We start from the raw sequence: 56,198 nt of genomic DNA, 5'->3' as shown, positions 1-56,198 counted from the left end.
CGGTCAAGATCGCTACACCACGGAAGTGGCGGTACAGCCGTTTAGCGGTAGCATGCAAATGCTCGGTGGTCGCGGTGGCCAAAACCAAGGCCAGCCAATGCAGCAGCCATCGCAGCAGCAAGGTGGATGGGGTCAACCTCAGCAGCCTCAGCAAAATATGAATCAACAACCACCTCAGCAGCAAGCGGCCCCGCAACCACAATCTCAGCCTCAGTCGCAACCTCAGCAGCAGTATAATGATCTGCCTGACTTTGACGACGATATTCCGTTCTAGGCTACGTTCTTAACCAACGGCTATCTGAGCGCCATATCGTTATCGACAAAGCTTGATCGACAAAGCGCCCCGTGATTGGGGCGCTTTGTTTTTATGATGTCGTATTGATTCACGGCATGAGATTAGGCAACGCCAGGTCCAGCTTTTAAAAAGTGAGGCAGTTGGGTTGGCGTGGGGCATTTTAATTGGCCCATCACCTGAGTCATTTGTTGAGTGAGCATTTCAATGGCATGCTCACCACCGTGTTGACCCACGGCGCCACAGGCATAAACAAACGTTCGGCCCAGCAAGGTAAAGTCAGCACCCATTGCCATGGCCTGCGCTACGTTGCCACCGCTTTGTACGCCGCTGTCCATTAACAGTTTAATTTTATCGCCGTATTGATGCTTAATGGTTTGAATCGTGTCTAACGGGGATTCGCCCACATCTAACTGGCGGCCGCCATGATTGGATAGCACCACACCATCTGCGCCCAGCGCAACTGCTTGTGCGATATCCTCAGGATTGACCAGCCCTTTAAGCACTAATGGCCCATCCCAGTTATCCCGGATCACTTTTAGGCTCTCAAAGTCGACCGCGCCCATCACGGTATTATTCATAAAGTTAGCCAGCTCGCTGGTGGGCATATTCTTGGGCATGTAAGGTTTCAAGGTCTGCATTTCAGGAACACCGGCAAGGAGTGTATGCCAGCTCCAGCTCGGACATTGCATCATTTGCGCGATATTACGAAGGTTCATTTTGGGCGGCATGGCCAGGCCATTTTTGATATCGCGAGGACGATAACCAAAGGTGGGGACATCCACCGTCACCACCAGCACTTTATACCCTGCTCGTTTGATGCGTCCCATCAGATCGTCACGGATCTTGGCATCCGTCGGGTTATACAGCTGGTACCACGCCGTGCCCTCAGAGATCTCGGCAATGGTTTCAAGACTCGCTGAGGATACGGTGCTGAGTACATAAGGAAGGTTCGATTTGTAAGCCGCTTTCGCGAGAATTTCTGGCGCTTTTGGCCACATCAGCCCTTGTAATCCGACGGGCGCGACACCGAATGGGGCGGCGTAGTGTTTGCCAAATAGTTCGACCGATAAGTCAATGTCGGGGGTCGGGACGAGTAAATCAGATTGCAGCTTTACTTGAGTGAAGGAGCTTGCATTGTGCGCCACCCCAATTTCGTCGTGACAACCGCCACAAAGATAATCAAACGCGAAGGCAGGAATACGCTTTTTAGCTGCTTTTTTAAGCGCAGGCGTATCAGGGTATTGAGGATGATAGTAAGACATAAATATCGTATCGCTGTGAGGTGAGTGTTTAGCCCTACCCTAGCGCAGCAATTGTTAGTGATATATAGACAAAAAATAAAATACTTTTTCCAAAATCGCCTAACCCCTGATAGAACCTAGCCTCCCATAAAAGGGTGGCGCGTGCTAAATGTACAACTGTTTAACTTTTTGTTTAATAAAATCGATAAATAGCTTGGTCTTCGTGTGGTTGTATTCCAACTTGGGGTAATACGCATAAGCCGATGAGCGTGGCTGCTTGAGTGCAGGCAATACGGGAACCAATAAGCCCTGATCAATTTCTTTTTGCACGGTCCCAGCCCCTCCTAAAATAATGCCCATGCCAATGACCGCTGCGCTCACTAAGGCTTCAGGGTTAGGCGAGACAAAGTTTCCCGACAACTGCAAACGTGTGCCATCTTCGAAGACCCGCTCTTGAGGCTGATGGGAGTGACCATAGAGCAAAATATTATGTTGGCTTAGTTGGTCAGGGTGGGTAATCGGCGCGTGCCGAGCAAGATAGGTGGGTGAGGCAAAAAAGCCAGGCTGAAAATCAAACAGCTTTGCCGCAATATAGCTGGCAGAGTTGAAGTACTCGAGCTCGCGGCTGATCACCACATCAAGATTAAGATCAGGGAGCTGTCCTGGGGTCAAGGTGGTGAGCTCAACCTTGATTTTCGGATAAATCTCAAGAAACTCAGCAATAAAGTTGACCAGAAAACGGTTCCCTGTCACCAATGGCGCACCAATACGTAATATGCCGCTGACTTCCCCAAAGGTAGACGTGGTTTCACTGACTAATTGTTGCCAATCGTCGACCCAGGTTTTTGCTCGGTGATAAAAAAGATCACCGGCATCGGTCATCGACAAGCTTCGGGTGGTGCGTTTTAACAGTTGCACGCCAAGCTGGCGCTCAAGCCAACTCAGGCGTTTGGATAAGGCTGAGCTTGAGGTATGTAGTTGCGTGGCAGCTTGTGCTAACGAGCCCTGATCGACCACACAAATAAAGCTTTTGGTACAGGTAATCCAGTCCATGAGTCCTCTTGGGGAAGAAAAGGTAGCCACGGATGGTGGCTAGGCATTCACATTATGATCACTAAGCCTGATAATAGCGGCTACGAGCCCCAAAAGGCGACCTCAGTCAGCAGAGAATCATGGATAGAACAGCTAATGCGATTAAAGTCAGCGGAATGAAGCTGACCAACCGACTCGTTGCATTTGTCACCTTAATCGTGGTGTGCGCCATTTTCGTCTTATTTATTGGTGGCGCTATCAGTTTTCGCCAGCTGGGGATCGACTTTATCTCGCATTACGTCGATGGCATGGTCGAGGTGATTGATCAAGAGATGGCGAGCGAGCAACGAGACAATCAGTATTTTTCACGCTGGTTGCCCAAAATGCTCAAAGCCAGTGACGTGACCTCTTTGACCATCTATTCAGAAACCGGGATCTTGTATCAATACGAACAAATCCAATATCAAACGATCGCCACACAACAAGTTATCACGCGAGATATTCCGCTCGACAGTCATCCTGGTTATGCCGTGAAACTCACATTTGTCCCGCCTTATGCCGAGTTTGCGTATTCGATTGGCCCCCTCTTTTCGTTGTCGGCGGCGATTTTGGTGATTGTCCTTGGTTTAGCGTGGGGGATCGGATGGTTACGGCGGCAACTGTATGGCAGTGAAGTCTTGGAGCAGCGTGGCCGATTAGTTTTGGCGGGCCGCCTGGATGAGGCACAGCAAGGCGACCCTCGAGAATGGCCTATTCCCGCGAGTGCTGCGTTGAGTCAGCTCATTGAGGAGCTTAAAGAGGCTCGGCAGGAGCGGAGTCGTTTTGACACCTTTATCCGCACAAATACCTTTCTCGATCAGCTAACGGGAGCCGCGAACCGCGTGATGTTTGATAACCGGCTGCATACACTGGCGACCGATGATGCGAGTCAAGGCAGTGTTATTTTAGTCCGTGTCGCCGACTGGGATGAGTTGGTCGCGCAACATGGTCAAGAGGCCGCGGATCACTTGATTCAAGCTATCGGTAACGTGCTCTCTAATGCGACTCAGCGTTTTCCCGATGCCGTGCTTGCGCGTTACTTTGCGTCTGATTTTGCCATCCTATTGGTCAACCAGGCAGGGGATGAAGTGCACCCTTTCTTGGCGCAAATCACCAACGCTTTAGATAAACTGACGCCGTCAGAGGCGTTGGATAAAGATAACTGGTTTCATTTGGGCATGACTTCTTTTGGCGCGGGGGAGCGGCGTGGCCGATTAATGGATGAAGCTGAGCGAGCGCTAAAAGCGGCGGAGCTAACAGGACAAAATGGCTGGTCACAGTTTGATAAACAACTCAGCCGTTTGGATAAACGCGGCAGTGTACGTTGGCGAACCTTACTCGAGTCGGTAATGGCGGGTGAAGGCCCCATGCTCTACCGCCAACCCGTGTTTGCACGAGATGGCAAAACCCGTCTCCATTATGAACTTTTGGGTCGAATTAAAGACGAAAAAGGTAAAGTGTTAAAAGCATCGCGCTTTTGGCCCGGGGTCGAGTGGGTCGGCATGGATGTTACTTTCGACAAGGCTACCGTAGGACGTGCGTTATGGTGGCTAAAAACGCGTGATTATATTGATAACTATGCAGTGAATGTTAGTGCATACTCACTATGTCAGCGCGAATTTGTGATTTGGCTGCGTGATGCCTTGCTACAAACTCCACGCAGTACATTAAATCGACTGCTGGTGGAAGTCTCGGAGGGCGCTTTAGTCTCGCACTTTGATGCCGCGCGACCTTGCTTACGAATGATTGCCGCGTTAGGGTGCCGACTTGTCGTTGACCAAGCAGGCAGAACGATAGTGAGCACTCACTACGTAAAAGATATTCAACCGGCTTATATCAAGCTGCATCGTAGCCTGGTCCGCAATATTCACCAACGCCCTGAAAACCAGCTGTATTTGCGCAGTGTGTTGGGCGCTTGTGAAGCAACCAGCACGGAGGTGCTTGCCGTCGGTGTGGAAACGAATGAGGAGTGGTCCGTGGTGAAAGATCTTGGTGTGGCAGGTGGGCAAGGGCGTTTGCTGGGTGCCGAAATGTCACCGCATCCTGCCCAGAAAAAGCGACGCCGTTGGGGAAAACGATGACGCTGAGGGAAAAAAAAGCACTTCAACAGGGACGTGGATGGTTAGAAGCCGTATTATTAGTCAGTATTTTGTCAGTTCTTGTCGTCATTGCGGTACCTAAGTTCTATGATTATGAAGCCGATGCGAATGTGTCAGCGCTGAAAGGGTTAAAAAGTGGTATTGATAGTGCCTCGACACGGACGTATTCCTTGGCGAAAGCTGAGAAAATCACCGATCAGCCTGCTCAATCACTGACCGTCGACGGTATCGACATAGGCGTAACATATGGCTATCCCCAAATCAGTGCGCTGCCTAAGTTAGTGAGCGCGCTGCAGGACACCACACGTTGGCAGATACGACGATACCCTGAACAAAACCGCGTTGACTTTATTTGGTTGTTCCATGAGCAGCCAGCGCCCGCGTGTTATTTGATGTATCAGGAGGCAACGGCTTCACAACAAGCGTCCACGACGTTGGTGATCGGTGAATCATGCCAGTCACCCGCGGCAGAAAAACAAAGGGAATGATGCGTTTTTGATGGAAAAATCATCAAAATGACAGCGCATTGAAAAAAAACACAGATCTCATTCAGGTTTAAAGCACCGTATCTTGCTGCTTACCGTGCGCGTTGATACATTTAGCTCAATTTGTCTGATTTCACAGCTTGCAGGATTAACTGACCATCATGTTTAAGAAACTTCGCGGGATGTTTTCCAACGATCTATCGATTGATTTGGGAACCGCCAATACACTGATTTATGTAAAAGAACAGGGCATTGTTCTGGATGAGCCGTCTGTTGTCGCTATTCGTCAAGACCGCGCGGGTTCTGCTAAGAGTGTGGCTGCTGTGGGTCATGATGCGAAGCAAATGCTGGGTAGAACGCCAGGTAATATTGCCGCGATCCGCCCGATGAAAGACGGCGTCATTGCTGACTTTTATGTCACCGAAAAAATGTTACAGCACTTTATTAAGTCTGTGCATGATCATAGCTACATGCGTCCGAGCCCACGAGTGCTAGTGGCGGTGCCTTGTGGTTCTACCCAAGTTGAACGCCGTGCTATTCGCGAATCAGCCGTGGGCGCGGGTGCGCGTGAAGTTTATCTGATTGACGAACCGATGGCCGCGGCGATTGGCGCTGGCCTGCCGGTTTCCGAGGCGACCGGTTCGATGGTGATTGATATCGGTGGTGGTACCACCGAAGTGGCGGTCATCTCGCTTAATGGTGTGGTTTATTCCTCATCAGTGCGTATTGGTGGTGACCGTTTTGACGAGTCCATTATCAATTATGTTCGCCGTAACTATGGCAGCTTGATTGGTGAAGCGACGGCAGAGCGCATTAAGCACGAGATTGGTTCAGCCTATCCGGGCGATGAAGTGCGCGAAATTGAAGTTCGCGGTCGTAACCTTGCTGAAGGTGTGCCACGTAGCTTTACGCTAAACTCCAACGAAATCTTGGAAGCGCTACAAGAGCCGCTGAGCGGTATCGTTTCGGCAGTGATGGTGGCGTTAGAGCAGTGCCCACCAGAGCTTGCGTCCGATATCTCCGAACGCGGCATGGTGATTACCGGCGGCGGCGCTCTTCTGCGCGATCTCGATCGTTTACTGACCGAAGAAACGGGGATTCCGGTGGTTGTGGCGGAAGATCCACTGACCTGTGTTGCACGGGGTGGGGGTAAAGCGCTTGAGATGATCGATATGCATGGCGGCGATCTTTTTAGCGAAGATTAACGTGACTGTGCCAACAAACAGGTTGTTTTCATTATGAAACCTATGTTTGGCAGAGGACCGTCTCTGCAATTACGCCTGTTTTTCGCGCTTCTACTATCAGTCAGCCTTATGCTGGCTGATAGTCGTCTTGATGCTTTTGCCGGGGTCCGCTATTTCCTCAACACCTTGGTTGCACCGCTTCAGTATGCATCGAATGTGCCTCGTGACACCCTTGATGAATTAGTGATGCAGTTTCGCGCTCATCAACGTGTAGTGGCTGAAAATCGCGCCTTACGCAAACAAGTGTTGCAGCTCGAAAGTGATCAGCTTCTATTGGCACAGACAGAGCGCGAGAATCAACGCTTACGTGAGCTACTCGGATCGTCGTTTATTCGTGATGAACGAAAAATGGTCGCCGAAGTGATGGCGGTCGATTCTGATCCCTATAAACACCAAGTGATGCTCGATAAAGGACGCACCAATGGTGTGTATGAAGGGCAGCCAGTGATCAATGAACACGGGGTCGTCGGACAGGTTGCTTATGTCGGTGCGCATAATAGCCGTGTCTTGTTACTCACTGATCCTACTCATGCGGTGCCAGTTCAAGTGATGCGCAATGATATTCGCGTGATAGCGTCTGGCCGTGGGACCACCGCCTATATCGGTTTGGATAATATTCCGAGTAGTACGGATATTAAAGTGGGCGATAAATTAGTGACATCCGGGCTTGGCGGCGTCTTTCCTGAAGGCTATCCAGTGGGCACGGTGACAGAATTCTCGTTTGATAATAAACGTCCCTTTGCGCAAGTCACCGCGACAACCGCAGTAAAATTCGATCGGTTACGTTATCTTCTTTTAGTCTGGCCAACCCCAGAAAAAGCCGATAATGCGCCCTCCGATCGGCCTATGAGTCAATCGTCATCTGAGCAAGAAAACCCGTCATCTGACTCTGCGCCGTCGTCAGGTAGCGAGGGAGAATCACCATAATGGCAAATGTGACATTTCGTGGCCAATTGGTTATTTGGCTCTCCTTCATGGTTGCGTTGATTTTGCAGGCCGCTCCTTGGCCCGGTGAACTGGCGCCTTTTCGTCCTTCTTGGGTCTTGCTCGTCGCATTTTACTGGGTTCTGGCGTTGCCACATCGAGTGAATGTGGGGACAGCGTTAGTAGTCGGGTTGTTATGGGATCTGATGTTGGGCTCCACCTTGGGCGTTCGGGGGATGACCATGGCCATTTTGATATATATTGTCGCGCTTAATTTTCAATTACTGCGCAATATGTCCTATTGGCACCAAGCGCTTTTACTGTCTTTACTGACCTTGGCTGGAAAATTGATCGAGTTCTGGGCGGAGTATTTAGTCTCTAACGTACAGTTTAATCCTGAACAGCTTTGGGCGGGTGTGCTTAACTTCATACTGTGGCCCTGGGTGTTCTTACTATTGCGCCGGTTACGCCGTCGGTTTGCCATTCGTTAGCGAGGGACTATGCATTGTGATTTATACCTGGCCTCGGGATCGCCTCGACGCCATGAACTACTCACCGAAATGGGCGTCAACTTTTCCCGTGTCGTCATCGATGTAGAGGAAAAACAAAACGCGAGCGAATCGCCCTATGCCTATGTCTCACGCTTGTCGCAAGATAAAGCGCGAGCCGGCGTGATACAAACGGGTGGGCACATCCCGGTACTTGGCGCGGATACCATTGTGGTTGATGGTGACCAAGTACTGGAAAAGCCGATAGATCAAGCCGATGCAACCCGGATGCTTAAACAGCTGTCTGGGCGAGAGCATCAAGTGATGACGGCCGTGACAGTGGCAAATGCCATCAAGCAAGTCACCACCGTTGTCACCACCAAAGTCTGGTTTTGTTCACTGACGGATAAGATGATTGATGCTTATTGGCAGTCGGGGGAACCCGCGGATAAAGCCGGTGCATACGCGATTCAAGGATTGGGCGGTAAGTTTGTGACCCGTATCGATGGAAGCTATCACGCCGTCGTTGGTTTGCCACTGTATGAAACCGAGCAACTGCTCAAACAATTTTCGGTCTGAGCGCACCAACGAGTGGCGCTAGGCCCCACTTTTGAGACATCGGGGAAACCATGAGTGCGGAACTGTTAATAAACGTCACACCCAGTGAAACGAGGGTGGCGATGGTAGAGGGGGGCAACCTCCAAGAAATTCACATAGAACGTGAAGCGAAACGCGGAATTGTAGGCAATATCTACAAAGGTAAGGTCAGTCGTGTTTTGCCTGGAATGCAGGCAGCCTTTGTCGATATTGGCTTAGAGAAGGCCGCGTTTTTACACGCCTCTGATATTGTTCCTCATACCGAATGCGTATCAGAAAACGAGAAACAGCAATTTCAAGTTCGCGATATCTCCGAACTTGTCCGTCAAGGGCAAGATATTGTGGTGCAGGTGGTGAAAGATCCGCTAGGCACAAAAGGCGCGCGTTTAACCACTGACATTACCTTGCCCTCGCGCTATCTGGTTTTCATGCCTGGCGCTGCCCATGTGGGCGTATCGCAACGGATCGAGAGCGAATATGAGCGCAAACGCCTAAAAAGCATCGTCAGTGAGTATTGTGACGAGCTGGGTGGCTTTATTATTCGCACGGCCGCTGAGGGCGCAACAGATAATGAAATGGCGCAAGATGCCGCCTTTTTAAAGCGATTATGGAACAAGGTATTAGAGCGACGCGCCCGATATAAAACCAAGTCCATGCTGTATGGCGAGCTTGCGTTGGCGCAGCGCATTGTCCGTGACTTTGTTGGCACTGAGTTAGACTTGATTCGGGTCGATTCCAAACAGGCCTATGAAAAGCTACAAGAATTTACCGCCGAATTTGTGCCTGAATTAGCCGATAAGTTGGCGTATTACGACGGACAAGCGCCCATCTTTGATATGTATGACACGGAAAACGAAATTCAACGATCGTTAGAGCGTAAAGTACAGCTAAAATCGGGCGGCTACCTGATCATCGACCAGACGGAAGCGATGACCACCATCGACATTAATACCGGCGCCTTTGTTGGACGCCGCAACCTCGATGAAACCATTTTTAATACCAACATTGAAGCCACTCGCGCTATTGCACGCCAGCTTCGGATGAGAAATCTGGGCGGGATCATCATTATCGACTTTATCGATATGAGCACGGATGAGCATCGCCGTCGCGTGCTGCACTCGCTTGAGCAGGCATTGAGCCAAGACAGAGTAAAAACCAACATTAATGGCTTTACCCAGTTAGGCTTGGTCGAAATGACCCGTAAGCGGACACGAGAAAGCATCGAACACGTGCTGTGTGGCGGGTGTCCGACGTGTGACGGGCGTGGCTCGGTCAAAACCGTGGAAACCGTCTGTTATGAGGTGCTGCGAGAAATCACTCGGGTCAATCGTACCTATGATGCGGATAAGTTTGTTGTCTATGCCGCGCCGGCAGTCATTGAAGCCCTTGCGGGTGAAGACTCTCACCTTGTGGCTGAATTGGAAATATTTATTAGTAAGCAAGTCAAAGTGAAGTCAGAGCCTTTGTATACACAAGAACAGTTTGACGTAGTAATGATGTAAGCCATGGCTTGGGTAAGAAAAAGTGTCAGCTGGTTAATGACCAGCGTGATCAGCATGATAGTCATCACCGCCTTATTGATAGGCGGTTTGCGCTTTCTATTGCCCAATGTTGAGCTTTTGCAAGCGCCGTTACGGCAATGGGTGTCTGAGCAGACGGGGTTCAGTGCGCAACTTGAGGGCATCGCCGGGCAGTGGCGTAATTTGACCCCTTCACTGACATTAAAAAATGTCTCTCTAGCGACGAGCGATAATGGTTCGGCGCTTTTGACGGCTCAGCATATTGATTTACAGCTTGATGTCTCCGCAACACTGATGCGTTGGCAACCGGTTTTTTCTCATGTAACACTCGATGGCCTGGTGCTGGATACCGGTCAGTTGCCAGAAAAAGACACGGGTACCAATGTGCGTGCCCGGCTTGAAGATCTCTTCCTTGCTCGTTTGGGCCAATTCTCGATACCGAACGCCAAAGTCATCCTGGTGACCCCATCGCTTGAAACAGAAGTATTAACCCTCAAGGATCTCTTTTGGCGTAATCAAGCAGGACAACATCAGGTACAAGCGCGAATTGGGGTGAAAGGCACCCAGCTAGAAGCCGTACGTGTTAAAGCCGCTTTTACTGAAACCCACGGCGTCGACACCCTGACTGGCGATTTTTATCTTGCCAGTGAAGCGATGGATCTCGCGCCGTGGCTCACGCAAACATTAACGCCCTCAGTGACCATTGATGCGGCGCGTTTAGATGCCCAAGCTTGGGTGCGCGTGGAACGCGGCCAACCCCGTGATGCGTTGTTATCGATTGATGATCTCGCGCTTAAATGGCATGACAGCGCGGAAGAGGCAAAAACCTGGGCGGTGAAAGATAGCCAAGTCCAACTGACCGCAGAAGGCAAACGTGCGTGGCGCGTGGATACGGACGGAATATGGGTGAAGCAAAATGCCACCACAGCCCCTGCGATTTCTCGGCTGTCATGGCAAGGAACGAACGAGCGTTGGCGTCTCAATGCGGCCGACCTGGATATTGCCTTATTACAGCCTTTGCTCGGCTTGGTCAGTCAGTCGGAACAACAGCACCGTATAGCGGCCGCGCTGGCACCGGCGGGCCAGGTTGAATCCCTCGCATTGAGCAAAAAACCGACAACGCCGCTACGCTATCAAGCGACACTGACCGAGGTGTCGGCCGAACGCTGGGGGTATTTCCCGGCGTTTCATGGCTTAAATGCTACCCTATCTGGCGAGGGAGGACGTGGTCAGGCACAGCTTGAACTTGGCGCGCAGTCGCTGCCATACGGCGACTTTTTTCAAGCGCCTTTGCCACTTGAACAAGGTCAGCTCACCCTCAATTGGCAACCGACGAGCCAAGGCGTATCGATTTGGAGCGAAAAGGCAGCGGTCACCAGTGCAGATGTTCACGGAACCGGCGCCTTTCGTCTTGATATTCCCAAGCAGGGGGCGCCATTTCTTGCGCTTTACGCCCATGCCGATGTGACCGATGCCGGACAAACGTGGCGTTATTTGCCAACGCGCGCCCTGCCTGAATCATTGACCGGATATTTATCACGTGCCATTCAAGGAGGCCAAGCCGAGGGTAGTGAAATCCTTTGGTTTGGTGCCCTAGATAGTTTTCCATACCGTGAGCATGATGGCATTTTTCAAGCCAAAGTGCCGCTGCGCAATGGGGCATTTAGCTTTGATACCGCCTGGCCGACGCTGACAGAGCTTGATGCGACACTCTTGTTCGACAACGCAGGCCTGACGATTGAGGGTGATCATGTTCGCTTAAACGATGCCGTCAGTCGTCAGGTTCAGGCAAACATTGTCGACATGACCGAGGCAGACAGTCGCCTTGAACTCAAGGCCTCGCTCTCGGCGACAGGAGACGCGGTGCACCGCTATATGCTGGCCACCCCATTAGTGGATACGGTCGGTGCCGCCTTAACCCATATCAACGTCGACGGATTAGTCAATGCGCAGTTAGGTTTATCGATCCCGATTGATGGTGAGCAACCTCATGCAAGCGGCAAGGTGGACTTTGCGGGTAACCAAGTCAGGATTCAAACGCCTGCTATGGCCTTGGACAATGTCTCGGGGGCACTGGCGTTTGACGACGATGGCATCACGGCCCAATCGATGAGTGCTCAGTGGCTGGGGCAAGCTATCAACCTAGATCTTGCGGGCGAAGCTGCCTCTGCCGGCTATCAGTTGGATGTAGGTATCGAGGCGGATTGGGATATAGTGCCATTGCTGAACCAGTTATCGCTGCCGCTCAAGCCTTACCTTTCTGGAGGCGCACGTTGGCAGGCTGGGCTCGATCTTACCCTTCATGATACGGGGTTTGACTACCAGCTCGGCATTGATGTCGATACGACACCACTGCAATCAACGCTGCCTGCGCCGCTTCACAAACCGCGTTGGCAAAAAGGGCAGGCGCATATAGAAGCAAGCGGTAACCGTGAAGGGTTAACGGGGCGCGTACAGTTGCCAAATGTGAATTATCAAGCACGAATTAATACCCAAGGTGCGACCCCAGAATTTGTGTCCAGTCAGTGGCAAGTTGGCGATAAACAACCCACACTCCTCGCCACTCGCGGTCATCGCTTTGATCTGGCACTTGCACGCTTGGATGTAGACGCGTGGCACGCAGTGTGGAAACACGTGCGGCAAGCATGGCCGGATCGGCAACATCAATACCCTGGCTTACCGATACCGCAACGTGTGAATGTCAAAGTCGATCAACTCTCGGCCGGGAAGCTCGCTTTTCATGACTTATCAGTGGCCGCGCGTCAAAAAGCGAAGGGATGGCATGTGCTGGTCGGCAGTCAGGAGCTCAGCGGACAAGCAAACTGGCCAATAGAAGGTCGTTTAGCTGTCGATATTGATCACTGGCATATCAATCGACAGCCGTCCGACCAGACCCAACCTACCGACGCACCACTCTTTCAGCCTGTGGATCCCCAAGCCACGGCTGCAGACAAAGCCTTACTGGCCGCCATTCCACCATCACGCCTTACGATTGATGATCTTTGGTTAGAAGGGTATCGACTGGGACGTGTCGAGGCCGTTGTCAATAAACACGATCAGCAGCTAACACTGTCGTCACTGACGGTAAAAAGCGGCAATAACCATGCAGCGGTCAATGGGCATTGGCGGATAGATAAACAAGGGCGCCATCAAACCGCATTGACGTTAGCACTGGGTGGCGAAAGTACCTCGGATCTCATGGGACGATTTGGCGTCAGTGGTGGGATCCAAGATGCAAGCTTTACCACCCAAGCCGCACTGAATTATGCCGGTTTACCTTGGCAAGCTGATATATCCAGCCTCAATGGCGAGGTAAGTGCGGATATCCAAGACGGTTATATCAGTGGTGTTGGTGGCGCGGGCAAATTGTTAGGGTTATTTAGCTTAGATTCTATTTTGCGTAAAATTCAGCTCGATTTCTCGGGCGTGTTTGACGATGGGCTGGCGTTTGATGACATCACGGGGCGGGCCGTGATCACAAATGGCGTCTTGGTCACCGATAATATCCGCATGGATGGCATTGCCGGTGATATGGTTATCAAAGGTATTGCCAATTTAGTGGAAAACCAAGTCAATGCGGATGTGCGTTTTACGCCGGATATTACCTCAGGGATCCCGGTATTAAGTGCCTTTGCGGTTACGCCGCAAACCGCGCTGTATGTACTCGCGGTGACGACAGCAATTTCTCCGGTGATGGATGTGTTTACCCAAGTACGCTACCAGGTGACAGGTTCGATTGGCACACCAGATATTCGGGAAGTGTCGCGTAACCAAGAAGCGTTAGCCCTTCCCCCCGAAGCGACTGAACGATTGCGCGAGCAGGCAGAAAAAGCCAAGGAGTGAGCATGATGAAAGCCGGTGTTATCCAAATGACATCCAGTGCCGATCCCGCCCATAACATGAAGACACTGCAAGCCAGTTTGCACCGACTTAGTGATCAAGGCGTGAAACTGGTGCTGACCCCAGAAAATGCGTTAGTGTTTGGCGGGAAACGTGATTATCAACGTCATGCTGAACGATTGGGCCATGGCCCGTTACAGCAACAGCTTGCCGAGCTGGCGCACCAGTACGACCTTTGGTTAGTGGTGGGCGCTTTTCCCATCCAAAATGACAACGGGCTGCTGAGCAGTACCAGTTTAGTGTTCGATAATGCCGGGCATCTTCGGGGCAGCTACGATAAATTACATTTGTTTGATGTCGAGGTGGCTGATGCGCATGGCCGGTATCGAGAGTCAGATTACTTTGCCGCGGGCGACCAACTGTCGACGGTGAATACGCCCTTCGGTTGCCTAGGGTTGAGCATTTGTTACGATCTACGGTTCGCGCCTTTGTACCAAGCGCTACGCGCGCAAGGGGCCGATGTCATCACCGTGCCGGCAGCTTTTACCCGCGTGACCGGTCAAGCGCATTGGGAGCCGCTGCTACGCGCTCGGGCAATTGAAACCCAGTGTTGGATTATTGCCGCAGGCCAGTGTGGCGAGCACAGTAAAGGGCGGCAAACCTGGGGGCACTCGATGATTATTGATCCCTGGGGGCAAGTGGTCACATCCCTGGGGCGTGAACCCGGGGTGACGTGGGCAGAGCTTGATTTTAGTGTCAGTGAATCCATTCGGGGCAAGATGCCCGTACTGTCTCATACCCGGTTGCAAAGCCAACTGAAATAGCGCACCCTCGGCGCGTTATCTTTTTCTTTCGGCTGCCAGCTCGGCGGCCACAACCAAGAGTAAGCGAATGAGTCTGGAACAGGTCGAAGAAACCTTACTGCGCCCGGCGGGCGTGAGTGAGTCGCAGCTTCATGCGACGCTGGCGCACTTAAGCGGTCGCCAGATTGACTATGGCGATATTTTCTTCCAATCCACTTGGCATGAATCGTTAGCGCTGGAAGACAGCATTATTAAAGACGGCTCCTTTAATATCGACCGTGGTGTTGGTGTCAGAGCAATTAGCGGAGAAAAAACCGGCTTCGCGTATTCTGATCAACTTACCATTGATGCGCTGATGCAAAGTGCGACTGCGGCGCGGGGCATTGCACCTGTGGGTGGACACGGTAAGGTCAGCGCCTTTCGTGCCGTCCAAGCGACCCCTTACTATGGGCCCATTGATCCGCTGGGAAGCCTGACGCGTGAGCAGAAAATTGATTTATTAAAAGAAATCGATAGCTATATTCGTGCTAAAGAGCCACGCGTCAAAGAAGTGAATGCCAGTTTAAACGGCTTGTATGAGCAAGTGCTGATTGCAGCGACGGACGGTACCTATGGTGCCGACATTCGTCCTTTGGTGCGCTTATCGGTCTCAGTGTTAGTTGAGCAAGATGGTCGTCGTGAGCGCGGCAGTGCTGGTGGCGGTGGCCGCTATGGTTACGAGGTCTTTTTGCACGAGCAGGCGGGTAAGTCGCGCGCGTTGCAATTTGCTGATGAAGCTATCCGTCTCGCGCTGGTCAATCTTCGTGCAGACGCGGCACCAGCAGGGACGATGCCCGTGGTGTTGGGCGCAGGTTGGCCGGGCGTGTTGCTGCATGAAGCGGTCGGTCACGGGTTAGAAGGGGACTTTAACCGCAAAGAGTCATCGGTATTTACCGGTAGCCTTGGTGAGCAAGTAACCTCTCCTCTGTGTACTATCGTTGATGACGGCACCATGAATGATCGTCGCGGCTCGTTGAGTATCGATGATGAAGGGGTGCCAGGCCAGTACAATGTATTGGTCGAAAATGGCGTACTCAAAGGCTATATGCAAGATAAGCATAATGCCAAACTCATGGGTGTGGCGCCCACCGGGAATGGTCGTCGCGAGTCTTATGCACACTTGCCGATGCCACGCATGACCAATACCTATATGTTAGGTGGAGACAGTACCCCTGAATCGATCATTGCCAGTGTTGAGCGAGGCTTATATGCGCCGAACTTTGGCGGCGGGCAGGTCGATATCACCTCGGGGAAATTTGTATTCTCCACGTCAGAAGCTTATCTGATTGAAAAGGGTGAAATCACTACTCCGGTGAAAGGCGCGACCTTAATTGGCAGTGGTGTTGAAGCCATGCAGCAGGTATCGATGGTGGGCAATGATCTGGCGATTGATCCTGGCGTTGGGGTTTGCGGGAAAGCCGGGCAAAGCGTGCCTGTTGGTGTTGGGCAACCGACATTGAAATTAGATGCGATGACTGTCGGTGGCACCGAATCTTAACCAATCTACGCCAGTGCGAGGCACTGGCGTATTGTTTATAGGCTTTGGTCGTAAAAGCCTTTGAGATATTGGAAGATCTCGCGATAGGCCTTGGGCGGCTTATTTTGCTGTTGCTCTTTTTGAGCCTGACGTGCCAACTGGCGTAAACGCTGACGGTCAGCATCAGGATACTGTAAGAGCGCATCACTAATCGCACTATCGCCCTGATCGATAATACGATCGCGTAGCTGCTCAATTTTTTGTAGCGCCATGCTATGTTGAGCATGTTTGTTCTGCAACTTATCGAGCGCCGCTTGTATCGGTTCAGGATCGCGCGATCGCATCAATTTGCCCACGTACTGGAGCTGGCGTCGACGGGCTTCGTTTTTTAAACGTTGTGCGTCGAGAATCGCAGAGAGCAAGTTGTCATCAAGCGGGAATTTTTCTAATACCGCGGGTTTGAGTTTAACCAGCGCTTCGCCGAGCGATTGTAAAGCAAGCATATCGCGCTTCATCTCGGACTTGCTGACCCAGATGATTTCTTCCTCTTCCTCCCAGGGAGCGGGTTTATTTTTACGGCCCATGTTCAACCTCAGTGAGAATGTGCAATGACACGTATGTTAACAAGAAACGCGCCCAAACGCGGGCTTTTTTATCATAGCCTCGCTGAGCTCACGATGTCGAACTCGAATGCGAATCAAAAAGGTCAACTATGAGTGTGAAACAACAGGTCGCTGAACAAGAGCAGCAGCTTCGCCAAGCGGTAAGTCGTGCGCTAGATATGGCGTCGGTGCGAAGTGATCAAGCCGAAGTCGCTATCACCAAAAGTACCGGCATCAGTGTAAGCTCGCGAATGGGCGAAGTCGAAAACGTTGAATTTAATCAAGATGGTGCGCTCGGCATCACCGTGTATCGCGATCAGCGTAAAGGCAGCGCCTCCACCACCGATTTATCTGAAAAAGCGATAGCTAAAACGGTCGAAGCCGCGTTAGAAATCGCGAGCTATACCTCGCCCGATCCCTTTGGTGGTCCGGCGCCGAAAGACTTGATGGCGTTCGACTACCCGGATTTGGACTTGTTTTATCCGGATGAGCCCGAACCGGATACCGCCGCTGCATTGGCGATTGAAGCTGAGCAAGCAGCCCTGAATCATGACAGCCGGATCAAGTTCAGTGATGGTGCCAGCTATGACAGTCACTATGGGATCCGAGTATATGGCAATAGCCACGGTATGCTCGGGAGCTATCCGTCAAGTCAACAGGCGCTAAGCTGCTCGGTGATTGCGCAAAGCGAGGGCGGCATGGAGCGTGACATGAGCTACACAGTGGCGCGTGACAAAGCCGATTTATGGACCCCTGCATTTGTCGGGGTTGAAGCGGCCAAGCATGCGGTTGCCCGTTTGAACCCGCGCAGTGTCTCGACATGCCAAGTGCCCGTGATGTTCGATCGTAGTGTCGCAACGGGGTTGTTTGGTCATTTGGTCATGGCGATTAGCGGATCGGCACTGTACCGCAAATCCTCGTTCTTATTAGACAAAAAGGACGAGCAGATATTTCCGCATTGGCTCACTATTAATGAATTGCCCCATGTGCGTAAAGGGGCCGCCAGTGCGCCATTTGATAGCGAAGGGGTGATCACACAAGACAGACGCATTATTGAGCAAGGGATCTTGAAAACCTACCTAGCGACCAGTTATGCCGCCCGTAAGCTAGATATGGCACCCACAGGTCATGCCGGCGGGATTCATAACTGGTACGTGAGCCACACGGGCCAAGATACGGATACCATGCTTAAAACATTAGGAACCGGATTGCTGGTTACCGAACTGATGGGGCAAGGTGTTAACCCAGTCACCGGCGATTACTCACGCGGTGCCGCTGGTTTTTGGGTGGAAAAGGGCGAAATACAGTACCCAGTCAGTGGGATCACCATTGCTGGTAACTTGAATGACATGTTTGCCAATATCGTCGCCATCGGCACTGACATTGAAACCCGTAGTCAGATTCAAACCGGGTCGATCATTATTGATTCAATGAAGGTGGCTGGCGAGTAAGGTGTTTTTGCCACTCGACCACGACCCTCTGCAATCAGGACGTAGCGCTGCAATTAGGACGAGGTAAAAAAGCCGAGGCAAAAAATAAACCAAGCACGAGCGCTCTCGTGCTTGGTTTTTTTTACTCAGCAGTGCCGCCTATTTTACTCAGCGGTGCCTGTTTTATCCGGCGATAAAAGCGATTAAGACCGCGCCGAGTACCAGACGATAGATAACAAAAGGAAGCATTCCCACGCGCGTGACCAATTTCAAAAACGCGTGGATACAGGCATATGCACTGACAAACGAAACCAACACGCCCACACCGATTGGCTCTAACGCAACCGGCTCAGGACTCGTTGCCAGTTGCAAACCAAGGTAGGAACCCGCCAGAGTGATGATCGGAATCGACATCAAAAACGAGAATCGTGCTGCGGCTTCGCGTGTGTAGCCCAGCATTAAGGCGGCGGTGATGGTCGCGCCAGAGCGAGATGTCCCTGGGATTAATGCCAGCGCTTGTGCGATACCAATCAACCATGCCCGCGACTGGGTGGTTTGGTATTCGTCATTGGCAAGCCGCGCGTGACGATCGGCCCACCACAATAGGGCGCCAAATACCAAGGTAGTGGCTGCGATCACCCATACCGAGCGTAAGTACAATTCTATCAAGTCTTTTAGGAACAGCCCGGCAAGACAAGCTGGGATAGTCGCTAAGACGATCATCCAAGCTAATTGACTATCGCGGCTGTGTTTTCCTGCTAAGGATGCGAAAAACGCGCCGAGTAAATTCCGGACTTCACGGCGAAAATAGCCGATGACTGCCGCCAACGTGCCCACATGCACGGCCACATCAAACGCTAACCCTTGATCGGCCCAACCAAATAACTGGGAAGGAAGGATCAGGTGCGCGGAGCTGGAAATGGGAAGAAACTCAGTCAGTCCCTGAATCAAGGCTAAAAAGAAGGCTTCGAATAGGCTCATGATGATGATTGATCCTTCAAATAGGCCGGCGTATCAATAGGCCATAGTGGTTGGTGCTGGTCAAATGCCTGCCAAAGTTGAGCGAAGGTACGACCATCTCCCGGCACCGCTTGTGTTGGACACAGTTCGGCGAGCGGCCAAAGGGTAAAAGCAAATTTATAGATATCGTTGCGGGGTAAGGTAGGGCCACTGGGTTGACAGTGATCACCAAAGGTGAGTAAGTCGATATCCAAGGTACGATCGCGATACTTAATGTCATCACGCTGACGGCCATGCTGCCGTTCGATATCGCGGATGGCCTGCCAAAAGGTCTCTAATGGCTGGGTGGTATGAAGTTCGGCAATGAGATTATAAAAGTTAGGGCCTTCAAACCCGACCGGCTCGGCTTCAAAAATGCGAGAAAACCGACACTGTGGATCGAGTTGACGCAGAGCGTGAACGGCCGCTTCAATATGAAAATCGCGCTCAATGTTCGAGCCGATACTGACTAATGCTTGTGTCACCGTGTGCCTCGCTCTATAACAACGCCTACAGACTGTGCGGGCGCCACAGCGCCGGGTTTGGCGACGCGGATTTTCACCCAAGGCACGCCAAATTGAGATTGGATCAGGCTCGCAACCTCTTCGGCGACGCGCTCGATGAGTGCGCAGCGGCTGGCTTGAACGTGGGCAATAACGGCGTCACTGACGCTAGCATAATCAAGCGCAAGGGTGACGTCATCCTGTTGGGCCGCAGGGCGATTGTCGTGCGCCATTTCAATATCGAACACCAACTTTTGCTGGATGGTTTGTTCCCAATCGTAAACACCGATAGTGGTGTACACGTCGAGTTGTTCTATGAATACGGAATCCATGTTTTTTCACACTCCGTGACAGGTCGGATACCACTGTGGTAAGAAAGTTCGTATCATTGGATGTGTCCATTGACAGATGGATACGTGATACGTTCCGATCCATGATAGGTTTATCGATGAACGTGGGCGCACTATAGCAACGAATGCGGCACAAACTCTAGGGATTTCACATGACTGCACTGGCCATTGCCATCATCATCACTGCCTACTTACTCGGCTCTGTTTCTAGTGCCGTCCTGGTTTGTCGTGCCTTTGGCTTACCCGATCCCAGAGATCAGGGGTCTAAAAATCCAGGCGCGACCAATGTTTATCGGCTCGGTGGACGGTTTGCGGCGGCACTGGTGCTGTTATGCGACATGCTCAAAGGCACGATCCCGGTGTGGCTTAGTTACTTAATCGGGATCAATCCTTTTTTATTGGGGCTAATCGCGATTGCTGCATGCCTTGGTCATATTTATCCGGTGTTTTTTCATTTTCGAGGCGGGAAAGGGGTTGCTACCGCGCTCGGCGCAATGGCACCGATCGGGTTAAGTCTCACTGGATTGCTGGTCGCCACCTGGGGGCTAGTCTTGGTCTTAACCGGCTATTCGTCATTAAGCGCGATCGTCACCGCGATTGTCGCCCCGCTGTTTACCTGGTGGATTAAGCCGCAATTTACCATGCCCGTAGCCATGCTTTCTTGCCTGATTTTATTTCGCCATTACGACAATATCCGACGGTTATTGGATGGAGAAGAAAAGCCTGTTTTACTTCGTTGGTGGCGGCGAGAGCGATAGAGCGCGATACACCGAGCGCGATGCACCGAGCGCGATGCACCGAGCGAGATACCACCGTGCCTAAATCAAAAAAGACAGCCGATGGCTGCCTTTTGGGGATGATTGCACTATTTTCGCGATGGTGCGACTTATTAGGGTGCGACGTATTGATACGCCACGGGTTATCGCGTCATGTCATGAGTCTGTCTGTTCACTATCAACAGCCGCGAGTGTGTCTAGTGGCCAACGAGGCTGAGCTTTAACTCCGAGTCCCATATGCTCACCGTTTTTAAGTCGTTGCATGCCCGCGTAGGCGATCATCGCGCCATTATCGGTGCAAAATTCAGGGCGAGGATAGAATACATCGCCGCCACGTTTTTTGGTCAGCACATCGAGCTTTTCACGTAGATAACGATTAGCACTGACTCCACCAGCAACCACCAAACGATTCAGGCCACATTGGTCTAAGGCGCGTTTACACTTAATCGCCAGCGTATCGACGACTGCATCTTGGAATGCATAGGCAATGTCTGCTCGTGTTTGATCATCGGTGTCGTTGGCGGCAATGGTGTTGGCCGCGAAGGTCTTGAGGCCGGAAAAGCTGAAATCTAACCCTGGGCGGTCAGTCATCGGGCGCGGAAAGGTAAAGCGGCCATGGGTGCCTTTTTCGGCGAGTTTAGACAGTAATGGGCCACCCGGGTAATCGAGATTCATCAGTTTCGCGGTTTTATCAAACGCCTCACCGGCAGCATCATCAATCGATTCACCTAAAATACGGTATTGGCCAATGCCTTTCACCTCTACCAATAAGGTGTGGCCGCCTGACACCAGCAAGGCGACAAAAGGAAAAGCGGGCGGATTGTCTTCAAGCATGGGCGCGAGTAAATGACCTTCCATATGGTGAACACCCACGGCGGGCACTTGCCATGCATACGCAAGACTGCGGCCAATGGTGGATCCAACCAGTAACGCACCGACTAAACCTGGGCCGGCAGTATAGGCGATGCCATCGAGTTGGTCGGGCGTAAGGTTCGCTTGCGCCATGGCCGCTTTAATTAAGGGCAAGGTCTTTTTGACATGATCGCGTGAGGCCAGCTCGGGAACAACGCCGCCATAATCGGCATGCAGTTTTACCTGACTGTAAAGTTGGTGTGACAAAAGCCCTGCCTGATCGTCGTAGATCGCAACGCCGGTTTCGTCACAAGATGTCTCTATGCCTAAAATGCGCATCATAACCTCAGGTTAACAGCCGATAGATTGTGTATTTAAGATCATTGCCCACATGATATAATGTGATGATCGAAGCGGAGAAGAGAGGGTCAGAATAGACTGACCGTGCGCGCAATCTTACATGGCTTAGAAGTAATTCGCTAGATGCGCTTTACATTCACCCCTTCTTCGGATTAGAATTTCGCACCATTTTTAATCAAGGCTGGCCAATTGTTCGCCAGCAGTAACTGACAACCCCCGAGGTGAAAGGCACATGCCAGTAGTTAAAGTACGTGAAAACGAACCATTTGACGTAGCACTGCGTCGCTTTAAGCGCTCTTGTGAAAAAGCAGGTATTCTTTCTGAAGTTCGCCGTCGTGAGAACTATGAAAAGCCAACTACCGTTCGCAAACGCGCTAAAGCCGCTGCTCAAAAGCGTCACCTGAAAAAGTTGGCACGCGAAAACCAACGCCGCGTACGTATGTACTAATAACGATAGATTCAGGAAAATGCTATGGAATTGCTTGAACGTCTAAAAGACGCGCAAAAAACGGCGATGAAACAAAAAGACAAAGCGCGCCTCGGTACGCTTCGTCTGGTAATGGCAGCAATCAAGCAGCAAGAAGTGGATACACGTCAGTCGCTAAGCGATGATGAAATCCTGGCTGTGTTGACCAAAAATGTAAAGCAGCGCCGTGATTCCGTAGCCCAGTACCAAGCAGCCGGTCGTGACGACCTTGCCGATGTAGAGCTTGCTGAGATCGCGGTGATAGAAGAATTTCTACCCCAGCCTCTGAGCGATGACGACGTCGACGCATTGGTGAAAGCAGCCGTTGAAACAACGGGTGCTTCGTCAATGCAAGACATGGGCAACGTCATGGGGGTATTAAAACCCCAAGTGCAGGGCCGTGCTGATATGGGGAAAGTAAGCCAGCGTGTTAAAGCGCACCTAGGCTAGATATTCCTCACTTTATAACAAGCCGTGCTTTCCATTATGGACGGCGCGGCTTGTTTGCTTCTCTCCTTATAAATTTCAGGTTATGGCAGGCAGAATCCCGCGCGCATTCATTGATGACTTGCTTTCACGTCTCGACATCGTTGAGATCATAGATGCACGGGTCAAGCTCAAGAAAAAAGGCAAAAACTATAGTGCCTGTTGCCCGTTCCATAACGAGAAAACCCCCTCATTCAGTGTGAGCCAGGATAAGCAGTTTTATCACTGCTTCGGATGTGGTGTGCACGGTAATGCGATTGACTTTATGATGGAATTCGAACGGCTCGAATTTCCGGAAGCGATCGAAGAGCTAGCCAGTGGTCTGGGTTTAGAGGTACCTCGCGAGCAATCGTCGGGTGGTTCCGCACGGCCCAGCATGCCAAGTGATGATAAGCGCCAAATCTACGAGATGATGGAAGCCATTGCGCGTACCTACAGCGGTGAATTACGCACCGATGCTGGGCAAGTGGCCATCGATTATCTCAAACAGCGCGGATTATCCGGAGAAGTGGTAAAACAGTTTGGTGTCGGGTTCGTTCCTGACCAATGGGATACGATTAAGCGACGTTTTGGGCGCAGCCAAGCCGATCAGCAGCAACTGTTAACGGCAGGGATGCTGATTGAAAATGACAATGGCCATACTTATGACCGTTTTCGTGGCCGCATTATGTTCCCGATTCGCGATCGACGTGGTCGTGTGATTGGTTTTGGTGGCCGGGTATTGGGAGATGGCACGCCTAAATACCTTAACTCACCTGAAACCCCGATCTTTCATAAAGGTCGTGAGTTGTATGGTTTGTATGAGGTGATGCAGTCTTACCGCCACCCCGAACGTATTTTGGTGGTTGAAGGCTACATGGATGTGGTGGCGTTGGCGCAATTTGGCGTTGACTATGCGGTTGCCTCATTGGGGACCTCTACCACAGGTGAACATATTCAAACCCTGTTCCGGCAAACCAGTACTATACTGTGTTGCTACGATGGTGATCGTGCCGGTCGTGATGCGGCATGGCGTGCGATGGAGCAAGCCCTGCCTTATATTCATGATGGTCGGCAGCTGAAGTTTATGTTTTTGCCCGATGGCGATGATCCTGACTCCATGATCCGCCAAGAAGGGAAAGAAGGTTTTGAGCAGCGCTTAAGCGAGGCGCAAAGCTTATCGACCTTTATGTTTAATACCTTGCTCAAGCAGGTGGATACCAGTAGCCGAGAGGGCAAAGCCAAGCTAGCTAACTTAGCCGTGCCACTGATTGAGAAAGTGCCGGGTGATACGTTGCGTCTTTATTTACGTAATACGTTAGGGCAAAAGCTCGGTATTATGGATGATCACCAGTTGGATACGCTAATCAGCCGGCAAGGACAACCTGTTAAGGTCCATGGTCAGCCTGACATTAAGCGTACACCCATGCGTGAGGTGATTGCCTTATTGGTGCAGTACCCCATGCTTGGTCAAGAAGTGCCGCCGTTACCCTCGGCAGACACCATTGATTTACCCGGGTTAGCGTTGTTAAACCCGATCCTTGAGATCTGTCGACAGCGCCCCCATATCACTACCGGCCAGTTGCTAGAGCACTGGCGGGGAACCAAACAAGAAGCCTTGTTAGCCCGTTTGGCTGGCTGGGACCTACATGTTGACGATGAAAATGCGTCAGAACTTTTTTGCGATTCACTGGATAGAATACTCGCCCAGTGTGTCGAACAACAAATAGCCAAGTTGCAAGCGAAGTCAAATACCGTCGGCTTATCAGTCGAAGAGAAGCGGGAACTGATGCTTCTTATACAGAGCCAGTCCGTTTAGAAAGTAGCCAGCAAAGGTGACATTTGTTAAAATTGGCGGTTTGCGTTTCCGCATACTAAATTCTTCACTCAGACCCGAAGTTGGATATCGTCTATGGATCAAAATCCGCAGTCACAGCTAAAGTTGCTTGTCGCAAAAGGCAAGGAGCAAGGCTATCTGACCTATGCCGAAGTTAATGACCACCTCCCGGAAGACATTGTCGATTCCGACCAAATAGAAGACATCATTCAGATGATTAATGACATGGGCATTCAAGTGGTGGAAGCCGCGCCAGATGCCGATGAGTTAATGATGTCAGAAACCGTGGCCGACGAAGATGCAGCAGAAGCCGCGGCGGCAGCTCTATCGAGTGTGGAGAGCGAGATTGGTCGCACCACGGATCCCGTTCGCATGTACATGCGTGAAATGGGGACAGTCGAGCTGTTGACCCGTGAGGGCGAGATCGATATTGCCAAGCGTATCGAAGATGGCATCAATCAGGTGCAGTGTTCGGTGGCGGAATATCCGGCCTCGATTGCTTCACTGCTTGATCAATTCGACAAAGTTGAAGCCGAAGAGCTTCGCTTAACCGACATCATTTCGGGATTTATCGATCCCGAACAGGACAATGTCGCCCCGACCGCGACCCATATCGGCTCCGAACTCAGTGAAAAAGAGCTGGATGACGAAGATGAAGACGACGACAAAGACGATAGCGACGAAGACGATGAGAGTGAGGAAGATGTCGGTATCGATCCTGAGCTCGCACGTGAAAAGTTCAGCGAATTGCGTCGTACTTATTCGGCAATGGAAACCGCGATTCAGAAGTACGGGCGTTATGACGACCGCACTAAATCATCGATCGAAGAATTGTCTGAGACATTTAAACAGTTCCGTCTGATCCCCAAACAGTTTGATCGTTTGGTAAAAGACATGCGTCAGACCATGGACAAGGTTCGCACCCAAGAGCGTTTGGTGATGCGTCTTTGTGTCGATCAGGCGAAAATGCCGAAGAAAACCTTTGTGCAACTGTTTGGCGGTAACGAGTCGTCAGATGCATGGATTGACCAAGCACTTAATTCAGGCAAGCCTTACGCAGAGCGTGTCGCACGTTACGAAGAAGATCTACGCCGTTGTGTGCAGAAGCTAAAAATTATCGAAGACGAAACTGGCCTGTCGGTCGAGCGTATCAAAGATATTAGCCGTCGCATGTCCATTGGTGAAGCGAAAGCACGCCGTGCCAAGAAAGAAATGGTTGAGGCGAACTTGCGTTTGGTGATTTCGATTGCGAAAAAATACACCAACCGTGGCTTACAATTCTTGGATCTGATTCAAGAAGGTAACATTGGCTTGATGAAAGCGGTGGATAAGTTCGAATACCGCCGTGGTTATAAATTCTCAACCTATGCTACTTGGTGGATTCGTCAGGCGATCACACGCTCGATTGCAGACCAAGCACGGACCATTCGTATTCCGGTGCATATGATTGAGACCATCAACAAGCTCAACCGTATTTCGCGCCAAATGCTGCAGGAAATGGGCCGCGAGCCGTTACCGGAAGAATTGGCAGAGCGGATGCTGATGCCAGAAGATAAAATCCGCAAAGTGCTGAAAATTGCCAAAGAGCCGATCTCGATGGAAACACCGATTGGTGATGATGAAGATTCACACTTAGGTGATTTTATCGAAGACACCACGTTGGAACTGCCTATGGATTCGGCGACGTCGAACAACCTTAAGATGGCAACCAATGATGTCTTAGCCGGTCTTACGCCACGCGAAGCGAAAGTACTGCGTATGCGCTTTGGTATTGAAATGAATACTGACCATACGCTGGAAGAAGTGGGTAAACAGTTTGATGTGACTCGTGAGCGTATTCGTCAGATTGAGGCGAAAGCGCTACGTAAACTTCGTCATCCAAGCCGCTCAGAAACACTGCGCAGCTTCTTGGACGAATAAAGTGATACCTGTTTAGCGGACAGCGGTTAAGCGTAACAGCTGTTTAGCACAGCAGCGGTTTAGTGTAATAACAAAAAGGCGAGCCAGTGGCTCGCCTTTTTTTGGGTTTATTGTCGTGATTTTTCTCGTGGACCAACCCCACACATCGTGGCCGATTAACCTTATCTGCGTTAAGTAATAAACAGCGTCGCCAAGCCTAAAAAGGCAAGCAAGCCGACCACATCGGTGATGGTGGTGAGCGCCATGCCGCCCGCTAACGCCGGATCGATATTGTATTTTTTCAGCAATGTCGGTATTGCGACCCCAGCAATGCCCGCGATAAATAGGTTGACCAGCATTGCACCGGAAATAATTAACCCTAACTCAATACTGCCTTTCCAAACCACCACAATGCCACCAATAATAGCGGACCAAATCAGCCCGTTCATCAACCCCACGGTGGCTTCTTTGGCCAGTAACCAGCGGGTGTTGGAATCACCGATATGGCCGACGGCAAGCCCTCGGATCACCAGTGCGACCGTTTGGTTACCCGCTACACCACCCATAGAAGGGACGATGGTCATTAAAACGGCGATTGCCGCCATTTTATCCAGGGTGCCTTCAAACATATTAGAGACGGACGCCGCGGTTAGGGCGGCGAGCACATTGATCCCAAGCCAAATGCTACGACGACGTGCACTTTTAAAAGCCGGTGCAAAGGTGTCTTCCTCGTCATCCAAGCCTGCCATACTCATCATCGAATGCTCGGCATCTTCACGAATAATATCGACGACATCATCAATGGTAATCCGACCGACGAGGTGATTACGCTCGTCGACAACAGGGGCGGAAACCCAGTTACGACGCTCAAACAAATGGGCGACATCGCCATCATCCATGGTGACGCTGATCGCTTCATCAGGATCCTCCATGATGTCAGCAATGGCGACATCCGGCTGATTCACCAAGAGGGCACTGATAGGCAAATTACCGATTAATCGGCCATTGGGATCAATCACGTACAAGGTATCGGTGGTATCGGGTAACTCACCGCGCATGCGCAAATAGCGTAAGACCACGTCCACGGTGACATCATCACGAATAGTGACGACGTCGGTGTTCATGATCCCGCCTGCAGACTCCTCAGGATAGGAAAGGGCTTGTTGCACCCGCGTCCTATCTTGGGAATCCATTTGCGCTAGCACATCTTGAGAAACGTCCTGAGGCAAGCTACGCAGCAAGTAGGCGACATCATCGGTCTCCATGCCCTCGGTGGCTGCCGCAAGCTGATCGGGCGCCATCCGCACCATGATACCGTCTTTAACGTCCTCCGAGAGCTCATCAAGGATTTCCCCCTGATCCTCTGGATCGGTTAATTGCCACAGAACAAGACGCCCTTTTGGCGGCGATGCTTCTAGCAGGTGGGCGGTATCTTCCGGCTCCATGTCCTCAAGCATGCGACGTACGCGTACGAACATCCCTTGCTCAAGGAGTTGAGTGACTTCTTGGAGACGTTGGTGGGTTTGGTTACTTTGTTCTTGTTCTGTTGACTCTGCCATCGGTCACTCCCCCAAATGCAATGACTAAAATTCTAACCCAATCAGGGGTGTCTGTCTCATGACAAATCGGTTGAAGGCGGGAATTGTGGGCAATGAACGCACAGGCTTACGTCGTGGCGTGAGAGGTGACCGTGTCTTCGTCAAATCCCGCATCAAATAACGCTTTGACTGCATCTAGGGCTAACGCTGACTGGGGGCCATCGGCCGACACTGTGATCGTTTCGCCTTGTGCTGATTCGAGCATCAGCATCGCCATCACACTGTCTGCATTAGCGGACTTAGTGTCGGTTTGTAGGGTGACTTGCGCATCATAGTCTTGCACTAACTCAACTAGCTTTATCGCGGCGCGGGCATGGAGGCCAAGGCGATTACGGACACAGACCTGTGCTGACAAGGCGGTCATCCTTGTTGCTCCAACGTGCGATGACGGATTTGCACCTGTTCGCCTAACTCATAAAAATAATCAGATAAATACTGGGCAACATAGACAGAGCGATGTTTACCACCGGTACAGCCGATTGCTACGGTCACATAACTGCGGTTGTTATTTTTAAGCGCCGGGAGCCAAGACTCTAAAAAGCCCTTAATTTGCGCGATCACCATTGCGACATCTGGCTGAGCGGCAAGAAACATGCGGACGGGTTTTTCTAAGCCAGTATGGGGGCGCAACGTGGGCTCCCAATGCGGGTTGGGTAAAAAGCGAACATCAAACACATAATCGGCATCGGCGGGCAAGCCATGCTTGAAGCCGAACGATTCAAACACCATGACAAGATCGCTGCTGGTGCGGCCAAGCACCAAGGCACGCACAGATTCACTCAAATCGTGGATAGAGAGCCCGGATGTGTTGATAACGCGATCGGCATGAGCTTTTATCGGTGCCATCTGTTGCTTTTCAGCTTGGATCGCTTGCTCAAGTGACAAATTATGTCGCGATAACGGATGCAAACGCCGTGTTTCACTGAATCGTTTGATCAGATCCTTGTCATCCGCATCCAAATAATAAAGTGTCACATCGCAGACTTGTCGTAATGCCTCTAAGGTATCCGCGATCGGCTCTTTCGCATTCGGAAGGTTACGGATATCTAAACTCACCGCGATTTTGGCGTCGGCGTCATCTTGTGACACGACAAAGTCACGCAGTAAGTTAACGGGTAAATTGTCGACGCAATAGTAGCCAAGATCCTCGAGTACCCTTAGCGCCACTGACTTGCCTGAGCCAGAGCGGCCACTGACAATTTTTAGCATCATAATGTTCCCCGTTAGCCTGATGGCTTATTGCGTAATAATGTTGTAGAGCTCTTGGTCTGAGTCAGCACTGCGAAGTTGACGACATAGCTGTTTATCGTTCAGCTTCTCCGCAATGCTCGAAAGGGTTTGTAAGTGCACCTTACATTGCTCATCGGGTACCAGTAACGCGAATAGCAAATCCACCGGACGTTTATCAACTGCATCAAACTCGATAGGTTCCGCACATTGCAACAACACCCCGATAGCCTGTTGGCTCTCAAGTGTTCGCCCATGTGGGATAGCAATCCCCGCGCCAATGCCTGTGGTGCCGAGTTTTTCACGGCTTAGCATGCATTCAAACAATTTTTGCGCGTTAGTGCCCAGTTTATCCGCAGCAACCTGACTAATAATTTCCAGGGCGCGTTTTTTGCTGGAGCAGTGGACAGCACTACGCGTGCAGTCCACTGAAAGTACATCTTTAAGTTCCATAGCCTAATGCTGTTTGAGCTTTTCTTTGTGTTTACTCAGTTGTTTAACCAGTTTATCGGTCAACCCGTCAATGGCCGCATACATGTCTTGCGACTGTGCTTTCGCATGGAGCTCGCCGTTATTTACATGGAGCGTTGCCTCTGCGATTTGGTCAAGCTTTTGAACATTCAGTACAACATGGACATTGTTAATGTGCTCGAAAAAGCGCTCGAGTTTAGCAAATTTGGTTTCCACATACTCGCGCAATGGTGGCGTGATGTCGACAGACTGTCCAGTCAGGTTGATTTGCATACACATTTTCCTTCTGTTGAGGCGTCTACAATAGACGCTTGCGCTGGTTTGACGGCGCAATGCCAAGTGACTCTCGGTATTTGGCAATGGTCCGTCTTGCAACTTTAATGCCTTGCTCGGCCAGCAATGCGGCAATCTTGCTATCACTGAGTGGCTTGTTTGCCGGCTCGTCAGCGACCAATTTTTTTATGAAGGCGCGAATCGCCGTCGATGAGCATTCACCGCCATTGTCGGTGCTCACATGGCTGGAGAAAAAGTATTTCAGCTCGAAAATACCGCGAGGCGTATGCATATACTTTTGTGTGGTGACACGGGAAATGGTCGACTCGTGCATATCCACATCAAGGGCAATATCATTCAAGACCATGGGCTTCATGGCCTCCTCGCCGTATTCAAAAAAGTCATGTTGGTGCTCAACGATACAGCGCGTCACCTTAAGTAAGGTGTCATTGCGGCTTTCCAAGCTCTTAATCAGCCATTTTGCTTCTTGTAAGTGTGAACGAATGAATTGGCCATCAGATGCACTGCAGCCATTGCGTCCGTAGGCGGCATATTGTTCGTTCACTTTCAGTTTGGGCACACTGTCTGGGTTGATTTGTACCACCCATTGTCCTTGGTGTTTAAACACGGATACATCAGGGACCACGTACTCAGCTTCGTTGGTGACAATTAAGTTACCCGGGCGAGGCTCTAAACTGTGGATGAGCTGCATCACCGCTTTAAGCTCCGGCTCTTTTAGACGGGTTTCTCGCATGAGTTGGCGATAATCGCGATTGGCAAGTAAGTCCATATGCTCGGTCAAGACCTTGCGCGCGTCTGCCAACCAGGGCGTATTGTCATCATAGGTGGCCAGTTGCAGCATTAAACATTCTTGCAGTGAACGCGCCGCAATCCCCAGAGGATCAAAGTGCTGGACACGTTTAAGCACCGCTTCAACTTCATCCAGTTCAATATCATCACTGCCGAGGCTATCTAAAATATCCTCGGTACTGACTGAGAGATAGCCTTGGTCATCCACCGCATCAATGATAGCCATGGCAATCACGTGATCGTTTTCGGAAAATGGCGTGAGCTCAAGCTGCCATTTTAAATAGTCATATAGCGTCTGCGTGGTTTCCCCTTGATAAACGGGCTGATCATCATATCCACCCACACCGGTATTGCCGGTGCCAGCAGAGTATAAGTGGTCCCATGTCGTATCAACTGGGAGATCATCCGGCATTTCGTTTTTTTCGAACGCATCGGATGTTTCCATGGTATCGGCACTGGCGGTTGCCGTTTCTTGTGAGGCCGCATGCTGATCGTGCTGACTATCACTTTGATCCGTGTCTTGCTCTTGGCCTTCGTCATGTTCCAATAGAGGGTTGGATTCCAACGCTTCTTGGATCTCTTGTTGCAAATCCAACGTCGACAGCTGCAACAGACGAATCGCCTGTTGCAGTTGTGGTGTCATTGCGAGTTGTTGTCCAAGCTTAAGCTGAAGCGTGGGTTTCATAGAGGCTTTACACCTTTCCTTTTTCAACGACCAAAGAGGTTAAAAACGCTTGCTCTGGTCGACAGAGCAAGCGCTTTATTTAACTATAGCCTTGATTGGCATTTTTTAGCGTGAGCCGATCCTACAATTTGAACTGATCGCCCAAGTAAACCCGTTTAACGTGATCATCATTGAGCACCTCATCAGGCGTGCCGTGTGCAATCAAGTGACCTTGGCTGACAATGTAAGCGTGCTCACAGACACTGAGCGTCTCGCGTACATTGTGATCAGTGATGAGCACACCGAGACCACGGTCACGTAAGTGTTCAATGATTTTTTTATATCGATAACCGAAATCGGATCAACCCCAGCGAAGGGCTCATCAAGCAAAATAAATTTAGGGTTCGCGGCGAGGGCGCGCGCAATTTCAACCCGTCGGCGTTCGCCCCCAGAAAGCGCCATGCCTAAGCTGTCACGAATATGTTGGATATTAAACTCGTCCAACAAGTCTTCGGCTTTGTCCTGACGTTCTTCTTTAGTCAAGGATTTACGCGTTTGTAGCACCGCCATGAGATTATCGTAGACGCTGAGTTTACGAAATATCGACGCTTCTTGCGGTAAGTAACCGATCCCCAAGCGAGAGCGATTGTGCATGGGTTGAATGCTGATGTCTTTATCATCGATATAAATCGCCCCCTCATCACGGGCCACTAAGCCCACAATCATATAAAATGAGGTGGTTTTTCCCGCACCATTCGGGCCAAGCAGACCGACGATTTCACCGGATTTCACTTCCAAGCTTACATCGGCGACGACCTTTCGCCCTTTATAACTTTTTGCCAAGTTGGCCGCTGTCAGTGTTGCCATGTGGCCTCTTATTCCGCGTCTGACTCAGATGAATCGTTATTGGATGAATTTTTTTTACTTGTCGGCTGTAAAATCGTGGTGACCCGTTTGCTGCTATCACTCTCGGCAACCAATTGTTGTTTGTCGATTTCGTAGGTGATCACATTGCCCTCTACCTGGTTGCCACTTTGCTCGAGCATCGCATTGGTCGACATTTTGAGATATTCATTACCGACTTCATAACGCAGTTTATTCGCTTCGCCATGAATTTGTTTGCCGTCATCCATGGTTTGCTCAAAGGTTGCCGGTTTACCATAGGCTTCGATGGTTTCACTGCCATCTTTCCCCTCCGGGCGGATAACGATCAGTTTATCGGCCAAGATTTTAATACTGCCTTGGGTGAGCACGACATCTTGTGTGAAGGTCACCGTATTGGTGGCCATGTCCAAATGCTGACTTTCAGATTGAATGTGAATAGGTTGCTCGGTGTCGCTACTCAGCGCTAGTGAGTAGTGCGAAAATAGCAACATCGCACCTGCTAGTGCTTTAACGAGGGGTCGTTTCATATCGGCCTTTAACATCATCTAACAATTCCATCTGGTGGCTACCGAAGTTGCCCTTCACGCGTTTTCCTGTGGTTTGAAAACGGGTGCCCGTGATGGTGGTAGGACTATCGGACCAAAAATCTCGTGTTGTGAGGTTTAAGGTCACAGAGTCGGTGGTTACCGAATCAATTTGTGCATTCGGCAGTAAATTAAAAATACGGACATTGCCCGTCATAGTGAGCAGGTGCTCGTCCGATAAAACGGCGTAGTTTGCGCTCACACGCCACTCTTCATCTTGGCCGTCTTGATAGGTCCAAAGTACAGGCTCATTAAAATGGGTCTCATCGATTTTGGCGTAGTGCTCAAGATGCTTGGCTTCAACGGTATAACTACGCACACCGTCAGCAGTATACTGCACCGTTTCAATGTCTTCGCCGGTAAACAAAGGCTTTTCTGCATCAGGGGTGACCTGTTGCACCTTTTGCCAACGGTGCTGGGCCAATAGGTAATAGCCGCTGAGTGCACAAAGCACGATCAGCAGAAGCAGGCCTAGCCGCCGAGTCATACACTCAAACCTTTGTGTTGATCGAGCTCGCCACGGGCTTCTAGCAGCAAATCACAGACCTCTCTCACCGCGCCAAACCCACCACCAATGTGGGTGACATGATCAGCACGCGATTTTAGCAGTGGGTGGCCATCTGCGACGCAACAAGACAGCCCCACTTTTTCCATCACTGGCCAGTCAATCAAATCGTCACCAATATAAGCTGTGTGTGCGGGAAGTACATCACAGTGCGAACACAAATCTTGGTACGCGGCTAACTTGTCGCTTTGGCCTTGATACACATGTTTGACACCCAGTGCGCGCATTCGGTTCTCAACGATCTGAGATTGGCGGCCTGTAATGACAGCAACTTCAATCCCGGCGTTCATCAATGATTTTATGCCGTAGCCGTCGCGGGTATGGAATGCTTTGAGCTCTTCGCCTTGATTGCCCATATAGACGCGACCATCAGAAAAAACCCCATCAATATCACAGATGAGTAATTGAATGGCAGCGGCACGCTGGAATACGTCGGCGGCGATAGGGCCGTACAGCGTTTCAATTACGGTAGAAGCCATTAGATCACTCCGGCTTTTAAAAGGTCATGCATGTTAAGGGCGCCAAGCAGCTGGCCGTCTTTGGCAACCAACAGCCCGTTAATTTTTCGCTCTTCCATGAGTTTAAGTCCTTCTGCCGCGAGCAACTCCGGCTCAATCGTCACCGGGCCTTTTGACATCACCGAGCCAATGGTGGTGGTATGCAAATCAATTCGCATATCTAACAAGCGGCGTAAGTCACCGTCGGTAAAAATGCCGGTCAGCTGTTGATCAGCATCGACGATAGCGGTCATACCCAAGCCCTTTTCAGACACTTCTAATAAAGCATCGCGCACGGTGGCTGTTTCGGGTACCACGGGTAAACGCGCGCCTTGATGCATCAAATCACTAATGCGCAGTAACAGCTTGCGTCCTAATGCACCGCCCGGGTGCGAAAGCGCAAAGTCATTCGCGGTAAAGCCCCTTGCTTGCATCAAGGCCATGGCAAGGGCATCGCCCATTACTAAGGTGGCAGTGGTGCTCGAGGTAGGAGCTAATGCCAGTGGGCAGGCTTCTTGCGGGACATGAATGTTGAGATTCACTTTTGCTAACTGCCCCATGCTAGATTGCGCATTGCCCGTCATACAGACCAACGGAATGCCCAAGCGTTTAATCACGGGTAGCAAGGTTAATATCTCACCGGCCTCGCCGGAATTAGAGATCGCGAGCACCACATCGCCTTGGTTGATCATACCTAAATCACCATGGCTTGCTTCGCCAGGATGGACAAAAAACGCAGGCGTTCCAGTGCTGGCGAGGGTGGCGGCAATTTTTTTGCCAATATGGCCTGACTTACCCATTCCCATCACCACCACTTTGCCGGTGGCGTTTAGCATCAGCTGGCAAGCCGCCTCAAAACGATCATCAATGGCGGCTTTTAATTGTGCAATCGCGTCTTGCTCAATGTTAAGGACATCCAGCCCGGCGCGGCGAAAGTCAAAACTGTATTCACTCATTGTACTGTGTCCGTTTAGGCGGCAGCGTTAATAAATAGGTAACTTTGGTAACCGATATAACAAAGTAAGAAAACGGCGCCTTCGATGCGATTAATACTGCGTGATTTGCCCAACGCAAACACTAGCAACATAATAGACAGCACCAGCATAATATAATAATCACGACTCATGGCATATTCGCTGATCGCTGAGGGGTTGAGTAACCCAGGAATGGCCATGACCGCGAGAATATTAAACACATTCGAGCCGATGATATTACCCACCGCCAAATCATCTTCACCCTTCATGACGCCGGCAATCGAAGCGGCAAGCTCAGGAAGGCTGGTGCCAATGGCGATAATGGTCAAGCCAATCACCAGATCACTCATGCCAAAATACTGAGCGATGGTAACCGCGGAGTCGACCACTTGATCCGATGACAGCAACAGTAAAGGCAAGCCGATAATAATCCATATCGCCGCTTTCAGGTTGCTAACATCATTAGGAATGTCAGACTGCTGATCGGCCAATATTGGGTCGGAATCACCTGAATCTTTACCAATTTTAATCATCATTAAAATAAAGATCACAAACAGTGTGATCAGTCCCACCCCTTCGAAAAACCCTAGATGATTATTCCAAAGCAAGGCCCCCGCGAGGACGGTGACCCCAAGCATCAGTGGCAGTTCACGGCGAATAATGGTCGACCCAATCGACAGCGGCTTGATCAGCGCGGTAAAACCAATAATAAGCGCTATGTTGGCGATATTTGAGCCTAAAACGTTCCCCACTGCGGTATCGGTTTTATCGGCGAGGGCTGCGTTGGCAGATACCATCATTTCCGGTGCCGACGATCCCATGGCGAGAATCGTCATGCCGATGATTAAAGGCGAAACGCCGTAGTTTTTCGCGATTGCAGCCGCGCCAAAGACCAGTCTATCGGCACTCCATACCAGCACGATGAGCCCAACAATGAGTATGGCAACCGCTATAACCATGACACCTATCCTTTGCGTTGTGAATTTGGTTCAAATGAGGGGCAATTCTGACGGTTAAAGGGGGAAATGTGAAGCAAAAAGCCCCCATGTGAGTTATCAATTCCGGCATTTTCCATCCACTGACTTACGGCTACGATAAAGATGGTTCACCATGAAGCGGGTTGCGGTGACAGGATCATCTTGATGTTGCCGCCGTGGAACGGCCACCGATAAACGGCCGCCTGCTCGCGATTAACGATTGCGCCACGGTTAAGGTTTGTATTGCAGCTAAGGCTGGTATCGTCGCCAAGGCTTATATCGCGGCTAAGGCGCGTCACAGGGCAAGGGGCGCACATTGACCTCGTCTTGACATATAAACCGTTTCTTGGCTGCTATTATCAGGGATGGGTCACGTCCTGCTTGGCCCGATACGCAAGCTAGCTTGTGTTAGGCGGGGTGACACCTTATTATCAGCCACTTCATTTTGTTCCTTTCCAACCATGAGATGCGGCCATGGCAGCAAAGAGCCTGATAGATATCAATGGGATGACATTCTCACGGGGTGACCGATGCATTTTTGAACATGTCGACTTGCAGGTACCACGTGGGCAAATCACCGCCATTATGGGGCCCTCAGGTATCGGTAAAACCACGTTACTACGCTTGATCGCCGGCCAGCTAAAGCCAGACGCCGGTGATATTATTTTTGATGGCCACTCCATTCCCTCGCTAGGGCGTCGCCAATTATTCGATGTCCGCCAGCGCATGAGTATGCTCTTCCAATCAGGCGCCCTGTTTACCGATATGTCGGTATTCGATAATGTTGCCTTCCCGCTGCGCGAACACACAGACTTGGATGAATCCATGATTCATACCATTGTAATGCTAAAGCTCGAGGCGGTGGGATTAAGAGGGGCTGCCGCATTAATGCCCAGCGATCTCTCAGGCGGTATGGCCCGTCGAGCGGCTCTGGCCCGTTCAATTGCCCTTGATCCTGAGCTCATTTTGTTTGATGAACCCTTTGTAGGACAAGATCCCATTACCATGGGCGTGCTGGTGACCTTGATTCGTCAACTCAACCAAGCACTAGGACTAACGTGTGTGGTCGTTTCACATGACGTGCCTGAAGTGATGAGCATTGCCGATAAAGTGTATCTTTTGGCCGATAGCCGTATTATCGCCAGTGGATCGCCGCAATCGTTGCGAGATAATCCAGACCCTTGGGTGCAGCAGTTTTTAGAAGGGCATGCCGATGGGCCCGTGCCATTTCGTTATCCCGCGGGTGAGTTAAAGCAGGAGATTTTCGGTGATTAAAACACAAATCGCGGACATGGGTCGTCGAACCATGCGTGTGGCCGAGTCAATGGGCCGCGCCACCTTTGTGATGACCGGTGCGCTGGTGGGGCGTCCTCAACCGAGTAAAACTTTCCCACTGCTTATTCAACAACTCTATTCTGTCGGAGTACGCTCACTCGCGATCATTATTGTCTCCGGGTTATTTATCGGCATGGTATTAAGCCTGCAAGGGTATTTAGTCTTGTCGGACTTTGGTGCCGAGACCAGCCTTGGGCAAATGGTTGCTTTATCGCTACTGCGCGAGCTTGGCCCTGTGGTCACAGCACTGCTATTTGCTGGGCGGGCGGGATCCGCGCTGACCGCTGAAATTGGCTTGATGAAAGCCACCGAGCAGCTATCGAGTTTAGAAATGATGGCGGTTGATCCGCTGCGTCGTGTCATTGCGCCCCGGTTTTGGGCCGGCGTCATCGCCATGCCCTTACTGGCGGTGATCTTTATGCTGGTCGGGATTTGGGGCGGCGAGCTGGTCGGGGTAGACTGGAAAGGCATTGATCATGGCAGCTTTTGGTCGGTGATGCAGGCATCGGTCGACCTTGGCTACGATGTGGGTAACGCGCTGATCAAAAGCCTCGTTTTTGCTATCGCCGTGACCTGGATTGCACTTTTTAACGGTTATGATGCCACGCCAACCTCGGAAGGGATCAGCCGCGCGACCACACGTACTGTGGTACATTCATCGCTGGCCGTACTCGGCCTAGACTTTGTCCTTACTGCACTCATGTTTGGGAATTAATCATGCAACAGAGTCGTAAAACAGAATTTTGGGTAGGCTGCTTTGTGATCGCAGGGATTGCAGCGCTATTAGCCCTTGCGTTTCAAGTCGCCGATGTTCAGCGTTGGGGGCGGGCAGACACCTACACCCTCACCGCTGAGTTTGACAATATTGGTGGGTTAAAAGTGCGCTCCCCTGTCAAAGTGGGGGGCGTTACTGTTGGCCAGGTAACGGATATTTCGCTCAATCCAGACACCTATGTCCCACAAGTGACACTGCAAATCAGTGAAGAAGCGGGACGTTTCCCGGAATCGAGCTCGGCGTCGATCTACACTGCAGGGCTGCTGGGCGAGCAATATATCGGTATTACCCCAGGGTTTGTCGATGAAGCGCTCGGCATTGGCTATTTAGAGGCGGGAGAAAAAATCCAAGACACCAAGTCGGCCCTTGTCTTAGAAGATTTGATTGGTCAGTTCCTCTACAGCATGGGTGACAAGGAGTAAATGGCATGAGAAAGACACTTATCGCATTTGGCTCGGCGCTGAGCTTGATGTTAGTCAGCCTTGGACAGACGGTACAGGCCAGTGAGCCGGTCGACCAATCCAACCCATATCAGTTGATTGAACAAGTCGCAGAGAATACGTTTTCGCGCATACGCAAAGATCGTACCTTGCTCCGCGCTGATCCCGATTTATTACGTGATGTCGTCAAAGACGAACTCCTACCTTATATCCATACGCGCTATGCGGCGTCGCTGATATTAGGCGCCCAGTATTATCGCAAGGCAACGCCTGAACAGCGCGATGCATTTACCGAGGCCTTCACCGAGTACATGATTGCCTCCTATGCACAGATTTTACTCGAATATGACGACCAAACCATTGAGGTTCAAAAGGATAAACCGATTGATCCGAATGATAAAATTGTCAAAGTTCGCGTCGATATGACTGACGCATCACGTCCTCCTATTCGTCTGGATTTTAGCTTACGTAAAAATACGCGGACAGGAAATTGGCAAGCGTATGACGTGACGGCTGAAGGGGTCAGTATGATCCAATCGAAGCAGTCTGAGTGGAAGACACCACTGCGTCGTGATGGTATTGATGCCGTGGTCGAACAATTAAAAGAGATCGCCAAGCGGCCCATCCGTCGTGAAGATAAACAAAAACAGGATGCATCATGAGCGTCAACTTGACGGCTGGCAGCGAGCAGCACTATCACTTGTCAGGACGGCTTGATCGTGACACAGTGCCTGCCTTTTGGCGTCAGCGTCACCAATGGATCCCAACCGATAACGCCTTAACGTTAGACTTAAGTGCGTTATCACGTGTGGATTCAGCAGGAATGGCGATGTTGCTCCACCTTGATCGTACGCTGCGTCATCAAGGACAGCAGGTACGGTATCAAGGGATGCCTGAACAGCTAAAACTATTGTTAACGCTGAGTAATTTAGACACATTTTTTGACGATGCGGAGCATCAACAAGGAGTTTAAACGTGGAAGCAAGCGACGTTAAAGCCATTTTAGAGGCCGCTTTTTCAGAACAGGCTCAGTCAGTGGACGAGCTGCATGTGAAAGGTGATGGCAGCCACTTTGAGGTCATCGCTGTTGCAGAGATGTTTGACGGTATGTCACGCGTAAAAAAGCAACAAACGATCTATGGTCCGCTAACGGATCACATTGCGCGTAATGATATTCATGCGGTCAGCATTAAAGCGATGACACCGGCTGAGTGGGCACGCGATAAAAAGCTGATGCAGTTGTAAGAGGATATGATGCAAAAGTTTCGAGTGACGGGCAATGGCCCGCTTAAAGGTGATGTGGCCATTTCTGGCGCAAAAAATGCCGCCCTCCCGATTTTATTTGCTTCATTACTGGCTGAAGAGCCAGTCGAAGTCGCGAATGTCCCTAAGTTACGCGATATTGACACAACGATGGCCCTGTTATCACGCTTAGGGGCCAAGGTGAGTCGCAACGGGTCAGTGCATGTTGATGCCAGTGAGATTACTGAGCTCTGTGCGCCTTATGATCTCGTGAAAACCATGCGTGCGTCTATTTGGGCACTTGGGCCGTTAGTCGCTCGCTTCGGTAAAGGCGAAGTGTCTTTGCCTGGCGGTTGTGCGATTGGCGCGCGGCCCGTGGATTTGCACATTAACGGCCTTGAACAGCTCGGTGCCACCATCACGTTGGATGAGGGCTATGTGCGTGCAACCGTCGATGGTCGCTTGCAAGGCGCGCATATCGTGATGGACAAAGTCAGCGTCGGTGCGACAGTCACCATCATGAGTGCGGCGACGTTAGCGCAAGGCACCACGGTGATTGAAAACGCGGCGCGTGAGCCAGAAATTGTCGATACGGCCAAGTTCCTCAACATGTTGGGGGCAAACGTCACGGGAGCAGGCACCGATCGCATTGAGATTGAAGGCGTAGAGCGTCTTGGCGGCGGTAAGCACACCGTGGTGGCAGATCGCATTGAAACCGGCACCTTCTTGGTCGCGGCCGCGGTGTCTGGTGGGCATATTGTGTGTCGCGATACTTCGCCAGAGTTACTCGAAGCGGTCCTTCATAAATTGGAAGAAGCCGGTGCCAAGGTGGTGACGGGTGATGACTTTATCGAATTAGACATGACAGACCGCGAGCTCAAAGCCGTGAACGTGCGTACCGCGCCACATCCGGGCTTTCCAACCGATATGCAAGCTCAGTTTAGCTTGCTGAACTTGGTGGCCAAAGGCACTGGAATAATCACCGAAACCATCTTTGAAAACCGCTTTATGCATGTGCCGGAATTACAACGTATGGGCGCTCATGCAGAGATTGAAGGCAATACCGTGATCTGTGGTGACACCGATAGCCTAAGCGGGGCACAAGTGATGGCGACGGATCTGCGCGCCTCTGCCAGCTTGGTAATTGCCGGCTGTATTGCAAAGGGCGAAACCTTGGTGGATCGTATTTATCATATCGATAGAGGCTATGAGCGTATCGAAGATAAACTGCAGGCTTTAGGAGCTAAAATAGAGCGCATTGACGCCGATGAAGCGAACGAGTCCAGTGATATCGCAGGCTAATTGGCCTTCATGCCTTAACACAAAAAACGCCAGCCCTCACAGGCTGGCGTTTTTTATGGGCGCCTATTTTCGCTATGCGTTGATTAACGCTGCTGGCGTTCATCGCCCACTTTGACCGGCAAGGTCAGGGTTTCACCGTCTCTGATCAGCGTAATGTTAAGCGTTGAGCCAGGACGTGTATCGGTCACCATATCCATCGCACCGCGTGCACCGCGCACGGGCTTGTCGTTAATTTGAATAATCAAATCTTGAGGCTGAATCCCCGCTTTTTCTGCAGGTCCGTCTTTATCAAGCCCAGCGACCATGACCCCACGTTGCTGCTCGGCATCTAATAATCGGGCCATCACCGGGTTTACATCACGGCCATCAATACCAATATAGCCGCGGATCACTCGGCCATCGGCAATCAGTTTATTCATGATTTTTGCGGTTAAACGGTAAGGGATCGCAAAGGAAATGCCATAGGTTTCAAGGTCGGTTGCTTGTTGAAAAGAGGCGGTATTGATGCCGACGAGCTCACCGCGACTGTTTACCAGTGCCCCGCCAGAGTTTCCTCTGTTAATGGCCGCGTCGGTTTGGAGAAAATCCTGGCGACCATAAAAGCTCATCCCGGTCCGGCCGGTAGCGGAAATGATGCCATAGGTGGTGGTTTGCCCTAAATTATACGGATTGCCGATGGCGAGTACGGTATCGCCCACCGTGGGTTGATAGTTTTGATTGACCGGGATCACGGGGAGATTGTCTGCTTGAATTTTAAGCACGGCTAAGTCCGTACGCTGATCTTTACCCACTGTTTGTGCCGTGAAAATGCGCCCATCTTGCAAGGCGACGATCACTTGGTCGGCTTCGGCGACAACATGATAGTTGGTGACGATATAGCCTTTAGCGCTCATGAGCACCCCTGAGCCTAATCCTTGGGTATTAAGCTCTAATTTATCGTTACCGGTATAATTACGGGTGTAGATATTGACGACCGCCGGTGAGGCGCGCTTGACCGCATAGCTAAATGACACCAGTTCTGCCGTGTCTTGGCCGCCGCTTTCAATAAAAGACAGTTCGGATAACACGCCCGAGCGCAAATCAGGCACCGCGACTAATAGCAAGGCAGCCGTGACTAGGCCAATAACCACGGAACGAACAAGTAAAGCCAGCATAAACAATGCCATCCTCAAGCAAAACAAAGCGAGGCTAGAGAATAGCATTGTGAGGTCGGGTTGTGGAAATCATCACCGTCCTGGGCGGATAAAAAACCATGAGCCAATAAAAATGCCTGCCGACGTGGCAGGCATCAATATTAAGGTGTGAATAGACGCCGGTTTATCGAATCACGAGATAAAGCGAGCTGTTATCACGCACAATATTAAGGGCGAGCACACCCGGTTTATCCTCGAGCAGCTTGCGCAGATCGCCCAAGCTCTCTACTTTGTGTCGATTGACGCCAATAATGACATCGCCCGCGCGTAATCCATATCGAGCGGCAAGCGAGCCTTCTTCAATCGTGGCAACTTCGACACCTGCTGGTTTCGCATCATGGTTTTTCAACTCTGCGCCAGCCAAAGCTTTGTGCAGGTTATCCGCTTTAGTTTGCGTTTGAGCCGCTTCTTTAAGGGTTGTTTCCACCTCGAGGGTTTCACCGTCACGGATCACGCCGAGCGCAACGGTTTTACCTGCCCCTAACGTCGCAATTTTGGCGCGTAACTCACTAAAGCTGCGAATACTCTTACCGTTGACAGAGACAATAATGTCACCGGCTTTGAGCCCGGCATCGTCAGCGGCAGATTCAGACATGACCTGACTAACAAAGGCGCCGTGCTGGGTGGCGAGCCCAAAGGCATCGGCTAACTCAGCGGTCAATTCACGGCCGGTCACGCCAAGCATGCCGCGTCGTACCGAGCCATATTCGATGATTTGGTCGACCAAGCTTTTCGCCATATTCACCGGTATCGCAAAGCCAATCCCGACATTGCCGCCGTTCGGGCCCAAAATCGCGGTGTTGATCCCCATCAGTTCACCATTGAGATTGACCAGCGCACCGCCGGAGTTACCACTGTTGATCGCCGCATCGGTTTGAATAAAGTTCTCGAAGTTTTCTAAATTCAAACCACTGCGCCCCAGTGCTGAGATGATCCCCGAGGTGACAGTTTGTCCGAGCCCGAATGGGTTACCAATCGCAACGGCAAAGTCACCAACACGTAAACGATCCGAATCAGCGAGTGGAATTTGCGTCAGATCTTTCGCATTCTCATCGAGCTGCAACAAGGCAATATCAGACATTTCGTCGCTGCCGATCAGGGTTGCATCGTATTCGCGGCCATCTTTGAGTTGGACACGGATCTCATCCGCATCATCAATCACATGATGGTTGGTCACGATATAACCTTTATTGGCATCAATAATCACCCCCGATCCCAAACCACGAAAAGGGCGCTCTTGGACTTGCTCAGACGGAACGTTGGGACCAAAGAAAAACCGAAATGCATCAGGAATACGTTGCTTAGACACCTTGTTGCCTTCCACCGCAATACTGACCACGGCTGGTGAGACTTTTTCTAACATTGGCGCCAAACTGGGCATGGCTTCACCGCTTACCGCTTGAGGCAAGGCGGCATAGCTTGGTAGAGGAGAAAGGGCCGCGCCAAGAGTTAGCGCGGCGACGCTAATTGCGAGTAAAGACTTTTTCATCATGGGTTAACTCCAATTGTCGACGTACCAATAGAGAGTGGGGACAATCTGAAAAAGTTCAATCCTCGATCAGCTGGCGCGCGAGCCTTCGTCGCTTTTTAACAAGCCCGAGGCGCTGCCAGAATAGTCACGAGGTGGATGACTGGCGGTGTCTACTTCCAGGTTGGTGATTTTCCCTAGACGCTTGGCAAAGGGATTATCTTGGTCGGGCAAGTCAGGCATCAGATCCGACGATGTCTTGGCCATATGTTGATAGAGCTTATTGTAGTCTTTCGATAAGGTATCAAGCAGTTCAGCACTTTGCGCAAAGTGATCCACCAACTCTTGGCGGTATTGCTCGAGCTCGTAACGTGACTTTTCTAGCTCCCTTTTCATATTTTTTTGTTGTTTGAGATCGCGCGTGGTCATACGGGCAATAAAAAAGCCCACCGCGATACCGATGACGAGAAAGATCAGGCTATTAATCCAGGCCATAACTGCTCCTTGTGCTCTCACATTGACTGAACACCCTGGGTATCCGGGAGTCAGTCAGGGCAAGCGAAATCACTTGCCTACGTATAATAATATCGTACATCTGCTGGTGGCTTAGCAAGATGAAACGTGTGTTCACTATACATGCCAGATCGCGAACGTGGTACTCCTATACGCGCGTATTTCTCTTTCTCGCTCGCGTGTTAATATGAAAACGATGGCGATAACCAACGAGGCTTTCAAGGAATGACGCCCTTAGAACATTATAATAACGATCTGACCCACCACCATTTTATCGAAGACCCCGCGCAACGTATGGCGGTCGAGAAACTCGATGAGCTCTACCACCGTTTACTCGCTCATCCCATCCCCCCCACTACGCCGGAAAAGCGCAGCTGGTTGCCTTGGCGAAAGCGCGAACCGGCCTCTGTGACCCCAGTAAAAGGCCTATACTTTTGGGGCGGTGTGGGACGCGGGAAAACCTATTTAATGGATACGTTTTTTCATGCACTCCCTTTTGATAACAAAATGCGCATGCACTTTCATCGCTTTATGCATCGGGTACATCAAGAGCTAAGAATACTGGATGGCGAAGCGGATCCATTGCCGCAAATCGCCGATAAGTTTGCACAAGAAACCCGCGTGCTGTGTTTTGACGAATTCTTTGTCTCGGACATTACCGATGCCATGATCTTAGGGACCCTGATGGAAGCGCTATTTGCCCGCGGGATCACCTTGGTCGCGACCTCAAATATCGTGCCTGATGAACTGTATTGGAACGGGTTACAGCGCGCACGCTTTATGCCCGCCATTGACTTAATCAACCAGCACTGTGAGGTGGTCAATGTTGACTCAGGCGTTGATTATCGCCTGCGTACTCTGACCCAAGCGGCTATTTTTTATCACCCGCTTGGCGATACCGCCACCGAGACGATGCAGGCGTATTTCAAAAAACTCAATGGGGAAGGGGGGCAGCGCGACCAAGTGATAGACGTAAATAACCGCCCGCTACATACCATTGAAAATGGCGATGGCGTGGCGCATTTTAGTTTTGCTGAGCTGTGTCAGTCCGCCCGCAGTCAAACCGACTACATGGAAATTGCGCGGCTTTATCACACGGTATTAGTCGCTGACATGCCGCAATTACACAGTACACAAGACGATGCTGCGCGTCGGTTTATTGCGCTGGTAGACGAGTTTTATGAGCGTAGCGTCAAACTCATTATTTCAGCGGCGGTGCCACTCGATAGCCTCTATGATGGCGACCGTTTAGCGTTTGAGTTTAAGCGTTGCCAGTCACGCCTGATTGAAATGCAAAGCCATGACTATCTCGCATTGCCTCATTTGCCCTAAGGCTGTCTGCTGGCGAACAGTCAAACAATAACCAACTGAGAAAAACGGCGGAATTTTTTTGCGAAAAGGAGGTGATTTTTTCTCCACTCTTCCCTATAATCTCGCGACCCACCGTTACTGTTGAAAGGCTTTGGCCGGGTGTACCACCACTCGAAGGGGTGATGTATGGACGCTTAACAGTGGGAGCTTAGGCTCCTGAAGTGAAACTTATTAATCGGGTAATTATTAGCATGAAAACTTTCGTTGCTAAACCAGAAACTGTAAAACGCGACTGGTTCGTTGTAGACGCTGAAGGCAAAACGCTAGGCCGTCTGGCCACTGAAATTGCAACGCGTCTGCGTGGCAAGCACAAGCCAGAGTACACGCCTCACGTTGACACTGGTGACTACATTGTTGTTATCAACGCTGAAAAAGTGGCTGTAACTGGCCGCAAAAAATCTGACAAGATGTACTACAGCCACACTGGCTACATTGGTGGCATCAAGTCAATCAGCTTTGAAAAACTGATCGCGCAAAAACCTGAGCTGGTGATTGAAAAAGCCGTTAAAGGTATGTTGCCACGCGGTCCTCTAGGTCGTGCTATGTACCGTAAACTGAAAGTTTACGCAGGTTCTGAGCACAAGCACGCGGCACAACAACCGCAAGTACTAGACATCTAAGAGGAATAAAGCAATGGCAGAACAATACTACGGCACCGGCCGTCGCAAAAGCTCCGCAGCTCGTGTCTTCATCAAGCCGGGTAGCGGCAACATCGAGATCAACAAGCGTTCTCTCGACACTTACTTCGGTCGTGAAACCGCTCGCATGGTTGTTCGTCAGCCACTTGAGCTGGTAGAAATGACTGAGAAGCTTGACCTTTACATCACCGTTTCTGGTGGTGGTATCTCTGGTCAAGCAGGCGCAATCCGTCACGGCATTACTCGTGCCTTGATGGAGTATGACGAGTCACTACGTCCTGCACTACGTGCAGCTGGCTTTGTGACGCGTGATGCGCGTAAAGTTGAGCGTAAGAAAGTGGGTCTTCGTAAAGCACGTCGTAGCCCGCAGTTCTCGAAGCGTTAATCGACGTTATCGTCAGATTTGCTACAAAAAGCCTGGTGTTCACGCCAGGCTTTTTTTATGCAATTTTTTCTGATCCAATAAGGTAGGGTATTACCTCTTTATTCCCTTTTAAAACAGTGTATAAGCGCGCACTTTCCAACATTTTTATTACCCTTTACATAATTCTGTGCACACCGCTCACATTTGTTACAAAAAGGTAGCTTTATCTTGTCAAAAAGTAGGGTTTTCTCTATCATCTAGCCGACGTAATAGCAGCTAAGATTTAATCGAACTGATCCCAGTCAGCCGTTATTACATATTCGTTTTTAAGTAAGCCGTACGCTCCATGGACGCAAAGGACAAAATAAAAATCCAAGCGGGAGCACATGGGAGAATGTTGGATGAGCAATGCGCCAGTGAATACCGGCCGACGCCGCTTCCTGACTGCGACGACGTCAGTTGTTGGCGGTTTAGGGGCCGTAGCAGTTGCCGTGCCTTTTATTAAGTCATGGAACCCAAGCGCGAAAGCCAAAGCGGCGGGCGCGCCGGTCGAAGTCGATATCAGTAAGCTGCAAGACGGACAAATGATCCGTGTCGAGTGGCGAGGAAAACCTGTGTGGATTGTGCGCCGTAGCGACGCCGTGGTTGAGGAGCTTTCAAGCTTTGAAGACCAATTGCGCGATCCGCAATCAGCACAGCCGCAACAACCGGAATATGCAACCAACCAGCTCCGCTCTATTAAACCTGAAATTTTTGTCGCGGTTGGTATCTGCACCCATCTTGGTTGTTCACCAACCTATCTACCAGACAGCTTCAGTGAGCAAGTGAGTGGAGTGAAAGCCGGGTTCTTTTGTCCGTGTCATGGGTCAAAATTTGACATGGCTGGACGTGTCTTTCAAGGCGTACCTGCACCACTTAACCTGGTCGTTCCACCTTATATGTACTTGGACGACAAGCGAGTGCTGGTGGGACAAGATGAGGGGGCTGCGTAATGGAAAGTTTTGCTAACTGGATTGAGAAACGCCTTCCCGCGATGAATGCGTATCGCAAGCACATGACCGAGTACCCAATGCCGAAGAACTTTAACTTCTGGTATATGTTTGGTGTGCTCGCGATGATTGTTCTGGTTAACCAAATTGTTACCGGGATTTGGCTAACCATGAACTACAACCCTTCAGCGGAAGGTGCGTTTGCCTCTGTTGAATACATCATGCGTGATGTCGAGTACGGTTGGCTGCTCCGATATATGCACTCCACTGGGGCCTCGGCGTTCTTCGTGGTGGTGTACCTGCACATGTTCCGCGGCCTCATTTATGGCTCGTACCAGAAGCCGCGTGAGCTACTGTGGCTGTTTGGGATGCTGATCTTCTTGGTGTTAATGGCAGAAGCGTTCATGGGCTACCTGCTGCCATGGGGACAGATGTCTTACTGGGGAGCACAGGTTATCATCTCCTTGTTTGGTGCGATTCCTGTGATTGGTGATGACTTAACGCTTTGGATCCGCGGTGATTACGTGGTATCAGGTGCAACCTTGAACCGCTTCTTTGCGCTTCACGTGGTGGCCTTGCCGATTGTCTTGCTGCTGTTAGTCGCGTTGCACGTCTTAGCGTTGCACGAAGTGGGCTCCAACAACCCAGATGGTATCGACACCAAACTGCCTAAAGGCGAAGCGGATGACGATGGCCAGCAGTCACAGTTTACGTTCCACCCTGATTACACCAAAAAATATAAGATCATTGACTCGATTCCTTTCCATCCATACGGCACGGTGAAAGATCTCATTGGCGTAGGTGTGTTTGGTATCTTGTTCGCGTATGTGATTTTCTTTAACCCTGAGATGGGCGGTTACTTCCTTGAGCCACCGAACTTTGAGGCCGCGAACCCGCTGAAGACCCCTGAGCATATTGCTCCGGTTTGGTACTTCACGCCTTTCTATGCAATTTTGCGTGCGATTCCTGACAAGCTGATTGGTGTTATCGCCATGGGTGCGTCGATTGTGGTGCTGTTTTTGTTGCCATGGTTAGATCGTTGTCGCGTGCGTTCGTATCGCTACCGTAGCAAACTGCACTTGGCAAACATTGTGCAATTTGTGATTGCGTTTGTAGCTCTCGGCATTCTGGGCGCGTTGCCAGCGACTCCAACGTACACCTTGCTGGCGCAGATCTTCAGCTTCTGTTACTTCATGTTCTTTGTGCTGTTGTTCTTCTACAGCAAAAATGAGGCAACAAAACCGCTACCAGAGAGGGTGACATTCAAATGAGAAAATGGATTGTAATCTTGTGCGCGCTGTTGCCCTCTTTGGCAATGGCCGCGGGCGGTAACGTTCACTTGGACGACGCCAACAACGATTTAACGGACAAAGCCTCATTGCAACGTGGCGCAAAAATGTTCATGAACTACTGCTTCGGCTGTCATGCCACGCAGTATCAGCGCTATCAGCGTGTCGCAGAAGATCTGAACATTCCACAAGACTTGATGGAAGAACACCTGATTGTCGACAAGAATGCGGACTATGGTGAGTTAATGACTAACGCCATGAGTCAAGAGTCGGGTGCACAGTACTTCGGTGCGCCAGCGCCTGACTTGACGCTGGTCGCGCGTGTACGTGGTACTGACTGGATCTATACCTATCTGCGTTCATTCTATGTTGACCCATCGCGTCCGTTTGGCGTGAACAATACGGTATTCCCTAACGTGGGCATGCCGCATGTGCTTGAAGAGCTTCAAGGCACCCCACGTAAAGTGTACGAAACACGCATGGTGGATGGTGAGCCGGTTGAGGAATTTGTCGGCCTGCAGTCTGACGGCAATGGCGAGCTGAGTGAGGGCGAGTATGATAATGCCGTCCGAGACTTGGTCAATTTCCTCGAGTATTCCGGTGAGCCGGTGAAGCTTGAGCGCCAGCAACTCGGTTGGTGGGTGATCGGTTTCTTCGTGGTATTCTTGATTTTGGCTTACTTCCTCAAGAAAGAATATTGGCGCGATGTGCACTGATCGGTTAATCTAGTGTGTTGCTAATCCGCAATGGGGGCTTTGAGTCCCCATTGCTTTCTATTGATATTGAACATCCTGGAGGGGTTGATGGCTGTTGCTGCCAATAAACGCTCGGTGATGACGTTATTCTCTGACGCATCTGATTTATATAGTCATCAGGTACGCATCGTCCTCGCAGAGAAAGGTGTCAGTGTAGAAATCGAGCTGGTGGATCCGAATAATCTGCCAGAAGATCTGGTTGACTTAAATCCTTATAACTCTGTTCCAACCTTGATTGACCGTGAGTTAGCGCTGTATAACGCAGACATCATCATGGAATACTTGGATGAGCGTTTCCCTCACCCGCCATTGATGCCGGTTTATCCTGTCGCGCGTGCACAAAGCCGCTTGATGATGTATCGCATTAAGCGTAACTGGTATACCTTGGTGGATCAGATCATGCAGGGCAGTGCGGATGAGGCGGATAAAGCCCGTAAGCAATTACGTGAAGAGCTCCTGGCTCTGGCGCCTGTCTTTGCCGAAGATCCTTACTTCTTAAGTGAAGAATTTAGCCTTGTTGATTGCTACTTAGCGCCACTTTTATGGCGTTTACCTGCACTGGGTATCGAACTGACCGGTCAGGGCTCGAAGCAAGTCAAAGACTACATGACGCGTCTGTTTGAGCGTGATTCGTTTCTCGCCTCACTGACAGAAGCTGAACGTGAAATGCGACTAACAGGTCAATAATGTCTACATCTGAATTTGCCATGACACCGCGCCGTCCTTATTTGGTTCGGGCGTTTTACGACTGGTTACTGGACAACGATCTCACGCCACACATTGTGGTCGATGCGACCTTACCAGGAACGCAAGTACCGTTTGATTACGTTAAAGACGGGCAAATTGTACTGAACATCGCCCCGCGAGCAGTCGGTAATCTTGAACTCAGTAACGAGCATGTGTGTTTTAACGCGCGCTTTGGCGGTAAACCGCAGCAAGTGATGGTGCCAATGGCAGCCGTGCTTGCACTGTATGCGCGTGAAAATGGCGCCGGGACCATGTTTGAAATGGAGCCTGCCTACGCCAACGCTGATGACGAGATGTTCGAGGACGAGACGTTCGAGCCGGCACCGACCGAAGAGGACGAGCCATCGCTTGTCTCTGTTGACAGTGTTGACGATCCAGACGCACTGCCGCAGGCCGATGACGAACCAGAAGCGCCAGCGGCGCCGAGTAAAAAAGGCAAGCCGACGCTTACCGTGGTGAAATAACCACTTGGCAGGTTAAACGATGACAAAAACCAGCACCTCGATGCTGGTTTTTTTATGTGTTACGCGCGCGGCAGGCGCAGTGCAAGCGCGCCCGCAACCGAGCACCCTCGCACTAGGGTTAGACAGCGAGGACTAGTGACGCTCGGTCATGATCTCGCGTGAGAATACCTTCTCACAGTACTTGCAGCAGAGCTTCACATCGTCGGCCTCCGTGAGCACTCGGAATGAGCTATCGACAGCCGGCTCGCCATGGGTAATGCAGTTAGAGTTTGGGCAGCTAAACACCCCTTGAATCACCTCAGGCAATGTCAGCGGCAGCTTGGCGACCACTTGATAATCTTCAATTTGATTCACCGTTGCCTGTGGCGCGTACAGGGCAAGCTGACTGGCTTGATCTTCGCTGATCACCACGTTCTCGATTTTGATCAAATCTTTACTGCCGAGCGCCGACGAAGGCAGATTCAAACCAATGGTGATCCGCTGATCGCTACCATGCATTTGAAACAGGTTTAAGATCTTAAAGCCAATGTGCGCGGGGATATGATCAATCACAGTGCCGTGGCAGATCGCTTCGACTTGTAGTTTATTATCCGTGCTCATTTTGCAACTCCTTCAACCTGTTCATTTAACACCAGCGCGAGTAGAGCCTCTCGGGCATACACTCCATTTTCTGCTTGCTCAAAGTAATACGCGTGCGGGGTTTTATCGACATCAACGGTAATTTCATCCACGCGTGGCAGCGGATGCATCACCTTCATATTCGGCTTGGCATCTCGCAGCATGCCGGCACTTAAAATAAACGCTGATTTAATGTGGGCGTATTCTGACTCATCAAAGCGCTCTTTTTGCACCCGTGTCATGTAAAGTACATCTAACTCAGGCACCACATCGCTAATGCTACTGTGTAGGCTATAAGGGTGGCCGCCCGCGGCAAGCTCATCAAGCAGGTGCTCTGGCATGGCGAGTGCATCCGGGGCGATGTAAAAGAAGCGGTTGCCCTCGAACTTTGATAACGCCTGGGTCAGCGAATGCACGGTACGGCCGTATTTAAGATCTCCCACCATGGCGATATTTAAGTTATCCAAGCGGCCCTGGGTTTCGTAAATCGAGAACAAATCGAGCAAGGTTTGGGTCGGGTGCTGATTCGCGCCGTCGCCACCGTTCACCACCGGCACGCCTTCAGAAAACTCCGACGCTAATCGCGCAGCGCCTTCTTTTGGGTGACGCATGACAAAGCCATCAACGTAAGAAGAAATCACACGGACCGAATCGGCCAAGGTTTCGCCTTTTTTGCCTGACGAGGTATTGCCGCCGTCGGGAAAGCCAATTACCGAGCCGCCAAGGCGCTGAATCGCGGTTTCAAACGACAACCGCGTGCGGGTTGACGCTTCAAAAAAGCAGCTAGCAATCACTTTATTTTTTAACAGCGTCGGGTTCGGGCGGGCTTTAAGTTCGCCCGCCGTGGCAACGATTAACTCTAGCTCGTCGCGGCTGAGCTCGGGAATGGAAATAATATGTTTGTGATAAAGCGTATTGGCCATAACGCGAGTCCCTTTCTTTGCAGTGTGCTACAGGCAAAAAAAAACCTCCGAAACGGAGGCTTTTACGATCACGACCAATGCGAATGCCGTCCCGCGATGGGGCGGATAAATCGCTGTTTGTGGGTGGAATAACCAACATAACTTCTGGCCGTGTAGTGAAATCTGGCCGAATTATACGCCCCTATTTGTGCTGTGCAAGCAAAAGTGCAATCGTTTACGCGCTTGCTTTGACGAGTGTGGCAATCATCACAGCCTTGATGGTATGGAGGCGGTTCTCGGCTTGATCAAAGACGATCGATTGCGCTGATTCAAATACCGCGTCGGTCACTTCCAGGCCATTGAGCCCGTATTGATCGGCAATTTGTTTACCCACGCCGGTCTCGTCATTATGAAACGCGGGCAAGCAGTGCATGAACTTGGCATCTGAGTTCTCGGTGGCGGCCATCAAACCGGGGTTGACTTGATAAGGGGTGAGATCCGCCACCCGCTGCGCCCAAACCGATTCTGGCTCGCCCATCGACACCCAGATGTCGGTATAAATAAAATCACAGCCTTTCACCGCCGCCGTATCTTCCGTGAGTGTGATCGTTGCTCCAGTACTGGCGGCAATATCTTGGCAGGTGGCAATCAAATCCGCCTCAGGCCAATAGGCTTTAGGACCAATCAAGCGTAAATCCATCCCCATTTTGGCCGCGCCCACCATCAACGAATTGCCCATGTTATTGCGCGCATCACCCAAATACGCAAAGGCGATTTGATTGAGCGGCTTGTCACTGTGCGCTTGCATGGTGAGTAAATCCGCCAGCACTTGAGTGGGGTGAAAGTCATCGGTAAGGCCATTCCACACCGGCACACCAGCATGGGCGGCTAAGGTTTCCACCACCTCTTGACCAAACCCACGATACTGAATGCCATCGTACATTCTCCCTAACACCCGCGCGGTGTCCTTCATGGTCTCTTTATGGCCAATTTGGCTGCCGCTGGGGCCGAGATACGTAACTTGTGCGCCTTGATCAAACGCCGCCACTTCAAACGCACAGCGGGTGCGGGTTGAGGTTTTCTCAAAAATCAGGGCAATATTTTTGCCCGTCAGCTGTGGGGTTTCCTCACCACAGGCTTTGGCCGCTTTAAGGGCGGCGGCATCATTAATCAGATCGTGGATTTGCTGAGGTGACAAGTCGAGTAAGGTGAGCAGTGATTGCTGGTAGAGGTCGCTTTTCATATTTATCCCTAAATAACGCGCTAAATTGAATATTAAATCGATATTTATGTTTAATTATTCTTTGATAGTAAAGTGCGTGTCAACAAGATGCAAGCGACAAATCCGAGCGTAAAGGCCATCAATTAACCATTAACACACCGTTTTGAAGGTTTTCTGACCGCAGGAGGGGGATTTAATCAAGGACTGACAATGCTGATAAATTGGCGACAAACGACACAATCCTTTTACCGCCTTATAGCGAGGGAATGACAGGGCAGTGCGGCGAGTGCGAGATAGTGTTTCTGTCCTCAAGGGCAACGACACTATTAGGAAGGAGAACACCATGAAAACATACAACCAAGCACTGACTCTGAGCGCACTGATGATGATAGTTGGCCTAGCGGGCCCGGCAATGGCGAATGACGAGCCGATGCAGCCTGCAGACGGCCAGCCAGCGGTGACTTGCCCTGAAGGTGGCACGGATTGCGACACCCAGCCAATACCAGAAGACGACAACAGCGCCTGGCCACCGGAAGAAGAAACCTGGCCCGCCGATGACAACAGCGAAGACCCCGCCATGCAGTAAGTGGTGTCACAGAACTCAGTAAGTAAAGCATGAGTGCCGTCACACTGGCGGCGCTTGTTTTGCCACCATTGCGCTAAGTGCTCAAAAACCATACTGAATTGACCCCCCTTACAACTAGACACCCTGTTTGCCTTCCCCTATAATCCCAATCCACTCGGCCCCTTAGCTCAGTGGTTAGAGCAGTCGACTCATAATCGATTGGTCCCCAGTTCAAGTCTGGGAGGGGCCACCAGTTATAGCAAGGCGTAGCAGGTTAGTACCTACTACGCCTTTTTTGTACCTGCCGATTTTTAGTCAAACACTTAGTCAAACAAGGAACGGGTACAACTCGCGTTTTCGCATTAGAAAAAATCAGCGGAGTAGCATTGAGGGGTGCTCAACACTCCGATCCTACTAGCAGTCCTCTTTCCACTTGCTTATACAAGCGCCCCCTAAAACGATTCACCATTGTTCCCTAGGCAACTTCTTGTACCCACCTCACAAAATATGGCTTATCTAACACTTTGGACAATAGGGCACGAAAACCAAAACAGCCCTTGATACACTAATCCCAAATTTGCCAACTCGATGGCGTGTTAGGTGCCGACAACTGATCGGCGGTAGCATGGCTAAACACTGGACGGTTAACCAGCTTATCTGCCAGATACACTCATTTGCGTGCGCGTTTATCCGTGACCGATTCACACTATCCCAGAATGGATGATTAAAAGAGTCGATAAGTCATGCGTTTACAGACTCACGCTTGGGGATAGTGTGAATACCAGAATAGAGATAGGCGGCATGCACACTTTCGCGGAAGAGTAGTATCCATTAGAGGTGAGAAATTATATTGGTAACAGCCAGTTAGGTAGGAAATAGTGTGTATAACGATTTTGGGAAATCGCGCATGCGCACTAATACAATGTTAGACCAACGAAATATTTCGAGGATATTGTGAATTTTAAATTAATAGTTACAGGTACAATAGAGTTGTTACTTTCTCCTACGTATTTTTTCGCAGATTACAAAAAGTCTAAGTACGGAAGTGAAAATAAAAACATAAGTCCGTTGATCAAAAGATTTAACTCAATTTACTTACTCATCGCCTCTTTAATTGCTTTGGGGCTGTTTTTTTATCCTCCGACAGAGGTTTATAAAACTGAACTAGGTGACGCATTCTTTTGGTTTGCTATGTTTATTGTGTGGGTCTACCCACTATCTCGCGCGAATGAAATTATTTATGCTTTCTACCGCGATGCTATAGAAAAACTAAACGGTGAACCTAGTAGAAGTGATTTGAAATATGGAGAACGTATTCAATTAGCGGTTAAAAGCTATATTGAGCTGATAATTAATTTTGCTAGTATCTACATGCTTTTACCACCATGCTATTTTGACAATAAAATAAACTCCTATATAGATGCCCTGTACTTTAGTGGCGTTACAATTACTACTTTAGGCTATGGCGATATATCTCCTCGTTATGCATTTCCTCAATTTTTATCAGTTTATGAAGTTTTGTGCGGGTTTACACTTATCGTTGTTAGTTTTGCTGTCTACACTGGTCGTGGAATTGAAGCAAGTGGTAGTGCATAGTTGGTCTAACAAACGAGTATGTCGTCAATCCTAAATTTTAGCGAGATTTTTATCCCACATCACGCCGTCTCTGAGCATCGAATTTAAGATCACTACCATCTTGCGCACACAGGCAATAATGGCGACTTTTTTCGGCTTTCCAGCGGCGACTAATCGGGTATACGTGGATTTAAAAACAGGATTACATTGCATCGCAGACATCATCGCCATATACAACACGGTA

57 protein-coding genes, 1 tRNA gene and 3 pseudogenes (1 of these 61 running past the window's edge) are annotated in these 56,198 nt (G+C 50.6%); 35 read left to right on the top strand and 26 right to left on the bottom strand.

The window, feature by feature from the left end; all coding sequences use genetic code 11:
• A protein-coding gene (locus HLG76_RS12220) for a single-stranded DNA-binding protein (protein ID WP_021022705.1) crosses the window boundary here: on the top strand, positions 1-274 show its 3' portion. It extends 278 nt beyond the left edge of the window; the window shows 274 of its 552 coding nt (coding positions 279-552); its start codon lies off the left edge, out of view; its stop codon occupies positions 272-274.
• Between the two features lie 122 nt (positions 275-396).
• Here HLG76_RS12220 and HLG76_RS12215 read toward each other — a convergent pair whose 3' ends face one another.
• Together HLG76_RS12215 and HLG76_RS12210 are read right to left on the bottom strand one after the other, a co-directional pair.
• Positions 397-1,557 carry an alpha-hydroxy acid oxidase gene (locus tag HLG76_RS12215; RefSeq protein ID WP_175993739.1) on the bottom strand — a complete coding sequence of 387 codons (1,161 nt, stop codon included), beginning with the start codon at positions 1,555-1,557 and terminating at the stop codon, positions 397-399.
• Positions 1,558-1,701: 144 nt separating this feature from the next.
• On the bottom strand, positions 1,702-2,589 hold the full coding sequence (locus tag HLG76_RS12210; RefSeq protein ID WP_077459909.1) for a LysR family transcriptional regulator: 888 nt from the start codon (positions 2,587-2,589) through the stop codon (positions 1,702-1,704).
• Between the two features lie 119 nt (positions 2,590-2,708).
• Here HLG76_RS12210 and csrD point away from each other — a divergent pair, with 119 nt between their 5' ends.
• The 10 genes from csrD to tldD all read left to right on the top strand — a co-directional run bounded on the left by csrD (position 2,709) and on the right by tldD (position 16,144).
• On the top strand, positions 2,709-4,688 hold the full coding sequence (csrD, locus tag HLG76_RS12205; protein ID WP_021022702.1) for an RNase E specificity factor CsrD: 1,980 nt from the start codon (positions 2,709-2,711) through the stop codon (positions 4,686-4,688).
• Positions 4,685-5,194 (top strand): hypothetical protein, encoded by a 510-nt coding sequence (locus HLG76_RS12200; protein WP_021022701.1) that lies wholly within the window; start codon positions 4,685-4,687, stop codon positions 5,192-5,194. Before csrD ends, HLG76_RS12200 begins: the two co-directional genes overlap by 4 nt.
• Positions 5,195-5,352: 158 nt before the next feature.
• Positions 5,353-6,396 carry a rod shape-determining protein gene (locus HLG76_RS12195; protein WP_077459908.1) on the top strand — a complete coding sequence of 348 codons (1,044 nt, stop codon included), beginning with the start codon at positions 5,353-5,355 and terminating at the stop codon, positions 6,394-6,396.
• A 33-nt stretch (positions 6,397-6,429) separates the two neighbouring features.
• On the top strand, positions 6,430-7,362 hold the full coding sequence (mreC, locus tag HLG76_RS12190; RefSeq protein WP_077576252.1) for a rod shape-determining protein MreC: 933 nt from the start codon (positions 6,430-6,432) through the stop codon (positions 7,360-7,362).
• Positions 7,362-7,850, top strand: coding sequence for a rod shape-determining protein MreD (mreD, locus tag HLG76_RS12185; protein ID WP_021022698.1), 489 nt, complete (start codon positions 7,362-7,364; stop codon positions 7,848-7,850). The genes mreC and mreD overlap by 1 nt, the downstream gene beginning before the upstream one ends.
• 9 nt (positions 7,851-7,859) lie before the next feature.
• Positions 7,860-8,426, top strand: a complete 567-nt coding sequence (locus HLG76_RS12180; RefSeq protein WP_021022697.1) for a nucleoside triphosphate pyrophosphatase — start codon at positions 7,860-7,862, stop codon at positions 8,424-8,426.
• A 50-nt stretch (positions 8,427-8,476) separates the two neighbouring features.
• Positions 8,477-9,946 carry a ribonuclease G gene (gene rng / locus HLG76_RS12175; protein ID WP_077773526.1) on the top strand — a complete coding sequence of 490 codons (1,470 nt, stop codon included), beginning with the start codon at positions 8,477-8,479 and terminating at the stop codon, positions 9,944-9,946.
• A 3-nt stretch (positions 9,947-9,949) separates the two neighbouring features.
• A complete protein-coding gene (locus tag HLG76_RS12170) occupies positions 9,950-13,807 on the top strand; it encodes a YhdP family protein (RefSeq protein ID WP_175993738.1) in 3,858 nt (1,285 codons plus the stop codon).
• Between the two features lie 2 nt (positions 13,808-13,809).
• A complete protein-coding gene (locus tag HLG76_RS12165) occupies positions 13,810-14,628 on the top strand; it encodes a carbon-nitrogen hydrolase family protein (RefSeq protein WP_077459906.1) in 819 nt (272 codons plus the stop codon).
• A gap of 67 nt (positions 14,629-14,695) precedes the next feature.
• A complete protein-coding gene (tldD, locus tag HLG76_RS12160) occupies positions 14,696-16,144 on the top strand; it encodes a metalloprotease TldD (RefSeq protein WP_021022693.1) in 1,449 nt (482 codons plus the stop codon).
• A gap of 35 nt (positions 16,145-16,179) precedes the next feature.
• On the opposite strand, the gene yjgA is transcribed toward tldD, so the two are convergent.
• Positions 16,180-16,707: a ribosome biogenesis factor YjgA gene (gene yjgA, locus HLG76_RS12155; RefSeq protein WP_021022692.1), complete on the bottom strand. Its 528-nt coding sequence runs from the start codon at positions 16,705-16,707 to the stop codon at positions 16,180-16,182.
• Positions 16,708-16,835: 128 nt separating this feature from the next.
• Here yjgA and pmbA point away from each other — a divergent pair, with 128 nt between their 5' ends.
• Complete coding sequence (gene pmbA / locus HLG76_RS12150; RefSeq protein WP_175993737.1) at positions 16,836-18,176, top strand: metalloprotease PmbA; 1,341 nt, start codon at positions 16,836-16,838, stop codon at positions 18,174-18,176.
• Between the two features lie 162 nt (positions 18,177-18,338).
• Here pmbA and HLG76_RS12145 read toward each other — a convergent pair whose 3' ends face one another.
• The 3 genes from HLG76_RS12145 to folB are packed head-to-tail and all read right to left on the bottom strand — an operon-like array spanning position 18,339 to position 19,989.
• The gene (locus tag HLG76_RS12145) at positions 18,339-19,136 is read right to left on the bottom strand and encodes an undecaprenyl-diphosphate phosphatase (RefSeq protein WP_077679102.1); all 798 of its coding nucleotides are present in this window, start codon (positions 19,134-19,136) and stop codon (positions 18,339-18,341) included.
• A complete protein-coding gene (folK, locus tag HLG76_RS12140) occupies positions 19,133-19,639 on the bottom strand; it encodes a 2-amino-4-hydroxy-6-hydroxymethyldihydropteridine diphosphokinase (RefSeq protein WP_175993736.1) in 507 nt (168 codons plus the stop codon). Before folK ends, HLG76_RS12145 begins: the two co-directional genes overlap by 4 nt.
• Entirely contained in the window at positions 19,636-19,989 is a 354-nt protein-coding gene (gene folB, locus HLG76_RS12135; protein WP_021022688.1) for a dihydroneopterin aldolase, read from the bottom strand. Before folB ends, folK begins: the two co-directional genes overlap by 4 nt.
• Before the next feature lie 170 nt (positions 19,990-20,159).
• Here folB and plsY point away from each other — a divergent pair, with 170 nt between their 5' ends.
• Entirely contained in the window at positions 20,160-20,765 is a 606-nt protein-coding gene (gene plsY / locus HLG76_RS12130; RefSeq protein ID WP_175993735.1) for a glycerol-3-phosphate 1-O-acyltransferase PlsY, read from the top strand.
• 174 nt (positions 20,766-20,939) lie between these two features.
• Here plsY and tsaD read toward each other — a convergent pair whose 3' ends face one another.
• Positions 20,940-21,974 (bottom strand): tRNA (adenosine(37)-N6)-threonylcarbamoyltransferase complex transferase subunit TsaD, encoded by a 1,035-nt coding sequence (tsaD, locus tag HLG76_RS12125; RefSeq protein WP_021022686.1) that lies wholly within the window; start codon positions 21,972-21,974, stop codon positions 20,940-20,942.
• Between the two features lie 253 nt (positions 21,975-22,227).
• On the opposite strand from tsaD, the gene rpsU reads away from it, so the two are divergent.
• From rpsU to rpoD, 4 genes and pseudogenes are all read left to right on the top strand, one after another.
• A complete protein-coding gene (gene rpsU / locus HLG76_RS12120) occupies positions 22,228-22,443 on the top strand; it encodes a 30S ribosomal protein S21 (protein WP_021022685.1) in 216 nt (71 codons plus the stop codon).
• A gap of 24 nt (positions 22,444-22,467) precedes the next feature.
• Positions 22,468-22,911: a GatB/YqeY domain-containing protein gene (locus HLG76_RS12115; RefSeq protein WP_021022684.1), complete on the top strand. Its 444-nt coding sequence runs from the start codon at positions 22,468-22,470 to the stop codon at positions 22,909-22,911.
• 82 nt (positions 22,912-22,993) lie between these two features.
• A complete protein-coding gene (gene dnaG / locus HLG76_RS12110) occupies positions 22,994-24,745 on the top strand; it encodes a DNA primase (RefSeq protein WP_021022683.1) in 1,752 nt (583 codons plus the stop codon).
• Between the two features lie 81 nt (positions 24,746-24,826).
• Positions 24,827-26,683 (top strand): annotated as a pseudogene (gene rpoD / locus HLG76_RS12105) (RNA polymerase sigma factor RpoD); the annotation flags it as partial.
• Between the two features lie 170 nt (positions 26,684-26,853).
• Here rpoD and mgtE read toward each other — a convergent pair.
• The 12 genes and pseudogenes from mgtE to HLG76_RS12045 form a co-directional block, all read right to left on the bottom strand.
• Positions 26,854-28,221, bottom strand: a complete 1,368-nt coding sequence (mgtE, locus tag HLG76_RS12100) for a magnesium transporter (protein WP_077669450.1) — start codon at positions 28,219-28,221, stop codon at positions 26,854-26,856.
• A gap of 106 nt (positions 28,222-28,327) precedes the next feature.
• Positions 28,328-28,624 (bottom strand): HPr family phosphocarrier protein, encoded by a 297-nt coding sequence (locus tag HLG76_RS12095; protein WP_077459902.1) that lies wholly within the window; start codon positions 28,622-28,624, stop codon positions 28,328-28,330.
• Positions 28,621-29,472, bottom strand: a complete 852-nt coding sequence (rapZ, locus tag HLG76_RS12090) for an RNase adapter RapZ (protein ID WP_175993734.1) — start codon at positions 29,470-29,472, stop codon at positions 28,621-28,623. The genes HLG76_RS12095 and rapZ overlap by 4 nt, the downstream gene beginning before the upstream one ends.
• Positions 29,473-29,496: 24 nt before the next feature.
• A complete protein-coding gene (gene ptsN, locus HLG76_RS12085) occupies positions 29,497-29,940 on the bottom strand; it encodes a PTS IIA-like nitrogen regulatory protein PtsN (protein ID WP_077645737.1) in 444 nt (147 codons plus the stop codon).
• A gap of 3 nt (positions 29,941-29,943) precedes the next feature.
• Positions 29,944-30,231 (bottom strand): ribosome hibernation promoting factor, encoded by a 288-nt coding sequence (gene hpf / locus HLG76_RS12080; RefSeq protein ID WP_021022677.1) that lies wholly within the window; start codon positions 30,229-30,231, stop codon positions 29,944-29,946.
• A gap of 25 nt (positions 30,232-30,256) precedes the next feature.
• Positions 30,257-31,726: an RNA polymerase factor sigma-54 gene (locus HLG76_RS12075; protein WP_021022676.1), complete on the bottom strand. Its 1,470-nt coding sequence runs from the start codon at positions 31,724-31,726 to the stop codon at positions 30,257-30,259.
• A 121-nt stretch (positions 31,727-31,847) separates the two neighbouring features.
• A pseudogene (gene lptB / locus HLG76_RS12070) lies at positions 31,848-32,572 on the bottom strand (LPS export ABC transporter ATP-binding protein).
• A gap of 8 nt (positions 32,573-32,580) precedes the next feature.
• Positions 32,581-33,117, bottom strand: a complete 537-nt coding sequence (lptA, locus tag HLG76_RS12065) for a lipopolysaccharide transport periplasmic protein LptA (RefSeq protein ID WP_175993733.1) — start codon at positions 33,115-33,117, stop codon at positions 32,581-32,583.
• Positions 33,098-33,661 (bottom strand): LPS export ABC transporter periplasmic protein LptC, encoded by a 564-nt coding sequence (gene lptC / locus HLG76_RS12060; protein ID WP_077459898.1) that lies wholly within the window; start codon positions 33,659-33,661, stop codon positions 33,098-33,100. Before lptC ends, lptA begins: the two co-directional genes overlap by 20 nt.
• Positions 33,658-34,218: a 3-deoxy-manno-octulosonate-8-phosphatase KdsC gene (gene kdsC / locus HLG76_RS12055; RefSeq protein WP_077576237.1), complete on the bottom strand. Its 561-nt coding sequence runs from the start codon at positions 34,216-34,218 to the stop codon at positions 33,658-33,660. Before kdsC ends, lptC begins: the two co-directional genes overlap by 4 nt.
• Positions 34,218-35,192 carry an arabinose-5-phosphate isomerase KdsD gene (gene kdsD / locus HLG76_RS12050; RefSeq protein WP_077660145.1) on the bottom strand — a complete coding sequence of 325 codons (975 nt, stop codon included), beginning with the start codon at positions 35,190-35,192 and terminating at the stop codon, positions 34,218-34,220. Before kdsD ends, kdsC begins: the two co-directional genes overlap by 1 nt.
• 14 nt (positions 35,193-35,206) lie before the next feature.
• Entirely contained in the window at positions 35,207-36,169 is a 963-nt protein-coding gene (locus tag HLG76_RS12045) for a calcium/sodium antiporter (RefSeq protein ID WP_021022670.1), read from the bottom strand.
• 492 nt (positions 36,170-36,661) lie between these two features.
• Between HLG76_RS12045 and mlaF the strand changes: the two genes are divergently transcribed.
• From mlaF to murA, 7 genes are read left to right on the top strand one after another with little or no spacing between them, the layout of a single operon-like run.
• Entirely contained in the window at positions 36,662-37,462 is an 801-nt protein-coding gene (mlaF, locus tag HLG76_RS12040) for a phospholipid ABC transporter ATP-binding protein MlaF (RefSeq protein WP_175993732.1), read from the top strand.
• Positions 37,458-38,237: a lipid asymmetry maintenance ABC transporter permease subunit MlaE gene (mlaE, locus tag HLG76_RS12035; RefSeq protein WP_269087438.1), complete on the top strand. Its 780-nt coding sequence runs from the start codon at positions 37,458-37,460 to the stop codon at positions 38,235-38,237. Before mlaF ends, mlaE begins: the two co-directional genes overlap by 5 nt.
• Before the next feature lie 2 nt (positions 38,238-38,239).
• The gene (gene mlaD / locus HLG76_RS12030) at positions 38,240-38,719 is read left to right on the top strand and encodes an outer membrane lipid asymmetry maintenance protein MlaD (RefSeq protein WP_021022667.1); all 480 of its coding nucleotides are present in this window, start codon (positions 38,240-38,242) and stop codon (positions 38,717-38,719) included.
• Positions 38,720-38,724: 5 nt separating this feature from the next.
• On the top strand, positions 38,725-39,399 hold the full coding sequence (gene mlaC / locus HLG76_RS12025; RefSeq protein ID WP_077459895.1) for a phospholipid-binding protein MlaC: 675 nt from the start codon (positions 38,725-38,727) through the stop codon (positions 39,397-39,399).
• On the top strand, positions 39,396-39,710 hold the full coding sequence (locus HLG76_RS12020) for a lipid asymmetry maintenance protein MlaB (protein ID WP_021022665.1): 315 nt from the start codon (positions 39,396-39,398) through the stop codon (positions 39,708-39,710). Before mlaC ends, HLG76_RS12020 begins: the two co-directional genes overlap by 4 nt.
• A 2-nt stretch (positions 39,711-39,712) precedes the next feature.
• Positions 39,713-39,982 (top strand): BolA family iron metabolism protein IbaG, encoded by a 270-nt coding sequence (gene ibaG, locus HLG76_RS12015; protein WP_021022664.1) that lies wholly within the window; start codon positions 39,713-39,715, stop codon positions 39,980-39,982.
• Between the two features lie 9 nt (positions 39,983-39,991).
• On the top strand, positions 39,992-41,281 hold the full coding sequence (murA, locus tag HLG76_RS12010; protein ID WP_175993731.1) for a UDP-N-acetylglucosamine 1-carboxyvinyltransferase: 1,290 nt from the start codon (positions 39,992-39,994) through the stop codon (positions 41,279-41,281).
• Between the two features lie 83 nt (positions 41,282-41,364).
• Here the strand turns inward: murA and degS are convergent, their stop codons facing one another.
• The 3 genes from degS to zapG all read right to left on the bottom strand — a co-directional run bounded on the left by degS (position 41,365) and on the right by zapG (position 44,437).
• Positions 41,365-42,435 carry an outer membrane-stress sensor serine endopeptidase DegS gene (gene degS, locus HLG76_RS12005; protein WP_175993730.1) on the bottom strand — a complete coding sequence of 357 codons (1,071 nt, stop codon included), beginning with the start codon at positions 42,433-42,435 and terminating at the stop codon, positions 41,365-41,367.
• Between the two features lie 163 nt (positions 42,436-42,598).
• Entirely contained in the window at positions 42,599-43,963 is a 1,365-nt protein-coding gene (locus HLG76_RS12000; RefSeq protein ID WP_175993746.1) for a Do family serine endopeptidase, read from the bottom strand.
• Positions 43,964-44,032: 69 nt separating this feature from the next.
• On the bottom strand, positions 44,033-44,437 hold the full coding sequence (gene zapG, locus HLG76_RS11995) for a Z-ring associated protein ZapG (RefSeq protein WP_077459892.1): 405 nt from the start codon (positions 44,435-44,437) through the stop codon (positions 44,033-44,035).
• Positions 44,438-44,680: 243 nt separating this feature from the next.
• On the opposite strand from zapG, the gene zapE reads away from it, so the two are divergent.
• From zapE to sspB, 8 genes are all read left to right on the top strand, one after another.
• On the top strand, positions 44,681-45,787 hold the full coding sequence (gene zapE / locus HLG76_RS11990) for a cell division protein ZapE (RefSeq protein ID WP_077669464.1): 1,107 nt from the start codon (positions 44,681-44,683) through the stop codon (positions 45,785-45,787).
• 230 nt (positions 45,788-46,017) lie between these two features.
• Positions 46,018-46,446: a 50S ribosomal protein L13 gene (rplM, locus tag HLG76_RS11985; protein WP_025674468.1), complete on the top strand. Its 429-nt coding sequence runs from the start codon at positions 46,018-46,020 to the stop codon at positions 46,444-46,446.
• A 13-nt stretch (positions 46,447-46,459) separates the two neighbouring features.
• The gene (gene rpsI, locus HLG76_RS11980) at positions 46,460-46,849 is read left to right on the top strand and encodes a 30S ribosomal protein S9 (RefSeq protein ID WP_021022657.1); all 390 of its coding nucleotides are present in this window, start codon (positions 46,460-46,462) and stop codon (positions 46,847-46,849) included.
• A gap of 380 nt (positions 46,850-47,229) precedes the next feature.
• A complete protein-coding gene (petA, locus tag HLG76_RS11975; RefSeq protein WP_021022656.1) occupies positions 47,230-47,820 on the top strand; it encodes a ubiquinol-cytochrome c reductase iron-sulfur subunit in 591 nt (196 codons plus the stop codon).
• On the top strand, positions 47,820-49,088 hold the full coding sequence (locus tag HLG76_RS11970; protein WP_021022655.1) for a cytochrome bc complex cytochrome b subunit: 1,269 nt from the start codon (positions 47,820-47,822) through the stop codon (positions 49,086-49,088). The genes petA and HLG76_RS11970 overlap by 1 nt, the downstream gene beginning before the upstream one ends.
• The gene (locus HLG76_RS11965) at positions 49,085-49,822 is read left to right on the top strand and encodes a cytochrome c1 (protein WP_021022654.1); all 738 of its coding nucleotides are present in this window, start codon (positions 49,085-49,087) and stop codon (positions 49,820-49,822) included. Before HLG76_RS11970 ends, HLG76_RS11965 begins: the two co-directional genes overlap by 4 nt.
• Before the next feature lie 87 nt (positions 49,823-49,909).
• Complete coding sequence (gene sspA, locus HLG76_RS11960; protein ID WP_021022653.1) at positions 49,910-50,548, top strand: stringent starvation protein SspA; 639 nt, start codon at positions 49,910-49,912, stop codon at positions 50,546-50,548.
• Entirely contained in the window at positions 50,548-51,072 is a 525-nt protein-coding gene (sspB, locus tag HLG76_RS11955; protein WP_077459889.1) for a ClpXP protease specificity-enhancing factor, read from the top strand. Before sspA ends, sspB begins: the two co-directional genes overlap by 1 nt.
• Before the next feature lie 132 nt (positions 51,073-51,204).
• Here sspB and pyrI read toward each other — a convergent pair whose 3' ends face one another.
• From pyrI to argF, 3 genes are all read right to left on the bottom strand, one after another.
• On the bottom strand, positions 51,205-51,672 hold the full coding sequence (gene pyrI / locus HLG76_RS11950; RefSeq protein ID WP_021022651.1) for an aspartate carbamoyltransferase regulatory subunit: 468 nt from the start codon (positions 51,670-51,672) through the stop codon (positions 51,205-51,207).
• Complete coding sequence (gene pyrB / locus HLG76_RS11945; RefSeq protein ID WP_021022650.1) at positions 51,669-52,613, bottom strand: aspartate carbamoyltransferase; 945 nt, start codon at positions 52,611-52,613, stop codon at positions 51,669-51,671. Before pyrB ends, pyrI begins: the two co-directional genes overlap by 4 nt.
• Positions 52,614-52,827: 214 nt before the next feature.
• Complete coding sequence (gene argF, locus HLG76_RS11940) at positions 52,828-53,835, bottom strand: ornithine carbamoyltransferase (protein ID WP_175993729.1); 1,008 nt, start codon at positions 53,833-53,835, stop codon at positions 52,828-52,830.
• 322 nt (positions 53,836-54,157) lie between these two features.
• Between argF and HLG76_RS11935 the strand changes: the two genes are divergently transcribed.
• The 3 genes from HLG76_RS11935 to HLG76_RS15210 all read left to right on the top strand — a co-directional run bounded on the left by HLG76_RS11935 (position 54,158) and on the right by HLG76_RS15210 (position 55,975).
• A complete protein-coding gene (locus HLG76_RS11935; protein ID WP_077459887.1) occupies positions 54,158-54,400 on the top strand; it encodes a hypothetical protein in 243 nt (80 codons plus the stop codon).
• Positions 54,401-54,556: 156 nt separating this feature from the next.
• Positions 54,557-54,632, top strand: a tRNA-Ile gene (locus HLG76_RS11930).
• 701 nt (positions 54,633-55,333) lie between these two features.
• Complete coding sequence (locus HLG76_RS15210) at positions 55,334-55,975, top strand: potassium channel family protein (RefSeq protein ID WP_175993728.1); 642 nt, start codon at positions 55,334-55,336, stop codon at positions 55,973-55,975.
• Between the two features lie 30 nt (positions 55,976-56,005).
• Here HLG76_RS15210 and HLG76_RS11920 read toward each other — a convergent pair.
• Positions 56,006-56,198, bottom strand: a pseudogene (locus HLG76_RS11920) (IS110 family transposase); the annotation flags it as partial.

The sequence above is a fragment of the Salinivibrio sp. EAGSL genome (assembly GCF_013366455.1).
Classification (GTDB): Bacteria; Pseudomonadota; Gammaproteobacteria; order Enterobacterales; family Vibrionaceae; genus Salinivibrio; species Salinivibrio costicola.
The sequence above is the reverse complement of the archived record's forward strand: the minus strand, read 5'-3'. Positions and strand labels throughout refer to the sequence as shown.

Excerpts from the sequence above, each read along its gene's own strand:
- HLG76_RS12215 (WP_175993739.1), bottom strand. The coding sequence starts at position 1,557 with ATGTCTTACTATCATCCTCAATACCCTGATACGCCTGCGCTTAAAAAA.
- HLG76_RS12210 (WP_077459909.1), bottom strand. The coding sequence starts at position 2,589 with ATGGACTGGATTACCTGTACCAAAAGCTTTATTTGTGTGGTCGATCAG.
- csrD (WP_021022702.1), top strand. The coding sequence starts at position 2,709 with ATGGATAGAACAGCTAATGCGATTAAAGTCAGCGGAATGAAGCTGACC.
- HLG76_RS12200 (WP_021022701.1), top strand. The coding sequence starts at position 4,685 with ATGACGCTGAGGGAAAAAAAAGCACTTCAACAGGGACGTGGATGGTTA.
- HLG76_RS12195 (WP_077459908.1), top strand. The coding sequence starts at position 5,353 with ATGTTTAAGAAACTTCGCGGGATGTTTTCCAACGATCTATCGATTGAT.
- mreC (WP_077576252.1), top strand. The coding sequence starts at position 6,430 with ATGAAACCTATGTTTGGCAGAGGACCGTCTCTGCAATTACGCCTGTTT.
- mreD (WP_021022698.1), top strand. The coding sequence starts at position 7,362 with ATGGCAAATGTGACATTTCGTGGCCAATTGGTTATTTGGCTCTCCTTC.
- HLG76_RS12180 (WP_021022697.1), top strand. The coding sequence starts at position 7,860 with ATGCATTGTGATTTATACCTGGCCTCGGGATCGCCTCGACGCCATGAA.
- rng (WP_077773526.1), top strand. The coding sequence starts at position 8,477 with ATGAGTGCGGAACTGTTAATAAACGTCACACCCAGTGAAACGAGGGTG.
- HLG76_RS12170 (WP_175993738.1), top strand. The coding sequence starts at position 9,950 with ATGGCTTGGGTAAGAAAAAGTGTCAGCTGGTTAATGACCAGCGTGATC.
- HLG76_RS12165 (WP_077459906.1), top strand. The coding sequence starts at position 13,810 with ATGATGAAAGCCGGTGTTATCCAAATGACATCCAGTGCCGATCCCGCC.
- tldD (WP_021022693.1), top strand. The coding sequence starts at position 14,696 with ATGAGTCTGGAACAGGTCGAAGAAACCTTACTGCGCCCGGCGGGCGTG.
- yjgA (WP_021022692.1), bottom strand. The coding sequence starts at position 16,707 with ATGGGCCGTAAAAATAAACCCGCTCCCTGGGAGGAAGAGGAAGAAATC.
- pmbA (WP_175993737.1), top strand. The coding sequence starts at position 16,836 with ATGAGTGTGAAACAACAGGTCGCTGAACAAGAGCAGCAGCTTCGCCAA.
- HLG76_RS12145 (WP_077679102.1), bottom strand. The coding sequence starts at position 19,136 with ATGAGCCTATTCGAAGCCTTCTTTTTAGCCTTGATTCAGGGACTGACT.
- folB (WP_021022688.1), bottom strand. The coding sequence starts at position 19,989 with ATGGATTCCGTATTCATAGAACAACTCGACGTGTACACCACTATCGGT.
- plsY (WP_175993735.1), top strand. The coding sequence starts at position 20,160 with ATGACTGCACTGGCCATTGCCATCATCATCACTGCCTACTTACTCGGC.
- tsaD (WP_021022686.1), bottom strand. The coding sequence starts at position 21,974 with ATGCGCATTTTAGGCATAGAGACATCTTGTGACGAAACCGGCGTTGCG.
- rpsU (WP_021022685.1), top strand. The coding sequence starts at position 22,228 with ATGCCAGTAGTTAAAGTACGTGAAAACGAACCATTTGACGTAGCACTG.
- HLG76_RS12115 (WP_021022684.1), top strand. The coding sequence starts at position 22,468 with ATGGAATTGCTTGAACGTCTAAAAGACGCGCAAAAAACGGCGATGAAA.
- dnaG (WP_021022683.1), top strand. The coding sequence starts at position 22,994 with ATGGCAGGCAGAATCCCGCGCGCATTCATTGATGACTTGCTTTCACGT.
- mgtE (WP_077669450.1), bottom strand. The coding sequence starts at position 28,221 with ATGGCAGAGTCAACAGAACAAGAACAAAGTAACCAAACCCACCAACGT.
- HLG76_RS12095 (WP_077459902.1), bottom strand. The coding sequence starts at position 28,624 with ATGACCGCCTTGTCAGCACAGGTCTGTGTCCGTAATCGCCTTGGCCTC.
- rapZ (WP_175993734.1), bottom strand. The coding sequence starts at position 29,472 with ATGATGCTAAAAATTGTCAGTGGCCGCTCTGGCTCAGGCAAGTCAGTG.
- ptsN (WP_077645737.1), bottom strand. The coding sequence starts at position 29,940 with ATGGAACTTAAAGATGTACTTTCAGTGGACTGCACGCGTAGTGCTGTC.
- hpf (WP_021022677.1), bottom strand. The coding sequence starts at position 30,231 with ATGCAAATCAACCTGACTGGACAGTCTGTCGACATCACGCCACCATTG.
- HLG76_RS12075 (WP_021022676.1), bottom strand. The coding sequence starts at position 31,726 with ATGAAACCCACGCTTCAGCTTAAGCTTGGACAACAACTCGCAATGACA.
- lptA (WP_175993733.1), bottom strand. The coding sequence starts at position 33,117 with ATGAAACGACCCCTCGTTAAAGCACTAGCAGGTGCGATGTTGCTATTT.
- lptC (WP_077459898.1), bottom strand. The coding sequence starts at position 33,661 with ATGACTCGGCGGCTAGGCCTGCTTCTGCTGATCGTGCTTTGTGCACTC.
- kdsC (WP_077576237.1), bottom strand. The coding sequence starts at position 34,218 with ATGGCTTCTACCGTAATTGAAACGCTGTACGGCCCTATCGCCGCCGAC.
- kdsD (WP_077660145.1), bottom strand. The coding sequence starts at position 35,192 with ATGAGTGAATACAGTTTTGACTTTCGCCGCGCCGGGCTGGATGTCCTT.
- HLG76_RS12045 (WP_021022670.1), bottom strand. The coding sequence starts at position 36,169 with ATGGTTATAGCGGTTGCCATACTCATTGTTGGGCTCATCGTGCTGGTA.
- mlaF (WP_175993732.1), top strand. The coding sequence starts at position 36,662 with ATGGCAGCAAAGAGCCTGATAGATATCAATGGGATGACATTCTCACGG.
- mlaD (WP_021022667.1), top strand. The coding sequence starts at position 38,240 with ATGCAACAGAGTCGTAAAACAGAATTTTGGGTAGGCTGCTTTGTGATC.
- mlaC (WP_077459895.1), top strand. The coding sequence starts at position 38,725 with ATGAGAAAGACACTTATCGCATTTGGCTCGGCGCTGAGCTTGATGTTA.
- HLG76_RS12020 (WP_021022665.1), top strand. The coding sequence starts at position 39,396 with ATGAGCGTCAACTTGACGGCTGGCAGCGAGCAGCACTATCACTTGTCA.
- murA (WP_175993731.1), top strand. The coding sequence starts at position 39,992 with ATGCAAAAGTTTCGAGTGACGGGCAATGGCCCGCTTAAAGGTGATGTG.
- degS (WP_175993730.1), bottom strand. The coding sequence starts at position 42,435 with ATGCTGGCTTTACTTGTTCGTTCCGTGGTTATTGGCCTAGTCACGGCT.
- HLG76_RS12000 (WP_175993746.1), bottom strand. The coding sequence starts at position 43,963 with ATGAAAAAGTCTTTACTCGCAATTAGCGTCGCCGCGCTAACTCTTGGC.
- zapG (WP_077459892.1), bottom strand. The coding sequence starts at position 44,437 with ATGGCCTGGATTAATAGCCTGATCTTTCTCGTCATCGGTATCGCGGTG.
- zapE (WP_077669464.1), top strand. The coding sequence starts at position 44,681 with ATGACGCCCTTAGAACATTATAATAACGATCTGACCCACCACCATTTT.
- rplM (WP_025674468.1), top strand. The coding sequence starts at position 46,018 with ATGAAAACTTTCGTTGCTAAACCAGAAACTGTAAAACGCGACTGGTTC.
- rpsI (WP_021022657.1), top strand. The coding sequence starts at position 46,460 with ATGGCAGAACAATACTACGGCACCGGCCGTCGCAAAAGCTCCGCAGCT.
- petA (WP_021022656.1), top strand. The coding sequence starts at position 47,230 with ATGAGCAATGCGCCAGTGAATACCGGCCGACGCCGCTTCCTGACTGCG.
- HLG76_RS11970 (WP_021022655.1), top strand. The coding sequence starts at position 47,820 with ATGGAAAGTTTTGCTAACTGGATTGAGAAACGCCTTCCCGCGATGAAT.
- HLG76_RS11965 (WP_021022654.1), top strand. The coding sequence starts at position 49,085 with ATGAGAAAATGGATTGTAATCTTGTGCGCGCTGTTGCCCTCTTTGGCA.
- sspA (WP_021022653.1), top strand. The coding sequence starts at position 49,910 with ATGGCTGTTGCTGCCAATAAACGCTCGGTGATGACGTTATTCTCTGAC.
- sspB (WP_077459889.1), top strand. The coding sequence starts at position 50,548 with ATGTCTACATCTGAATTTGCCATGACACCGCGCCGTCCTTATTTGGTT.
- pyrI (WP_021022651.1), bottom strand. The coding sequence starts at position 51,672 with ATGAGCACGGATAATAAACTACAAGTCGAAGCGATCTGCCACGGCACT.
- pyrB (WP_021022650.1), bottom strand. The coding sequence starts at position 52,613 with ATGGCCAATACGCTTTATCACAAACATATTATTTCCATTCCCGAGCTC.
- argF (WP_175993729.1), bottom strand. The coding sequence starts at position 53,835 with ATGAAAAGCGACCTCTACCAGCAATCACTGCTCACCTTACTCGACTTG.
- HLG76_RS11935 (WP_077459887.1), top strand. The coding sequence starts at position 54,158 with ATGAAAACATACAACCAAGCACTGACTCTGAGCGCACTGATGATGATA.